Below are 54799 nucleotides of genomic sequence, written 5' to 3' on the forward strand. Positions count from 1 at the left end.
GCTGCGGGCCGCCGTGCCGAGCCGCCCCCTCGCCGGTGCCGTGCCCCGCGACCCGGACGACGCCCGGCCGACCGACGCACCCGTGGGCGTGGCCCGATGACGAGCGCAGTGACGGCCCGGCTGTCGATCCTCGACCTCGCACCGGTCCCGGCCGGTGGCGTCGCGGCCGACGCGCTGCGCAACTCCGTCGACCTCGCCCGGGTCGCGGAGCGGGCGGGCTACCGGCGGTACTGGGTGGCCGAGCACCACCTCGCGTCCGGGGTGGCCTCGTCGTCCACCCCGGTGCTGGTCGCCCTGATCGCCGCGGCGACGTCCCGGATCCGGGTCGGCTCCGGCGCGGTGCAGCTCCCGGTCACCTCACCGCTGCAGGCGGCCGAGCAGTTCGGCACGGTCGCGGCGCTGCACCCCGGCCGGGTGGACCTCGGCCTCGGCCGGTTCGACATCCACAAGATCCTGCGGCTGGCCGGCACGGCCCCGCAGCGCGACGCCGAACCGCCGCCCGCGCCCCCGTCCCGGGTGGTGGACGGGCTGCTGGTCCCGCCGGCCGCCCGCTTCCGCGGCGACCTCTCGACCTACGTCCACCTCGCGCGGCTGCTCGGGATCCGCCCGGAGGACCCGACCCCGGACTACGCGACGCAGGTCGGCGCGATCCTCGACTACCTAGCGCCGCCCGCCGCCCGGACGGGGCCACCGTCACCGTGCCGGCCGCCGAGGGGGCCGACCTCGACGTGTGGATCCTCGGCTCGAGCCCCGGCGAGAGCGCGCGGGTGGCGGGGGAGCGGGGTCTGCCGTTCGCGGCGAGCTACCACACCTCCCCGAGCTCGGTGCTGGAGACCGTCGACGCCTACCGGCGCGCGTTCCGGCCGTCGGACCGCCGGCCGGCACCGTACGTCGTGGTCTCGGCCGACGTCGTGGTCGCGGACACCGACGAGCGCGCGCGGGAGCTGGCCGCCCCGTACGCGCAGTGGGTGCTCGACATCCGCACCGGCGTCGGCGCCCGGCCCTACGTCACCCCGGAGCAGGCCGCGGCGCGGGAGTGGGCGGCCGCCGAGCGGGCGATCGTCGCCGACCGGACCGCCACCCAGTTCTCCGGGGCACCGGCGACCGTGGTGGAGGGGCTGGCCACGCTCGCGCGCGTCACCGGCGCCGACGAGCTGCTGGTCACCACGATCACCACCGACCACGCCGACCGCGTGCGCAGCACCGAGCTGCTGGCGGCGGCGTGGGCGGAACACACGGGCGCGCGAGCTGGTTGCACCCAGGAAGCGAACCGGGCGGGGGCGAGCGTCGGGCGATGAGTGAGCTTGCGAACGAATCAATGTCACAGCGTCCGCGCGAAGCGTCGGCCGAGCGCAGCGAGGCCGAACGATGAGTGAGCTTGCGAGCGAATCGATGTCACAGCGTCCGCGCGAAGCGTCGGCCGAGCGCAGCGAGGCCCACCGATGAGTCCTTTTACCGAGGCACGGATGCATCTCGCGGTCGAGCTCACCGCGGGCGGCCGGCACCCGGCGGCGGCGCTGTGGGCGGGGCTCGACCCGGCCGTGCTGCTCTCCGCGGCCCACCACGCCGGGCTGGCGCGCACGGCCGCCGGCCGTGGGCTCGACCTGGTACTGCTCCCGCACACGTTCCACCCCGACGGCGGGCCGTTGCTGGACGCCGTCGCGGTCGCCGCGCGGATCGCGCCGGTCGTGCCCGGGATCGGCCTGGTGCCGACGGCCACCGTCACCCACTCCGAGCCGTTCCACGTCTCCAAGTCGATCGCGACGCTCGACATCGTGTCGGCCGGGCGCGCGGGCTGGGAGCCGGCCGTGTCGCGCACGCAGGCCGAGGCGGACCTGTTCGGCCGCAAGGCCGCCGCGCCCGCCGGTGAGCTGTGGCGAGAGGCCGCCGACGCCATCGAGGTGGTGGTGCGGCTGTGGGACTCCTGGGAGGACGGCGCGGTGATCCGCGACGCCGCCACCGGCCGCTACGTCGACCGCGACAAGCTGCACCCCATCGACTTCCAGGGCGAGTTCTTCTCCGTGAAGGGCCCGTCGATCACGCCGCGTCCGCCGCAGGGACACCCCCTCGTCGTGCTGCGGGCCGACGAGGAGGAGGCGCTCCCGGTCGCGGCCCGCTGGGCGGACGTCGTGCGCATCGCCGCCCCGGACCTGCCGGAGGCCGTGCTCGCCCGCGAGCGGATCCGGTCCGCCGCCGCCGACGCGGGCCGCGACCCCGACGCCGTCACCGTGCTGCTCGACGTGGAGGTGCACCTGGCCGCCGACCGGCACCGGGCCCGCCGCGAGCTCGCCGAGCTGGACGCGCTCACCGGTGCCGAGCTGCCGGCGTCCTCGGTGCGGGTGCTCGGCCCGCCCACGGACCTCGCCGACCTCGTCGGCAGCGCCGTGCGGCTCGGTGCCGCCGACGGCGTCACGCTGGTGCCTCTCGTGCTGCCGGCCGACCTCGACGCGGTCGCCGCCCAGGCGGTGCCGCTGCTGGCCGGCCGCGGTCTCCTGCGCACGGGCCGGGCCGGCGGCTCGCTGCGAGCCCGGTTCGGGTTGTCCCGGCCGGCCAACCACTTCGCGGGAGCGGGAGCGGGATCGTGAGCGTCCAGAAGAAGCAGATCCACCTCGGCGCGCACTTCCCCGGCGTCAACAACACCACCGTCTGGAGCGACCCGGCGGCCGGCAGCCAGACCGACTTCGCCTCGTTCGTGCACTTCGCGCAGAACGCCGAGCGCGGCCTCATGGACTTCGTGTTCCTCGCCGAGGGCCTGCGGCTGCGCGAGCACCGCGGCCGCATCCACGACCTGGACGTGGTGGGCCGGCCCGACACGTTCACCGTGCTGAACGCGCTCGCCGCCGTCACGTCCCGGATCGGGTTGGCGGGCACGATCAACACGACCTACAACGAGCCGTACGAGCTGGCCGTGCAGTTCGCCTCGCTCGACCACCTGTCCGCGGGCCGGGCGGCGTGGAACATGGTCACCACGTCCGACGCGTTCACCGGGGAGAACTTCCGCCGCGGCGGTTTCCTGCCGCGCGAGCAACGCTACGAGCGGGCGGCGGAGGTCGTCGCGGTCACCCGGGCCCTCTGGGACTCCCACGGCGCCGAGATCGAGTACCTCGGCCCGCAGTTCGACGTGCGCGCCCGGTTCCCACTGCCGCCGGGCCCGCAGGGCCACCCGGTGCTGATCCAGGCGGGCGACTCCGCGCAGGGCCGCGACTTCGCCGCCGCCGCCGCCGACGCGATCTTCACGCTGCACGGCACGCTGGAGGCCGGGCAGGCGTTCTACGCCGACGTCAAGTCCCGGCTCCCGCAGCACGGCCGCAGCGCAGGCGACCTCAAGGTGCTGCCGGGCGTCACGTTCGTGCTCGGCGACACCGACGCCGACGCGCGGGAGGAGGCCGTCCGGATCCGCCGCCAGCAGGTGCCCCCGAAGACGGCGATCGCGTTCCTCGAACAGGTGTGGGGCCGTGAGCTGTCGCAGTACGACCCGGACGGCCCGCTGCCCGACGTCGACCCCGACGTCGACAACGTCTCGATCACGCGCGGCCGGGTGCGACACGCGCGCGACCCGCGGGCCGTCGCGCAGGAGTGGCGCGACTTCGCCGCAGCGCACGGCGGCCTCTCGATCCGCGAGGTCGTGATCGAGAAGACCGGCCGCCAGTCGTTCATCGGCTCGGCCCGCACCGTCGCCGCCGGGATGGACGAGTTCGTGCAGCACGACGCCTGCGACGGCTTCATCCTGGTGCCGCACCTGACACCCGGCGGCCTCGACCGGTTCGTCGCCGAGGTCGTCCCCGAGCTGCAGGACCGCGGCAGCTACCGCACCGCCTACCCCGGCCCCACCCTCCGCGACCACCTCGGACTGCGCCACCCGCACGCACCGCAGAACGCCCGGAAGGAGAGCGCTTGATGACCACCTTCGCGTCCACGCTCCAGCAGGAGTGGACGGCCTGGCACGCCGAGCGGGAGGCGGAGCTCTCCACCCCGCACGGCTGGCTCAGCCTCACCGCCCTGATCTGGCTCGACGGCACGGTTCGCGCCTTCGACGGTCTTCCCGGCACCTGGCGTGCCACCGGCGACGGCGGCGTCGAGCTCACCGCCGCAGGTGAGGCCGCGCTCGACGGCGCGCCGGTGACCGGCACCGTCCGGCTGGAGCCGGTCGACGGGCAGCCCGGTGTGCTCGTCGAGATCGGGGAGCGGCGGGTCGAGGTCATCCGCCGCACCGACGACTACGCGCTGCGGGTCCGCGACCCGCAGGCGATCACCCGCACGGCGTTCACCGGCGCGCCCGCGTTCGACGTGGACGAGCGCTGGGTGGTCGCGGCCCGCTTCGCGGCCTACCCCGAGCCACGCCGGCTCACAGTCGGTGCCGTGGTGGACGGGTTGCAGCACTTCCCGACGGCGGTCGGCGTCGTCCGCTTCGCCCTCCACGGCGCGGAGCACGAGCTCGTCGCGTTCCCCGGGAAGACCGGCGGGCTGTCCCTGCACTTCCGCGACGCCACGTCGGGCGGGAGCACCTACGGCGGCGGGCGCTCGGTGCTGCTCCCCGACCCCGACGCGGACGGCCGCGTCACGATCGACTTCAACCGCACCGTCAACCTGCCGTGCGCGTTCACGGCCCACGCCACCTGTCCGTTGCCACCGGCCGAGAACCGGCTGTCGGTGGCGGTGGAGGCGGGGGAGAGCACCCCGCCGCGGCCCGACCTGCCGGCGTGACGGTCGTCGTCGAGCCCGCGACGATGCGGGAGGTACTGGGTCACTTCGCGTCCGGCATCGTCGTGGTCACGGCGGCCGGGTCCGGCGGGCCGCTGGGGTTCACGTGCCAGTCGTTCGCGTCGCTGTCGCTGGACCCGGCGCTGATCAGCTTCTCGCCGTCGCGCACGTCGTCGACGTGGCCGCGGATCCGCGCGGCGGGCGCGTTCTGCGTCAACGTGCTGGCCGGCGACCAGCAGCACCTGTCCGGCGGGTTCGCGCGCTCCGGCACGGACAAGTTCGCCGGCGTGACCTGGTGGCCGGGGCCCTTCGGCGCACCGGTGCTGGAGGGCGCGTGCGCGTGGATCGGCTGCACGCTCTGGCGGGAGTACGACGGGGGAGACCACACGATCGTCGCCGGCCGGGTGCACGACCTCGGCGCCGACGCCACCCGCTCGCCGCTGCTGTTCCACCGGGGCCGCTACGGTCTTGCCGCGCACATCGAGGAGGACCGATGACACACGTGCTCGGGGTGGTCGCCGGGCCGGAGCCGGGCGGCCGCACCGCCACGGCCGTGGCCGGGGTGCTCGCCGGCGCCGAGAAGGCGGGTGCCACCACGTCCCTGCTGGAGCTGTCCGAGGCGGGCGCGGACGCGGTGATCGCCGCGTTCACCGGCGCCGACGGTGTGGTGTTCGGCAGCCCGGTGTACCGGGCCACCTACAGCGCCCTGCTCAAGGACCTGCTCGAGCGCACCGAGCGGGGGAAGTGGGGCGAGGCCACGGCGCCCCTGCAGGGCACGGTCGCCGCCACGGTGCTCACCGGGGCGAGCGGGCACCACTATCTGGCCCTCGGCGACCTGCGCGACGTCCTCGCGGGCTTCTTCGCGGTGCAGGTGCTCTCCCCGGGCCTGTACCTCGACCACGCCGGCTACGAGGACCGCACCACCCTCACCGGCGGGAGCGCGGAGCTCGCCGCGGCGCACGGGGCGGCCCTGGCCGACCTGGCAGGGGCGGTTCGTGCGTCGGCGGCGCTCCAGGCGATCACGCCGCAGATCTGAGTGTCCGTTCTCGGGCTCTGGTGAGCTGGGCGACGATCAAGCCGGGCCGGTGGAGGATCTCCAGTTTCGTGTAGCGGTAGATCCGCCGGCCCTTGTCGACGAGCGCGGTGTACCGGCCGACATCGCGCAGGACCCGGCCGGGCTCGGTGTGATCCCGCCCCTCGTACTCGATGTCGATCAGCAGATCGGGCCACGCGAGGTCGAGCCAGACCGCGGTGCGGGTGTGCGCGTCCTGCACCACCCACTGGACCTGGGGTTTCGGCAGGCGCGCTTGCACGACGAGCATGCGGAGCCGGGTCTCCATCGGAGAGCCGGCCCGGGGGTCGGCGTGCGCGAGCACGTACGGCACCAGCTCGTTGCCGCGCGAGCGGTGGAAACGGGCACTGAAATGCAACAGCAGGTCCGGCGGCCGAGAACCCCGACAGCACCCCCTTCCCCTCGACGTACCGGTAGGCCGCGTGCGAGCGCAGCGACAGGTCGGGTGGCCCCTCGTCGGGTGCCGCGATGTACGTGTCGGGGAAGATCCGCTGGAAGCGTGGACCGCGCAGCACGTCGGGTGTGACGAGGCCGGCGGCAAGTGCCGCGGAGCCGCGGAATGCGACCGGCCAACCCCCGACGTCCTGCACCCGCGAAGCATCGCCCACACGGCTGCATTCCGGGCCCGATTCGGAAATCCCGCTCGATGTAGACATGAGCGGGGTTCGCGGCGCCCGAGATCCGGCTCATGTCTACCTCGTCCGTGCGAAACGCTGCGCACACCCGCCGTCCACGCGCGACACAAGATCTGATGGGATGACGTGCTCGGAGCACGGGGGGACGGATGGCGGGTCGGCGACGCGACACGCGCACGGCCTACCTGCTGCTCGCGCCCAGCCTGTTCGGGATCAGCGCGTTCCTGGTGCTGCCGATCCTGGTGGTCGCGGCGCTCGCGATGCAGCGGTGGGACCTGATCGGCCCGCGCACGTTCGTCGGGTTCGACAACTTCGTGGCGGTGGCGGTCGACGGCCGGTTCGCCCGCTCCTTGCTGATCACCGCCGTGTTCGTGGCGATCGTGATCCCGGCGCAGACGGTGCTCGGGCTGGGTGCGGCCCTGCTGCTGAACCGCGGGCTGCGGGGGTCGGCCGCGTTCCGGGTGCTGTACGTGCTGCCGTGGATCTGCGCGCCGCTCGTGCTCGGCGTGGTGTGGCGCTGGATCCTCGCCCCCACCGACGGCGCCCTCAACGCGCTGATCGGCCGGCGCGTCGAGTGGCTCGCCGACCCCGCGCTCGCGCTGCCGTCCGTGGCGGCCGTGACGGTCTGGACGCAGATCGGCTACGTCGCCCTCTTCTTCTCGGCCGGGCTGCGTGCGATCCCCGACACCGTGCACGAGGCCGCGATGCTCGACGGGGCGGGCCCGTGGCAACGCTTCTGGCGGATCACGCTGCCCCTGCTGCGGCCCACCACGTTCTTCGTGCTGGTCACCGGCGTGATCGCGAGCTTCCAGGTGTTCGACTCCGTCTACGCGCTCACGCCGAACGGGGGGCCGCAGGGCGTCACCGACGTCGTGGCGGGCCGGATCTACTACGAGGCGTTCGAGCAGCGCGCGGTCGGGCAGGCCGCGGTGATGGCGCTGGTGCTGTTCGTGCTCCTCGTGGCGGTGACCCTCGTCCAGCAGCGGTGGTTCGCCCGCCGCACGACCTACGACCTGTCGACATGAGGACCGCCGGGACGTACGCGCTGCTGGTGCTCGGCGCGGTCGCGACGCTCGCCCCGTTCCTGTTGAGCGTGGCGACGGCGCTGAAGTCGCCGCAGCAGTTCGCGTCCGAGCCCGCGCTGACCCTGCCCGCCCCGCCGACCCTCGTGAACTTCGCCGAGCTGTTCGGGGAGCGCTACGACTTCGTGGCGCCGGTCGTGGTCACCGCACAGGTCGTGGCCGTGATCCTGGTGGGCCAGCTGGTGTTCTCCGTGTTCGCCGCGTACGCCTTCGCCCGCCTGCGCTTCCCCGGCCGGGACGCCCTCTTCTGGCTGTACGTGGCCACGCTGATGGTGCCCCAGGTCGTCACGATCATCCCGCTCTACGCGGTGTTCGCCGACCTCGGCATCCGCAACACGTTCTGGGCGCTCGTGCTCCCGTACCTCTTCGGGCACCCGTACGGGATCTTCCTGCTCCGCGAGTACTTCAAGGGCATCCCCGGCGACCTGCTCGACGCCGCGAAGCTCGACGGCGCGGGCACCCTGCGCATCCTGTGGCACGTCGTCGTGCCGGTGAGCCGGCCGATCCTCGCGACGCTCGCGATCATCACCGTCGTCACGCACTGGAACAACTTCCTGTGGCCCCTGGTGATCACCACCGGGCGGCAGTGGCAGGTCCTGACGGTCGCGACCTCGGCCCTGCAGTCGCAGTACAACTCCAACTGGACGATCGTCATGGCGGCCACCACGATCGCCGTCCTGCCGCTCACGATCCTGTTCCTGGCGTTCCAGCGCCACGTCGTCCGCTCGATCACGATCACCGGGTTCCGGTAGGGAGTCCAGACATGAGATTGCGCCCCCTCGTCACGGCGTTGGCCGCGGCGCTCGCCCTGGCCGCCTGCTCGCCGGCCGCCCCGGACGCCGGCCCGTCCGACGAGGGCGGCACGACCGTCACCGTGCGGATCTGGGACGAGCAGGTCGCCACGGCGTACGAGGAGTCGTTCGACGAGTTCACCCGCCAGAACCCGGACGTGCGGGTGCAGCTGGACGTCGTGCCGTGGAGCGACTACTTCACCGGCCTCACCCTGGACGTCGCGAGCGGCACCGCGGAGGACGTCTACTGGCTCAACAGCTCCAACTTCGGGGCGCTCGCCGACGGCGGCAAGCTGATCGACGTCGGCGCCGAGATGGCGGGCGACGCCGCGGGCTGGGTGCCGGCGGCGGTGGAGCAGTACACGCGGAACGGCACGCTCTGGGGCGTCCCGGCGCTCACGGACGGGCGCATCGCCGTCTACTACAACAAGGCGATGGTCGATGCCGCGGGCGTCGACCCGGACGACCTGACCTGGAACCCGGCCGACCCGGCCGCCGACACGTTCCTGCCCGCTGCGCGCAAGCTCACCCTCGACAGCGCGGGCCGCACCGCCGACCAGCCCGGCTTCGACCCGGGCGCGATCACCCAGTACGGCTTCAACGCCGCCCGCGACCTGAACGCCATCTACTGGAACTTCGCCGGCTCCAACGGCGGCCGCATCCAGGCCCCGGACGAGACCCTCACCTTCACCGACCCCAGGACCACCGAGGCGTTCTCCTACCTGGTCAAGCTGATCAACACCGACCACGTGGCGCCGTCGGCGGCCGACACCAACGACAACCCCGACTTCAGCCGCGACCAGTTCCTGCAGGGCAAGATGGCGCTCTTCCAGTCCGGCACCTACAACCTCAAGAACGTCGGCGACGGCGCGACGTTCGAGTGGGGCATCGCGCCCCTGCCCGCCGGGCCCGCGGGCCGCGTCAGCGTCGCCAACGGGGTGATCGCCGCCGGCAACGCCGACAGCCCGCGCCGCGACGCCATCCTGAAGGTGCTGCGCTGGCTCGGCTCGCCGGAGGGCGCCTCCTACGTCGGCGCGGAGGGTGCGGGGCTGCCCGCCGTGACCGCCGCCCAGCAGCAGTACTACGACTACTGGGAGGGCCAGGGCGTCGACACCCGGTTCTTCGGCGACGCCGGCGGCACCGCGACGATCCCGGCGCCCTCCGGCCCGAAGTTCGAGGCCGCGTCGACGGCGTTCAACCCGATCCTGAACGAGGTGTTCGCCGGCCGCACCCCGGTGGCGGAGGGGATGCAACAGGCGCAGGACGCTGGCAACGCGGCGATGCGCTGACGCGCGGCGGGTTAAAGACTTCAATTAGTGCTTGCTGATATCTCAGCTGGCTCATACTCTGATCTCAGGCCCCCGAGCCAAGGAGATCCCTGTGCCGGCCAGTCGTGAAACCCGCTCCGCGCTGGTCATCGGCGACGTCCAGCGGGGCATCACGGGCGACTACCCGTTCGCCCGGCAGGTCGTGCCGCCGCTCACCGCGCTGCTTCCGCGCGCTCGCGCGGCCGGTGCCCTCGTCGTGTTCGTGCACTTCGGACTCCGCGGCAACGGGGCCGATCTGCCGCCGGGCAACGGGATGGTCCGGTCGTTCCACGAAGCCGGGGACGCCTTCCACGAGGGATCGGCCGGAACGGAGATCGATCTGCCGGTCGCCGAGGAGGACGTCGTCGTCCTGAAGCGCCGTGCGAGCGCGTTCGCCGGCACGGACCTCGACCTCGTGCTCCGGGCACAGGGCGTCGGCACGCTCGCGGTCGCCGGCGTCGCGACCAGTGCCATGGTCGCCGCGACGTGCTACGACGCCGCAGATCGTGGGTACGGGGTGACCGTTCTCCGTGACGGCTGCGCCGACGGCGACCCGGCGATGCACGACTTCTTCATGGACGCGGTGTTCCCCAGCCGCGGGTTCGAGGTCGTGACCTGCGCGCACTGGGACGGTGGACATGATGCTCCTCCGACGTGAGACGCGGGCGGCTCACCCCGGCATCTCGATGTTCGCCCTGCTCACCGACGTGCTCCTGGCCAGCACCAGTAGCACGTCGCGCCGCACGCGCTCGCACCGCTCGTGCATGGCCAGGTGGGCGCCGTCGACGTCCCGCGCACGAATCCGTTCGGCGATGGCCTGCAGCTCCCCGGGCGGGCTCGCGGCGCCGGGGGCGATCAACGAGGCCATCCGCAGCACCCGTTCCAGCTCGTCGACGACGTCGACGACCGCCTTGGCGAGGCGTGCGTTGCCGCTGGAGTTGGCGATGACGGCCTCGAACTCGATCCCGGCCCGCAGCGACTCCTCCTGCTCCACCTCGCCCGCGGCGAGCGCGACCGGCACCTGGGCCAGCTCGTCGAGCCGGTCGAGCGCCGGCGCCTCGACGCCCCGGCGCGCGGCAGCGGCCGCGGCGTCGCCGGACAGCAACGTCCGCATGCCACAGAGGTCGTCGGTGTCCTGGAGGGTGATCGGGCTGACGACGTAACCCGCTCGCGGGAGCGCGGTCACGAGCCCGTCGCTCCGCAGCTGCGCGAGCGCCTCGCGCACCGGGGTCTTGCTGATGTGCCACTGCTGCGCGAGCGACGTCTCGGTGAAGCTGCTGCCGGGTGGCAGCTTCAGGTCGATGATCTGGCGCCTGATCGCCCGGTAGGCCCGGTCGGCGCGGCCGAGGCCGGCGTCCTCACGGCCGACCAGCAACAGGGCCGGGATGTGAGGGGTGATGTCACCCACCTGCTGAGCGTACCAGGGACGTAGATAGAAATACTCGAGCACATGGTTGATATCTCAAGACGTGAGGAGTGCCCGATGACGGCGGTACCGCCGCAACGCACGTCCCTCGGCGACGCGGCCGAACTGCGGCCGCTGCAGCCCGAGCACGCCGAGGAGTTCCTGGCCCACATGGATCGAGGACGCGAGTTCGTGGGCCGGTTCATCCGGCTGCCGGACCTCGTGCCGGACCTGGCCTCCGCCCGCGAGTTCCTGAGTGGCTACGCGCAGCGCGCCGCCGCCGACACCGGCCGGCTCGACGGCATCTGGTGGGAGGGTCGGCTGGTCGGCGGCGTCATGCTGCGCTCGATGGACGTGGCCGAGGGGATCGCCGAGGTCGGCTGCTGGCTGGAGCCGTCCGCGGTCGGGCACGGCCTCGTCGTCCGCGCCGCCCGGGTGCTGATCGGGTGGGCGATCGAGGAGCGCGGCATCCACCGGGTCGAGTGGCGGGTCGCGCCCCAGAACGTCGCGAGCATCGCGGTGGCCCGCCGGCTCGGGATGCGTCGCGACGGGGTGCTGCGGGAGCGGTACCTGCACCGCGGCTCCCGCTACGACTCGGAGGTGTGGTCCCTGCTGGCCCCCGAGTGGCGTGCCGCGCAGGCGGGATGACCGGTGTTCACCGAGGAGACGCGTGATCGGCTGCGGGAGGCGCTGCTCGACCGGGCGCGCCGCGACGGCCGGATCGCCGCCGCTGCGCTGGTCGGCTCGGCCGCGTCCGGTCGCCTGGACCGGTGGTCGGACATCGACCTGGCCCTGCGGGTCGGCCCGGACGCCGACCGGGACGTGGTCGTCGCGGACTGGACCGATTCCCTGCGTCGCGAGCACGACGCGGTCGACCACCTCGACGTCGACCGCGGGGGCACGCTCTACCGCGTCTTCCTGCGCGCCGACACGTTGCAGGTCGACCTCTCCTTCTGGGCCTTCGACGAGTTCCGGCCGACCGGACCGCACTTCGCGCTGGTGTTCGGCGAGGCCATGGACGGCGGTGCGGCGACGTCCGCTCCGGAGACGCACCTCGTGGGCCGGGCCTGGCTCTACGCGCTGCACGCGCGGTCGGCGATCGCGCGCGGGCGGATCTGGCAGGCCGAGTACATGGTCGGTGGGATGCGGGAGCACGTGATCGCCCTGGCCTGCCGACGCCACGGCCTGCCGGCGGTCCAGGGCCGCGGCGTCGACGACCTTCCGCCCGCGGTGACCGCCCCGCTCGCCGCGACCCTGGTCCGGTCGCCCGGCGCCGCGGACGTCCACGAGGCCTTCGCGGCGGCGTGCGCGCTGCTCGCCGACGAGGTCGCCCTCCTCGACGGGGCGCTGGCCGCGCGGATCGGTCCCGTGCTGGGCGAGCTGGTGGGCAGCGCCGTTCCCGGCGGGCACCCCGAACCGGACTGAACGCCGGCGGGGAGTCAGGGTGCCCGGGCCGCCGGGACCTGGCGGGCCAGCGCGCGCCCGATCACGCGGGCTCCGTCGGGGAAGCGCGCGGGGTCGGGCCCGGAGAAGTTGAGCCGGACGTAGGGGGCCGACGGTTCGGCGGGGAACCATTCGGTGCCCGGCGCGATCAGCACGCCGTCGGTCTCGCAGTCGCTGGCGAGCCGGTCCAGATCGGTCCCGTCGGGCAGGCGGGCCCACAGGTGCAGCCCGCCGCGCGGCACGTGGTCGGGCCGTGCGTCCGGGACGTGCTCGGCGAGGCTGTCGATCAGCAGGTCGCGCCGGGTCCGCAGCTGGTGGCCGAGGTTGCGCAGGTGGGTGCGCCATCCGGGCTGCGTGACGACGTCGAGCGCGGCGGCCTGGAGGAGGTCGCTGACGTACATCGACTCGGCGCCGCGGTCGGCGAGGATGCGGTCGCGAACGGGGCCCCGGGCGATCACGCCGGCGACGCGCACGGCCGGCGACACGCTCTTGGTCAATGAACGCACGTACACGACGTGGCCGGCGTCGTCGTGCGCGGCGAGGGGTCGCACGGTGGTGTCGATGCCGAAGTCGTGGGCCCAGTCGTCCTCCACGAGGAACGCGCCGTGCGCACGGACGGCGTCGAGCACCCGCTCCGCGCGTTCCCGGGACCACTGCGCGCCCGTCGGGTTGGCGTAGTTGGGCTGGGCGTAGAGCAGGCGTGCCCCGGTCTCGTCGAACGCGCGCGCGAGCTCGTCCGGGTCGGGGCCGTCCGGCCCGCTGGGCACGGGGACGGCGCGCACCCCGGCCTGGGCCGCGGCGAGGATGGCACCCCAGTACGTCGGGGACTCGAGGAGCACCGGCCGGCCGGGGCCCACGATGGCCCGGAAGATCGAGCTCAGCCCGCTCTGGCTGCCGGGCACGATCAGCACGTCCCGCGCGGCGGGTGGGGTGCCGCCCACCGGTTTGGCCTCGGCGAGCTCGGTGGCGAACCAGGCCCGCAGGTCCGGCGACCCGGCCGCGTCCGACCGCACGAGCGCGGCGGTGCCCCGCGCGGCGCGGGTGAGCGCGGCGCGCACCAGGCGCCCCGGGAGGAGTGCGGGGTCGGGGTAGCCGGCGTGCAGGCCGATCGCGTCGGGGGAGGCGCTGCGCAGGGGCGTCGACAGGGTCGGGATGCGCGCCCGCGGCGCCCCGAGCGCGCCGGTCTGCCAGCCGTAGTCGAGCGCACGGGCGGTCCGGACGTCGCGGACGAACGTGCCGACGCCGGGGCGGCTCTCGACGAGCCCGAGCGCCCCGAGCGTCCGCATCGCCTTCTGGACGGTCACCGGGCTCGCCCCGTACTGCGCCACCAGCGCCCGGTTGGACGGCACGCGTGCACCCGGCGGCGCCTGACCGATCCACGTGCGCAGGCCGGTCACGATCCGCGCGCTGCTATCGTCGGGCATGTCAGTAGACAGTAGCGCTACTTCAGCTGGAACCCCTGCGTTATCGTCCGGACTCTGGTGGGGCCTGCTGGGCGTGGCGTCGTTCTCCCTCACCGTGCCCTTCACCCGCGTCGCCGTCGGCGGACTCGCGCCGCTCCTCATCGGCTCGGGGCGCGCGGTCGGCGCCGCGGTGCTCGCCGCCGCCGCGCTCCTCCTGACCGGGCAACGCCTGCCGACGCGCGTCCAGTGGATGCGGCTGGCCGTGGTGGCCACCGGCATCGTCGCCGGCTTCCCGCTCCTGACCTCGTACGCGTTGACGACGGTGCCGGCGATCCACGGCGCAGTGGTGATCGCGCTCCTGCCCGTCGCGACCGCGGTCGTCGCCGTTCTGCGGGAGCGCGAGCGCCTTCCCCGGTCGTTCTGGATCATGGCGGTGGTCGGCGCCCTCGCGGCGCTGCTGTTCGCGTCGCTACAGGGCGGCGGGTTCGGACGGCTCCACCTCGCGGACCTGCTGCTGTTCGGGGCCGTCGTCGCGGCCGCGATCGGGTACGCCGAGGGCGGGCTGCTCGCCCGCGAGCTCGGCTCCTGGCAGACCGTGTCCTGGGCGCTCGTGCTGTCCGCCCCGGTGATGATCGCCCTGGCCGCCGCGTCGGCGCTCCACCAGCCGCCGGCCGCGACGCCGGTCGAGTGGGCCGCGTTCGCCTACCTCGCGGTGGTGAGCATGTTCCTCGGCTTCTTCGCCTGGTACCGCGGCCTGGCCATCGGACCGATGGCGCAGGTCAGCCAGGTGCAGCTCGTGCAGCCGGTGCTGACGATCATCTGGGCGGCGGTGCTGCTGGGCGAGGAGCTGACCTGGCCGACCGTGCTCGGCGGCGTCGCCGTGGTCGTCTGCGCCGGCATCGCCGTGCGGATCCGCCTCGACCGCACCACGGCGTCCCGACGCGTGGCGACCGTGATCGTCGAGTGCGGTCACAGAGCCGCACCGGTGCGGCTGGAGAACCGCATGCGCTGATCAACCCCGGGCAGAGGGCCCCCAGTTCGGCAACACCCTCCATGCGAGCGCGGGGTCCCGATCCTGCCGATCATGGTCACCATTTCGCGTTGATCGGCGAGCCGGTGCGCGTGTCACCACCCCGGGAATCAACCGGCTAGGCCGCGGCTAGGCCACCCACGGCGCCGGCAGCTCCGAGAAGAGCGCGAGCCGTTCCGCGCACCGGCGCATCGTGTCGTCGGCGCCGGTCACCACCGGGCGGCCGGCGGTCTCCGGCACCGCGCCGGGCGGGAACGGCCGGGCCGGCCCGTCGCGCCGCACCGCGTCCAGCAGGTGCATGAACGGCGCGCACGCGGCGAGCGGGGCGACCAGCGGAACGGCCGGGTCGGCGAGGTGGGCCACGAGGTTGTCCAGCAGCACGGTGCGGCCCGGCGGCCCGGTGACCTCGGCACCGTCGGCGGTGCGGCCCGTCAGCGTGTCGGTGGTGTACTCGAGCTCCAACCGCCCCTCCTCGCCGTGCACGACGATCAGCGGGAGGCGGTGCTCGGCGGCGCACAGCGTGACGGCAACGACGATCGGCACGCCGTTCGCGGTGAGCCGGGCCGATGCGGTGTCGTCGCCCTCGGGGGAGGCGGCGCGGTAGCGCTCCAGCTCCACGGTGACATCGGCGTCGTCGGGCACGCCCGCCACCCGCAGCGCCGACGCCGTGGCGTGCGCGAACGCGTTGGTGAGCGCGCCGTCGGTGACCGGCACGCCGTCGACGGCCATCCGCCCGGCCCACGGCGCGCGCGTGAAGTAGGACCGCTCGCGCACCCACGCCCCGTGCACGCCGATCCCGCGCACCGCCCCCACGGCGCCGTCGGCGACGAGCCGGGCCGCGTGGGCGAGGGCGTGCGAGCCGAAGGACTGGAAGCCGACCTGGCACACCCGCCCGCCCACCTCGACCTCGGCCGCCAGCTCCCGGAACTGCGCCATCGACGCGGTCGGCGGCTTCTCCAGCAGCAGGTGCGACCCGGCCGCCAGCGCGAGCCGCGCCAGCGGCAGGTGCGTGTGGATCGGGGTGGAGACGATCGTGACGTCCGGCTGTACCCGTTCCAGCAGCGCGGCGGCGTCGGCGAGCACCGGCACGTCCGCGCCGCCGGGGAGTGCGCGCACCCGTTCGAGGGCCTCGGCCTCGGGTGGCCGCGGATCGGCGAGCCCGGCCACGCGCACCGCGCCCGTGGCGGCGAGGCGCAGCAGCCCGTCGAGGTGTACCCGCCCGTAGCCGTGCAGGCCGAGCAGCGCGACGCGCGGGGTCATGATCCTCCTAGGAAAGCGGTTGCCAGCTTACGTCGGAGGCTCGCAACCCTCAGCCGCCGTAGCGCCAGAAGGTGACCTCCCAGTCGTCCGCGTCGGGGTCGGCGCACGTGACGTACTTCTCGACCCACACGCACGTGTCCCGGTCGACTTCCCGCCCCAGCTCGGGCCCGAGGTCGGCGGGCGCCCGCCGGGCCGCGTCGTAGGCGACCGGCCCGTCGGGCGTGGTGAGCACGAGCAGCCCCGCGCCGGCATAGGTGTAGTCCGGGGCGGCGAAGGTCTCGAGCACCGCGCCGGATCCGCGGTCCAGCAGCATCGTCGAGTCGCGCGTGGTGACGGCGATCGGCCCGCCCACCGACCGGATGTCGTACGGAGCGGTCAGCGGGTGCTCGCCGGTCTCCCACCGGGTCGTGCCGGTCGCGGTGTCGATCGCGCGCAGCGTCCGCGTCGCGCCCTGGACGAGGGTCAGGCACAGCGTGGTCTCGTCGCAGGCGACGAGCGCGCTGCCGTCCTGCGCCGCCGGCAGCGACTGCGTCCACAGCGGTGTGTCCAGGTCCGTGACCGCGTAGGCCTTCAGGTCGCGCGGGGTCTGCCGGTAGACGTAGAGGACGTCGTCGAGCAGCACGTAGCTCATGACCTTCTCGCCGAGCACGCCCTCGCCGACGATCCGGCCGGACGCGGTGTCGATGATCTTCGTGGTGCCGGTGGCCTTCTGCCCGTGCCCGACCCGGCGCTGGGGGTGGTCCTGCGGGTCGCCGGGCGCGGCGAGCGACTCGGCGGTCTCCTGCGGGATCCAGGTGAACGAGGGCTCGTCGGTGCGTTCCGGGACCGACCAGACCTGCCGGCCGGTCCGCACGTCGAACGCGTTCTGCTGGTTCGCGTCGTGGTCGTAGGCGATCAGGCGGTCGCCGTAGTGGCAGCCGCTCTCGCAGCCGACGCGCTGCGGGAGCGTCCACATCGTCTCGCCGGTGTCCCGGTTCAGCCCCAGCGTGATGACGAACCCGTCGGGGTACTGGGTCTCGAGCACGAGCGCACCGTCGACGACCTCGAACCGGATCGACGCGATCGAGTTCTCCGGCACGCGCAGGGTGCGCTCCCAGACGACGGCCGCGGCGTCGAGGCCGTACGCGGTGAAGGAGATCGACCTGGCGGTGTGGAACGCGGTGTAGGCCACGCCGTCATGGATCCTCGTGAGCTCCGGGCCCGGGGCCGTCGGGTAGCCCTCGTCCTTCGGCGGCCGGGCCGGGGTGAGGTGGCCGACCCGCTCGAGCCCCTGCGTCGCGGGCGCCGCGGCCGGCGTCGGGCCGGGCGGCGCACCGCCTCGTCGAAGGGGTCGAGCACGACGAGCCCGACCGCCACGAGCGCGATCACGGCGGTGCCGGCGACGAGCCCGGCGACGAGCGGGCGCCGGCGGTCTCGTCGTGGCCCCTGCGGCGGCGGCCCGCCCGATCCCCGCGGCGGCGGACCGGTGCCCGGGTGGCCACCGGGCGGGCCGGGCCGGGGACCGCCGGGCGGCGGTCCGGGCGGCATCGGCGGTGGCCGGTTCGGATCGTCCGGAAGCGTCATCGGTTCCCCCCAGTCTCCGCGACCGCCGTGCATCGGGATCCGCCGGAGAGGAGGCGCCGGCGGCCGCGATGACCGTGGCCGCGGCGCGAAGCCGGTCACTGTACGCGACGATCACCGGTGCGTTCACGGCGTTGGTGTGCGACGGGCAAGCGGCGCCACAATCGTCGTGCGACCGTCGAGCTGCCACGTCCCGCACCGAGAGGACCCGCATGACCACGATGCCTCCGCCCGAACTGGTCGAGCTCGTCCCCGGGGTGTTCGCCTACGTCCAACCCGACGGCAGCTGGATGATCAACAACACCGGCGCGGTCGCCGGGGAGACCGGGCACCTGCTCGTGGACACCACGTCCACGGAGACCCGCAACCGGGCCCTGCTCGCGGCCGTTGCGACCGTCTGCCCCGGGTCACCGCGGGCGCTGGTCAACACCCACCACCACGGCGACCACACGTTCGGCAACTGGCTCATGCCGCCGGAGACACCGATCATCGGCCACGTCACCTGCCGGGAGGACGTGCTCGCTTCCGGGCTCGTCGCCGCGCACGTGCTCACCGGGCCCGAGTACGGCCACCTGGAGGTCCGCCCGCCGGACGTCACGTTCACCGCTGCCATGACCCTGCACCTCGGTGACCGGCCGGTGGAGCTGATCCACGTCGGGCCCGCCCACACGCGCAGCGACGTGCTGGTCTGGCTGCCGCAGGAGCGCGTGCTGTTCGCCGGCGACCTCGCTTTCGCCGGCGGCCAGCCGTTCCTCGTCGAGGGGAGCGTCGCCGGTTACCCGCCGGCGATCGCGCGGATCCGCGAGCTGGAGCCGGCCATCCTCGTGCCCGGGCACGGCCCGGTGTGCCGTGGCGACGAGATCCCGGCTCTGCTCGACGACCTCGCGGAGTACGGCGCGTTCGTCGACGCAGTGGCCCGCGAGCACCACGCGGCGGGTCGCCCGCCGATGGAGGCGGCCACCGCGGAGAAGGACAACCGGTTCGCCTCGTGGCAGGAGAGCGAGCGGTTCGTCGGGAACCTGCACCGCGCCTACAACGAGCTCGACGGGAACCCGCTCGGCACCCGGATCCCGCTCGAGTCGGTCTGGCCGGACATGATCGCCTTCCACGGCGGCCCGATCGGGTGCTTCGCCTGATGCGCTGGGTCACCTACCGCGCGCCGGACGGCACCGAACGTCCCGGGCTGGTGCAGGACGGACGCGTGCACGGGCTGGACGGAACGCTGCTCGCACTGATCGAGGAGGGCCTCGCGGCCGCGGCCGAGCGCGCCGCGGCGAACCCGGCCGAGGTGGTCGATCTCGCCGGCGTGCGGCTGTGCGCGCCGATCCCGCGGCCGCCGTCCGTGCGCGACTTCCTGTCGTTCGAGGAACACCTGCGCAACGCCGTCCGCGCGCTCGGCCGCAGCGAACCGCCGCCCGTGTGGTTCGAGCAGCCGGTCTTCTACTTCTCCAACCCGGCCGCGATCGTGGGGCCCGACGAGGAGATCCCGATCTCGCCCGGGTGCGCGGCGTTCGACTACGAGGTGGAGGTGGCCGCCGTCGTCGGCCGGGCCGGCAGCGACCTCACGCCGGCCGAGGCCGAGGGCCACATCGCCGGCTACACGATCTTCTGCGACTGGTCCGCGCGGGACGTGCAGAAGCGCGAGTCGACGGTCGGGCTCGGCCCGGCCAAGGGCAAGGACGGCGCCACCAGCGTCGGCCCCGCCCTCGTCACGCCGGACGAGCTGGAGCCGTACCGCAGCGGCCAGGGCTTCCGGCTCGCGATGCGGGGGTCGGTCAACGGCCGCGAGCTGGGCGGTGGCAGCTGGGCCGACATCCGTTGGTCGTTCGGGCAGATGCTCGCCTACGCGTCGCGCGGCACGCGGCTGTGCCCCGGCGACGTGATCGGTAGCGGCACGGTCGGCACCGGGTGCCTGTTGGAACTCTCGGACCTGCACGGGCCGGAGCGTTACCCCTGGCTGCAGCCCGGCGACGTCGTCACGGTCGAGGTGGAGCAGCTGGGCGGACTGTCGGGCCGGATCGTCCCCGGGCCCACCCCGGTGCCGTTGTCCTGACACCCGGCGTTGACGCAACCGGTCGGCTGCTATAGCTTGAATAGCAATCTATCGGTTGCTATGTGTCGAGGTGATCGTCACCATGAACGGCCCGACCCTGGTGCTGGTGCCGGCGTTCACGGCGGTCTTCGCGGTCACGGGCCTGTGCTCGCTGGTCCGGCTGCGCGGAGGCGGTGACCGGACTGCGCAGCTGTCGCACCTGCTGATGAGCGTCGCGATGCTCGGGATGGCATGGGGATGGCCGGCCGGGCCGGACACGGCGGGCGGCACCGCGCAGCTCGTCCTGTTCGGGGTGCTCGCCGTCGTGTTCGTCGTGCGCGTACTGGACCCGGCCGAGCCCCCGTCGGCCGGCAGCGCCCACCACCTGCTCGCGCTGGCGGCGATGGTCTGGATGGTCCTCTCGACGCCCGGCTCGCACGGGCACGACGGGCACTCCGCGGCCCCCGCGGTGACGCAGCTGATCACCATCTCCTTCGTGGTGCTGCTCTGCGCGATGCCGTTCGCCCGTGCGGTCGGGGCGTCGCGGAGCCTCGGCCACGTCCTGATGAGCGGCGGCATGGCCGCGATGCTCCTGGCGATGCTCTGAACCGGCTCAGGAGTCGGGGGCGTCCCGGCGCTCCGCGAAGCTGCGCTCGCCGTGCACGGCCAGCTCGGCCAGCACCGCCTGGGGGTTGCCCGCCTCGATGAGCTCCAGCAGGTAGCGGTGCCGGGCCACGTGCTCGACGAGGCTCTCGTAGTAGCGCTCGCGGGCGTCCAGGTTGCGGGACATGCAGAGCAGCATCTGCTGCTGCACGGAGCGGTAGATGTCCGAGAGCCTCCGGTGCCCGGCGAGCGCGACGATCGAGGCGTGGAAGGCGTAGCCGTTCTCGACGAGCGAGCCGCGGTCCTCGTCGCGGGCGTTGCGCTCCATCCGCTCGAGTGCCGCGTGGCAGGCGGTCAGCCGGGCCCGGTCCTGCACCGGGACGCCCAGCTCCACGGCCATCTTCTCCAGGCCGGTGCGCAGGGTGAGGATCTCGAAGACGTCCTGGTCGGTGAGGGTGGCGACGGTGGATCCGTAGCGTGGACGCGTGACGACCAGCCCGTCGTTCTGCAGGAGGCGCAACGCCTCCCGCAGGGGAGGGCGGCTGATCCCGAGGTGCTCGGTGAGCCGCTCCTCGATCAGTCGCTCTCCGGGTGCGAAGCCCCCGGAGAGGATCATCTTCCGGATCGACTCGGCGGCCAGCGCCACCAGGCTCGGCGGGTTGATCTGCTCGCCCGTGCCCGCATCGACGCTGGTCATCTCGCCCTCCCGTGCTCCTGTCATCCCAAGCATCCCGCACCCGATGCCGGTGACGGATGCCCGGCGCCTTGCGCGCGTCTTTTGACTGTTGTAGACAATAGCCGACTTCCTCGAAAGGTGCCCGATGACCGTCGCGCAGGACCGGAGAGTGGCGCCCGGATCGACATCCGTGGGGCTCGCGGGCCTCGGGAACCTCGGACTCCCGCTGGCCACCACCCTCGCGCGCGCGGGCTGGGACCTCGCCGTCCTCGACACCGTGCCCGAGCGTGCCGGACCCGTCGTCGCGCTCGGTGCGACGCCGGCGCCGGACGTGGGTGCGCTCGCGGAGCGGGACGTGCTGGTGCTCGCCGTCCCCGACGACGCGGCGGTCGAGCAGGTCCTCGGCGCCTACCTCGCCGTCGAGCGACCCGGGCGGGCGGTCGTCGTGCACAGCACGGTGCTCCCGCAGACGGCGACCCGCCTGGCCGAGGCCGCGGCGGGTCGCGGCGTTGACCTGCTCGACGCCCCGGTCAGCGGCGGTGCCGAGCGTGCCGCGAACGGCACGCTGACGGTGCTGGCAGGCGGCACGGACGCGGCGGTGGAGCGGCTGCGGCCCCTGCTCGACGCCGTCGGCGACCCGGTGCTGCACGTCGGCCCGGTGGGCGCGGGGGCGGCGGCGAAGCTCGCGAACCAGCTCACGATGTTCGCGAACCTCGCGGGCGTCTACGAGGCGATCGACTTCGCCACCGCCCACGGCGTCGCGACCGACGTGCTGCTCACCGCGCTGGAGACGAGCCTCGGCGACTCCTGGATCGCGCGGAACCTCGGCTTCTGGGACCGCACGGCCGCCGCCTACGACGAGAGCGGCACCCCGGTCGCCGACCGCCCGTGGAGCAAGGATCTGGCCGAGGTCGTGCAGGCCGCCCGGGCCGCGGGCGTGCCGGTGCCGCTGGCCGGCTGGCTCGCCCAGACCGTGGCCGGACGGGTCGAGGACCACGCCGCGGCGACGGTTCCGGGAACCGACGCTGCCCGCACGACGCGAGCCCGACCAGCGGATCGTGGCGCAGAATCCGATGAGCATCCGCTACCCGCCCAGCTTCGGGGGCGCGCGTGTCCATGACCGAGGTCGACGCCGCCCTCGCCAGCAGCTGAGGAAGGACCACGTATGGCGACCCACGAGGGCGCACTCGCCGGTATGACCGTGCTCGACCTGACCCAGGTGATGGCCGGGCCGTTCTGCACGATGATCCTGGCGGATCTCGGTGCCGACGTCGTGAAGGTGGAGAACCCCGAGTCGGGGGACCAGACCCGCTCGGCGTTCGCGCACCCGGGCGCGTTCCGCGCGCTCAACCGCAACAAGCGCAGCGTGACCCTCGACCTGAAGTCCGATGCGGGCCGCGCGACGTTCCACGAGCTGGTGCGCTCCGCCGACGTCGTGGTGGAGAACTGGCGCCCCGGCGTCGCGGCGAAGCTCGGGGTCGACTACGAGACCCTCCGGCCGCTCAACCCGGGCCTGATCTACGCGAGCGTGTCCGGCTTCGGGCAGACCGGCCCGTACGCCGACCGGCCCGGCTACGACCTGATCGCGCAGGCCATGGCCGGGGTCATGAGCGTGACCGGCGAACCGGGGGACCGGCCGGTGAAGTCGGGCATCCCGGTGGCCGACCTGGGGGCGGGACTGTTCACGGCCGTCGGCGTCCTCGCCGCGTGGGCGTCCCGGCAGCGCACCGGGCAGGGCCAGTACGTCGAGACGTCGCTGTTCGAGGCGGCGGTGGCGCTGTCGGTGTGGGAGTCCACGGAGTTCTGGGCCACCGGGAAGGCCCCGCAGGCCCTCGGCTCCGCGCACCGGATGTCCGCGCCGTACCAGGCGCTCGCCACGCGCGACGGGTTCGTCACGGTCGGGGCCAACAACGAGCGGCTCTGGGAGCGGCTGTGCCGGGCCCTCGACGCGCCGGACCTGGCCGACGACCCGCGGTTCGCCCACAACGACGACCGGATGGCCCACCGCGCGGAGCTGGTGGTCGAGCTGGAGCGCCGCCTCGCCACCGACGACACGGACGCCTGGGTGGAACGGCTGCTCGCCGCGGGCGTGCCCGCCGGGCCGATCCAGGACTACCAGCAGGTCCTCGAGGACGACCCGCACGTGCGGGCGCGCGGGATGGTGGCCACCGTGGAGCACCCGGTGGACGGCCCGGTCCCGGTGCTGTCCTCGCCGCTGCACCTGTCGGGCACCCCCGCCTCGGTCCGACTGCCGCCGCCACTACTGGGCGAGCACACGGAGGAAGTCCTCGCCGCCGCCGCGCCGCAGCAAGGTGGCCTTCCTCCGGCTCAACCGGAGCAAAGCCACCTTGCTGCGGGAGGGAGTGGGGGGACCGCCGCCGCGCCCCGGCCGAGCGTGCGCAGCAGGCGCGACGGGGCCGTGTTGCACGTCGAGCTCTCCAACCCCGCCCGACGCAACGCCCTGACCTGGGAGATGTACGACGAGCTCCAGACGCTCTGCGTCGCGGCGCGCACCGATGCCGACCTGCGTGTCGTGGTGCTGCGCGGGGCCGGCGAGGCGTTCGCCGCCGGTACGGACATCGCCCAGTTCACCGAGTTCGCCCGTGCCGCCGACGGCCTCGACTACGAGCGCCGGATCGGTGCCGTGATCGAGGACCTGCTCGCCGTGCCGGTGCCCGTGCTGGGCGTCGTGGACGGGCCCGCCGTCGGCGGTGGGCTGGCGCTCGCCGCGTGCTGCGACGTGCTGGTGGCCACCGACCGGGCCGTGTTCGGCGCGCCCATCGCGCGGACGCTGGGCAACATCCTCGCGCCGGCCGGCGTGGCCCGGCTGCAACGCCGCCTCGGCGTCTCCCGGACGATGGGCATGTTGATGACGTCCCGCACGATCGACGCGCACGAGGCCGCCGCAGCCGGGTTCGTGCACGCCGTGGTGCCGCCCGCGGAACTGGACGCGACGGCTGCGAAGCTCACCGAGCGGATCGCCGCCGGGGCGCCGCGCACCCTGGCCGGGTTGAAGGAGATCGACCGGCGGCTCGCCGCCGCGGACGGCTCGGGCGACGTGGACGCCGACGACGTCATGGCCGACTGCTACGGCAGCGCGGACTTCCGGGAAGGCGTGGCCGCGTTCGTCGGCCGCCGGGCACCGCGCTGGAGCGGCTCGTGAACGTCATCGACACGCACCACCACTTCTGGCGGACCGCCCTGCAGGAGCAGCCGTGGCGCCACCCCGCGCACACCGAGCTGGCCGCCGACTTCGAACCCGCCGACCTCGCCCCGCTGATGGCCGCGGCCGGCGTGGACGCCACCGTGCTCGTCGAGTCCGTCGACACCCCCGACGAGAACGACCGGCTCGCCGCGTACGCCGCGGCCTTCCCGCAGGTGGCGGGCGTGGTCGGGTGGCTGCCGCTCACCGATCCGGCGATGGCCCGCGCCGAGCTCGGCCGCGTCGACCGGTCCCGCTGGTGCGGCGTGCGCTGCCTCGTCGCGCGGGAGCCCCTCGACTGGCTGGATCCCGGGCTGATGGCGACCCTGGCCGCCGCCGACCTCGCGTGGGACGTCGTGCCGGTGACCGACGCGCAGGTCGAGGCGATCGTCGCGCTCGCGCGCCGGGTGCCCGACCTGCGCATCGTCGCCGACCACCTGGCGCGCCCACCCCTGGAGACGGGCGACCTCGACGGCTGGGTCGCCCGGCTCGCCGCCCTCGCCGCCTGCCCGAACGTGGCGCTGAAGGTGTCGATCGGGGTGGACCTGCTGACGACCTGGACGCGCTGGGACCCGGCGGCGATCGCCCCCGCCGTCGCCCACGCGGTGGCGGCCTTCGGCCCCGACCGGCTGATGCTGGCCAGCAACTGGCCGGTCGTCACCGTGCGCGCCGACTACGGCACGGCCGTGCGCGACCTCGACGCCGCCGTGGCCGCCGCGGGCGTCGACGAGGCCGGGCTGGCCGAGGTGCGCGGCGGCACGGCGACCCGCTGGTACCGCCTGCCCCGCTCCTGACGTCCGGCACCACCGGTCGATCTCAGACGACAACGACGTCGACGGTGCCCTCGAGGTGGCTGAAGTCGTTCGCGTTGCGCGTGTACAGGGGCAAGCCACGCGACGACGCGATGGCCGCGATCATCAGGTCGAGACGGCGTGGCCGAGGATCGCGGTTCGCACCGACCGTCATCGCCACCAGGGTCCCGTAACGGGATGCCGCTTCCCGGTCGAACGGCAGCGGATCGAATTCGACGATCGCCATTCCGAGTAGCTCTGTGCGGACGGCCCTTGCCGCGATGTCCTTGGCCATCGCAACCCCCTGGTGGAGCTCGGCCATCGTGATGGCGGTGAGTTCGGGGACAGCCGGTAGCGCGCTCGGATCGAGTAGGTCGAGATCGATGTAGACGCAGGTGTCGAGCACACCTGACTGTGGCCGGTCAGCCACGCCGGCGGTCGGAAAGGTCATCGACGTCGAGCCGGTCCTCGCCGAAGTACTCGTCGGCGTCGCGGCGCAGTGCGACGCTGTCGACGTGCGGGCGTCGGCGGTGCCGGGCGACCAGCTCGTCGGCGCTGAGATGTCGCTGACGCGGCACCGGGCGCACCTCCGCGACCGGGACGCCGTTGCGGGTCACGTGGTAGGTCTCACCTGCCTCGACGGAGTCCATGACAGCGGCGGAGTTGTTGCGGAACTCCCGCTGCGTGATGACCTTCATGCAGGCATTGTAGCCCGTTGTAGCCCGCAGTAGCGCTCCCGCGAGGGGTGCGTCATCGCGCGTGCTGCGTGGCCGGAGTGCGGCGCAGGAGGAGCCAGGCGCCGGTGAGGGCGGCGACCGCGGCGGCGGCGATCGTCGTCGCGGTCACGCCGACGAGCACGGCCGCTGTGCCGGCCACGAGCGGGGCGACGGCGAGCCCGGCGGTGTAGGCCAGGTTGTAGAGCGCGTACGCGGCACCGTAGGCGGGCGGCTGGATGTGCTCCGCGAGCGCGCCGATCAGCACGAGGGTGGGCGCGAGCACGAGTTGCGCGCCGATCCCGACCACGAGCACGCCGGCGATCGACGGCCCGGCCGCCGGCACGCCGCACAGGACGAAACCGGCCGCCGCCACCAACGTGCCGAGCGCGGCCACGCGGGCCGCGCCGAGCCGGTCGGTCACGATCCCGGCGAGCGGCGCCGTCAGCCCGCCCAGCAGGGCGGCCGCGCCGAAGGCCAGGCCGATGCCGGTGGCGCCGAGCCCGAGCGCGGACAGGTGCAGCGGTAGGACCGGCTCGGCGAACGCGATCGCGGCCGCGCCGAGGGCGGTGAGCCCGATCAGCAGGCCGGCGCGCGGTCCGCGCGCGACCACCCGCAACGGGGCCGACGCCGGCGCGGTTGCGGTGGGACCCACCCAGACGATCCGGGCCACGGCGTCCGCCGCTGCCAGCCCGGCGACCAGCAGGAACGGGGCGCGCGGACCGAAAGCGTCGGCGAGGAGCCCCGAGACGGCCGGCCCGAGCAGCACCCCGAACCCGACCGCGGAGAGCGCCAGCCCCATCACGGTGCCGCGTCGCTCGGGCGGGTGCGTGCTCGCGATCAGCGCCAGCCCGGCCGCCCAGCTCGCGGCCGCGGCGACGCCCTGCGCCGCCCGCGCGAGCGAGAGCACGGCGAGCCCGAGGCCACCCGGGACGTCGACCACGGCAGCGAACAGCGCCGTCGCGGCGGCGAGGGCGATCAGACCGGCGAGCAGTGGCGCCCGCGGGCCGCTCCGGTCGACCCAGCGGCCCACCACCGGCGTCGCGACCAGCATCGCCACCGCGTACGCGGCGAAGAGCAGCCCGGCGGCGCCCGACGAGCCGGCGACCGCGGGGAGCACAGGGAGCAGCGGGACGAGGCTGCCGTACAGGAACATGTCGACGGCGAGCGCCAGCGTGACGACCGCGACTGCGGCGCGGGGGCGGGTGGGTCCGCGGGACATCAGGGGAGGATCCCTTCGAGTACGGGCCGCACGCTCGTGGCGTCGGCCGGGGGAACGAGAGCCGGGTCGTGGCCGGCGAGCAGCGCGGTGCCGCTCAGCCAGGCCAGCAGGTGTGCGGCGCCCGGGCTCGGACCGGCCTGCTCGTCCAAGGCGGCCCGCAACCGGTCGCGCCATGCGTGGAAGCCTTCGGCCTTCTCCTCGGTGGGTGCGCCGGCCGCCCGCATGCTCACCGTCATCAGGGCGGCGAACCGGCGGTCGGAGTGCAGGGCCCGGAGCCAGGCGAGCGCGAACGCCTCGAGGCGGTCGGCGAGCGGGACCCCCGGGGTGTCGAGCGCGGTCCAGACCGGCGCGGCGACCACGTCCCACGTCTCGCCGAGCACGGCGCCGAGCAGCGCGTCCTTGTCGGCGAAGTGGTGGTAGACCGCGCCGCGCGTGACGCCTGCGGCCTCGGCGATCCCGGCGAGCGTCGCGCGGTCGATCCCGTCGCGGGCGAAGGCGTGAAGCGCCGCGTCGACGAGGGTGGCGCGCGTCGCCGCGGTGTCCTCGGCGGTCCGGCGCACCCGACTTTCATACATGCATGCATGTATGAAAGGCAAGCATTACGGTAGCCCTGTGACGGAGCAGGTCGTACTCCTGGACGACGACGGGCGCGCCATCGGCGTCGCCGACAAGGCCAGCGTCCACGGACCGGTCACACCGCTGCACCTGGCCTTCTCCTGCTACGGCTTCGACCGGGCCGGCCGGCTGCTCGTCACCCGGCGGGCCCGGCAGAAGGTGACCTTCCCGGGCGTGCGCACCAACACCTGCTGCGGCCACCCGGCGCCCGGCGAGTCCGTGGAGGACGCCGTCCGGCGGCGGCTGGCCGACGAGCTCGGTGTCGGCGCCGTCGACCTGAAGCTCGTGCTGCCCGACTTCGCCTACCGCGCCGCGGCGGGGGGCATCGAGGAGAACGAGCTCTGCCCCGTGTACGTGTGCCGGCTCGTCGGCGAGCCGCGGGCCCGGCCCGACGAGGTCGAGTCGGCGGAGTGGTGGACCTGGGAGGAGTTCCTCGCAGCGGCCGGTGCGGGGGAGCTCTCCCCGTGGGCGCAGCTGCAGGCCCCGCTGCTCGACGCCCACCGAGACGATTGGAATGTGCGGTGAAGGAGATCACGATCTTCAGCGGCTCGGCCCACCGGGAGCTCGCCGCCGCGATCTGCCACCACCTGGAGGTGCCGCTCGCGCCCAGCCGGCTCACCCGGTTCTCGAACGACTGCCTCGAGGTCCAGCTCCTGGCCAACTGCCGCGAGCGCGATGTGTTCATCGTGCAGCCGCTGGCGCCGCCCGTGCAGGAGAACCTCGTCGAGCTGCTCCTCATGCTCGACGCGGCCCGCGGGGCGTCGGCCGCCCGGATCACGGTCGTGATGCCGCACTTCGCCTACGCGCGCTCGGACAAGAAGGGCGCCCCGCGGATCTCCATCGGGGCCCGCCTGATGGCCGACCTCATGCAGACCGCCGGCGCCGACCGCGTGCTGACCATGACGCTGCACTCCCCGCAGGTCCACGGCTTCTTCGGTGTGCCGGTCGACCACCTGCACGCGCTGCACGAACTGGCCGGGCACTTCCGCGGCGGCGACCTGTCCAACACCGTGGTGGTGTCCCCGGACCTGGGCAACGCCAAGGAGGCCTCGCGCTTCGCGCAGCTGCTCGGTACTCCGGTCGCGGCCGGGGCGAAAGAGCGGATCTCCGACGACAAGGTCGTGATCACCTCGATCATCGGCGACGTCCGCGGCAAGGACGTCGTGGTGCTCGACGACGAGATCGCCCGCGGCAGCACGATCGTCGAGCTGCTCGACCGCCTCGTCGAGCAGGGCGTCGCCTCCGTGCGGGTCGCCTGCACCCACGGCCTCTTCAGCGACGGCGCGCTCGTGCGGATCGGGAAGCGCGACGACGTCGCGGAGATCGTGTGCACCAACACCGTGCCGGTGCCGGACGCCGAGCACGCCCCGAAGCTCACCGTGATCTCGGTCGCCCCCGCGCTCGCCGAGGCGATGCGCCGGATCCACAACGGCGAGTCGGTGAGCGTGTTGTTCGACGAGCACTGATGCCGGCCGGTCCGGCCCGGGCGGCAGCGCGGGACTGGGTGGAGCGGCACGCCGCACCCGAGCCCTGGTTCCGCGGGGCCTACCTCGCCGGCTCCGCGGTGGACCGGCCCGCGGAGGCGGAGCAGCCACCGTGGTCGGACGTGGACGTCACGGTCGTCGCCGGCCCGGCGGCTCCACCGAAGCCGGGCAAGATCCGCCACGCCGGCGCGCTCCTCGACGTCTCGTACCTGCCGGAGGAGCTCCTCGCCGACCCGGACCGTGTTGCGGCCACCCACTACCTGGCCCCGTCGTTCGCCGGCCCGGACGGCATCCTGCTCGACCCCACCGGGCTGCTCGCGCGGTTACGGGCCGCGATCGCGCCCGCCTACGGCTCGCCGGCCGCCGTGCGCAGGCGGGTCGGCGACGTGGTCACCGCGATCCGCATGCGGCTCTCGGCCCTCGACGACACCGCGTCGTGGGCCCAACAGGTGCAGGCCTGGCTGTTCCCCAGCACCCTCGTCACGGTCGCGGTGCTCGTCGCGGCCGCGCAGCGACCCACCGTCCGGCTGCGTTTCCTGCGCGCCCGCGACGTGCTGCACGACCGCCCGGCCGGCTACGCGCGGATGCTCGACCTGCTCGGCTGCGCCGGCGTCGACGCCGCGGTGGTGGTGCGCCACCTCGACCGGCTCGGCGAGGTCTTCGACGAGGCCGCCGCGGTGGGCCGCACCCCGTTCTTCTTCTCGTCGGACATCAGCGCGGAGGCCCGGCCGATCGCGATCGACGGCAGCCGCGCGCTCGTCGACGCCGGGGATCATCGCGAGGCCGTCTTCTGGGTCGTCGCCACGTTCGCCCGCTGCCAGCAGATCCTCGACGCCGACGCGCCGCCGGAGCGCGCCCGGGCCGGGGAGGGCGCCTTCCGGGCGGCGCTGGCGGAGCTCACGGGCGTGCGCGGCCCGGACGACCTGCGTGCCCGCTCCGCCGCCACCATCGCACTGCTGCCGGAGCTGGAGGACGTGGCGGCGACGATCGCCTGCTCCCGTCAGACGAAGTAGCTGTCGTGGTGCGTGAAGAACTCGGCGCGTTGCTCGTCGTTCATGCCGGCCAGCTCGGTGATCCCTTCGAAGTAGGCCTCGCGGGGCGCCCCGGGCGTGAAGAGCATCAGCATGGACACGGGCTCGCCGGACTCGTTGCGGAACGCGTGCAGGCCGCCCGGCGGGACGTACAGGAAGTCGCCCGCGGTGCCGTCGATCCACCGCTCGCCGTCGAACAGCCGCAACGTCCCGGACAGGACGAAGAACGACTCCGACATCGCCCGGTGGAAGTGCGTCGACGGTCCACCGGGCTCCGGGCCCATGTCGACGCGGTAGAGCCCGAAGTCGCCGTCGCTGGATGCCGTGGTGGCCAGGTAGTGGTAGGAGGTGCCGGAGCCGAACGTCGGGCCGGAGGTGGCCACCGGCGTGGACACGAAGTCGGGTGCCGTACTCGCGGAACGGAACGTCGCGTTGATCTCCCCGGCCGCGCCGTGGTAGCGGGGATGCGGATAGGACACGAGACCTCCTGCGAGTGAGCGGCGGGCCGCCGGCCCGGTGCGGTGGAGCACGTCGCCAGTGTTCGACGTGAACCCGGGTTGAGGTCAACTCCTGGGGCGTACCCCATCCGGCTACCGGCGAGGGCCGGTCACGGGGTGTAGGGCGGCGCCTCTCCCCATCCCCAGCGCGGGGTCGGGTAGTCCGTGGGCGGGTCGGCGCCCGGCACGGCGTTGGCCTTCGCGATGCGGGTGCCCCACTCGATGTAGGCGACGAACGCGGAGCGGAACTCGGGATCGTCGGGCAGGCCCGCCTCGTCGGCGCTCTCGGCGATCAACTGCGCCCACCGCGCCCGCTGCTCCTCGGTGATCCCGAGGCCGATGTGGTGCGAGAGCATGGCCGGGTAGCCGCCCAGCTCGTCGGTGTACTCGGTCGGCCCGCGGAACACCTCGCCCAGCCAGCGGGCCACGTGGTCCTGGTGGTCGGGGCTCATGTGGCGGAAGATCGGCTCGAGCAGCGGGTCCTCGAGCACGTGCTTGTAGAAGACGTCGGTGAGGCGGTGCAGGGCGGCGGAGCCGCCGCACCACTCGTACAGGGTGGGAACGGTGTCGGTCACGGAACCCCCTCCAAGAATTACGTGATTACACCCTATGCCTACACCGCCGCGCGCGGGGTCTCGAGGTGGTCGGGCCCATTGCAGCAAGGCCACTTTCACGCAATGACGTATGACGTTGCAGGAAAGGCTTTGCTGCAATCCGTGCCGGCGCGCCTACTGCTCCCCCGGGCGACGGGCGGCTGTGGGCGACGCGGCCAGGCCTCCCCCGAACCGGCTCGGGCGGAACGCCTCCAACAGGGGCGACTCCGTGCCGTGCAGTTCGCCGGACACCAGGTCGCCCAGGAGCGGGCCGAGGGTGATGCCGCTGTGCGTCGCCACCGCGTAGAAGCGGCGGTCGGGGTCGGCGAACCCGGCGATCGTCAGGCCGTCCGCGGGCAGCGGCCGCTGCCCGACGCGGATCTTCTCCAGCCGGGTGCCCGCGGTGAGGGCGAGCACCTCGGGCAGCCGTCCCGTGATCTCGGCGGCGAGCGGGCCGTCGGCGGGCGGCGGGGCGGCCGGGTCGGCGGCGCCGTCGAGGTCGAGGGCCTGCAGCAGCAGCCGCCCGCCGCCGTCGGGCCGCACGTTGAGCCGGGAGTGGGTGAGGAGCCGCGACAGCCGGGCGGGCACCGGTTCGGTGGCTGCCAGGAAGCCGACGGTGGCAGAACCGGCCAGGTCGGGGTCGAGCAGCGGCACGTCGAGGCCGGCGAGCGCCGCGACCGGTGTGCTCCACCGGCCTGCGCAGCTCACGATGACGTCGGCCGCGTGCTTGTCGCCGTTCGCGGTCGTGACGGCGGGCGCCCCGAGGTCGATGCCGGTCACCTCGGTGTGCGGCAGGACCGTGGCCCCGCGGTCGCGGGACTCGCCGAGCAGCCGGGCGTGCAGCAGCCCGGGCAGGGTGTGCGCCTCCTCGGGGTAGAACACGAACTCCGCGCCGGCGGGTGCCACGAGGTCGGGCTCCAGGGAGAGGGCCTCGGCGCGCGTGAGCCGCCGCACCGGGTAGCCGCGGCCCTCCAGCTTCGCCACCCGCGCGGCGAGCAGCGCGGCGTGCTCGTCGGTCGTGGCCCACTCCAGGTGCCCGGTGGGGAAGAACCAGGAGGTGGGCCCGCCGGCCAGCGCGTGGTGGGCGGCGACGCCCGCGCTGTTGAGCTCGAAGTAGGGCTGCGGGTCCTTGTTGTTCGCGTTGACCCACGCGAACGACGTCGCGGTCGTGCCGGCGCCCGGGCGGCCGGCGTCGAGCACGGTGACCTCGGTGCCGCGCCGGGTCAGGGCCGCCGCGACGGCCGCGCCCACCACCCCGGCTCCGATGACGATGACGTGCACGGGAACTGCTCCGTTCTTTCAGCGACTGGTGCCGAACAGGCGGGCGACGCCGACCACGCGTTCGATGACGAGTGCGGCCACCACGGCCAGCAGCACCATCAGCGTGCCGACGGCGGTGACCGTGGGGTCGTAGTTGTACTGGAGGTAGTTGAAGATCCGGACGGGGAGCGTCTGCATGTCGGTGGTCACGACGAACAGGGCGACCGTGAGGTCGTCGAACGAGGTGATCAGCGCGAAGAACGCCCCCGCGATCAGGGAGCCCCGCACCGCGGGCAGCGTGACGTGCCAGAACACCTGCAGCGCGCTCGCGCCGAGCCCGGCGGCCGCGCGCTCGGCCGACCGGTCCAGTCCGTGCAGGCCGGCCAGCACGAGCCGCACCGTGTAGGGCACGGTCAGCACCAGGTGCGCGAGCAGCAGGGTGAACGGGCTGGAGGCCATGCCCAGCTGCGCGTACCACTGCAGGAGCCCGATGCCGAGGACGATGGTCGGTACCGCGAACGCGCTGGAGAACATCGTGTCGAGCGCCGCGCGGCCGGGGAACGGGTACCGGTGGATCGCGAGGCCCGCGGCGAGCCCGAGCACGGTGGACACGAGGGCCGCGCCGATCGCGACGCCGAAGCTGAGCGCGAACGACGTCAGGAACTCCGGCCTGCCGGCCAGCTCGATGTACCAGTGCAGCGTGATGCCCTGCGGTGGGAACGCGACGTAGCTGGTGGTCGTGAGCGAGGACGCGATCGTCACCAGCACGGGCGCGAGCAGGAAGAGCGCGACGAGCGTGGCGAACACCGCGCCGGCGACCCGGCCGATCACGACAGCCCTCCCGCGCGCTTGCGCAGCAGGGCCGCGTAACCGGCCATGAGCGCCGTGGTGACCACGACGAGGATGAACCCGATCGCGGCGGCGTAGGGCCAGTCGAGGTTCACGGTGGCCTCGGTGTAGACGAAGTAGGGCATCAGCTTGACCGTCGGCCCGCCGAGGATGGCGGGAGTGACGAAGCTGGACACCGTCAGGCTGAACACGATCAGCGACCCGGCCACCATCCCGGCCACCGACATCGGCGCGGTGATCCGCCAGAAGCAGCTCCAGCCCGACGCGCCGAGCCCGCGGGCGGCCGGCACGAGCGTCGGGTCGATCCGGTCGAGCGCGGCCACGAGCGGCAGCACCATGTAGGCGAGCATCACGTGCACCATCCCGATGACCACGGCGGTGTCGTTGTAGAGCAGCGTGGGCGGCTCGAGCCCGACCGCGCGGAACGCCGCGGCCACCGGCCCGTTCGGCCCCAGCACGACGAGCCACCCGTACGCCCGGATCACCATGCTGATCAGCAGCGGGGAGAGCAGGATCAGCGAGAGGTAGTTGCGCACCCGCGGGGAGCGCCCGCGCAGGTAGAGCGCGAACGGGTAGCCGATGAGCAGGCAGCCGAGCGTGGTGACGGCGCCGATCAGCAGGGTGTGCACGAGGACGTCCCGGTAGAACGGGTCGCCGAGGAACCGCACGTAGTTGGCGAGGGTGAAGCCGCCCTGCGCGGTGCGGAAGCTGTTCAGCACCAGCGTGAAGAGCGGCGCGACGAAGAGCAGGGCGAACACCGCCATCGCGGGCAGCGCGAGCAGCAGCCCGGTCCGGCGGGTCGAGCTCACCCGGAGCGGGCGACCAGCGAGGCGTGCTGCGACGGCCACGTGCACCTCACCTCCTCCCCGGTGGCGGGTACGGCGCCGGCGAACGGCACGGTGACCTCCAGCTGCCCGGCGGCGGTTTCGACGTGACAGCGGACCCGGGTACCGAGGAACCGGGTGGACGTGACGCGGCCGGCGAGGCCGTCGATCCCGAACTGCACCGCTTCGGGGCGGACGTAGACCCGTACCGGCGCGCCCTCGGCCGGCGGCGACCCGACCGCTGTGGCGGCGATCGCCTGACCGTCCGGCAGCCGGCACCCGTCGGCTTCGGCGACCCCGTCGAGGACGTTGACCTCGCCGACGAAGGTGGCGACGAAGTCGGTGGCCGGGCGCAGGTACACGGTCTGCGGGTCGGCGACCTGGTGGATCGTGCCCTCGTTCATCACGGCGATGCGGTCGGAGACGGCGAGGGCCTCCTCCTGGTCGTGGGTGACGAGGATCGCGGTGGTCCCGATCCGGCGCTGGAGCGCGACGACCTCCTCCCGCAGCCGCACGCGCAGCTGGGCGTCGAGGTTGGAGAACGGCTCGTCGAGCAGCAGCAGGTCCGGCTCCACGACGAGCGCCCTGGCCAGCGCGGCGCGCTGCTGCTGGCCGCCGGAGAGCTGGCGGGGATGGCGCTCGGCCATGCCGTCGAGCCCGACCATCTCCAGGGCCTCGGCGACCTTCCGCCTGCGCTCCGCGGCCGGGGTGCGGCGCATCCGCAGCCCGAACCCGACGTTGTCGGCCACGGTCATGTGCGGGAAGAGGGCGTAGGACTGGAACACCATGCCCATCGCGCGCCGGTTCGCCGGCACGGTCGTGAGCTCCCGGCCGTCGACCTGCACGCTGCCGGCGTCCGGCAGGAGGTGGCCGGCCACGATGTTGAGGGTGGTGGTCTTGCCGCAGCCCGACGGGCCGAGCAGCGTGAGGAACTCGCCGGGCTCGGTCTGCAGGTCGATGCCGCGCACGACCTCCCGGCCGCCGAGCGACTTGCGGATCCCCTCGAGGATCAACCGGCCGCGGGCCGGCGCCGCGACGGGCGCCCCGGTGATGGACCCGGCCGCGGCCGTCACCGGACCTCCACCTCGCGGTTCCAGCGCTCCGTCCATGCGGCGCGGTCGCGGTTGATCGTGGGCCAGTCCAGCTTGCGCAGCTGCCCGACCTCGTCGAGCCCGACGACCTTCGACTCCAGGTCCGGTTCGAGGGTCACGCCCTGCACGACGGAGCCGTCATAGGTCGCCTCGGCCAGCTCGGCCTGCACGGCCGGGTCGAGCAGGTGCGCGACGAACTTCTGGGCGAGGTCGGCGTGCGGCGCCCCGGCGACCACGTTCGCGGTGGTCACGAGCGCCATCGCGCCGCCCTCCGGGTAGACGAACTGCACGGGGAAGTCCTTCTCCGCGAGCGATGACACCCGCGAGACGCCCCACACCGACGCGGCTGCCTGGCCCTGGAGGAAGTAGTTGGAGACGTCGGCGGTGGTGTCGAACGTGACGGCGTTGCGCGCGATCTGCTGGACGGCGCCGAACCCGGGCTCGATGTTCTGCTCGGAGCCGCCGTTCTGGGACGCCGCGCCGACGAGCAGGCCGAGGCCGTAGGTGTTGGTGATCGACGGGAGCACGAGTGCGCCCTGCAACCGCGGGTCGGCCAGGTCGCTCCACTTGGTGGGGGCGGGGACACCGTGCTCGGCGAACCAGGTCGGGTTGTAGGCGATGCCGGTGGCGGTCAGCCCGAACCCGACGCCGACGTCGTCGGGGAGCCGCCCGATCTCGACGACCTTGTCCACGGGGACGACGGCGGTGTCCAGCGGCCCGACCAGCCCGGCGTCGCGCGCCTGCGCCTGCGGGCCGTCGTCGAGCAGGGCCACGTCGATCTGCGGGCTCGCCTGCTGCGCCTTCAGCTTCGCGATGCTGTCGGTGGAGGCGCCCGGGATGTAGGTCACCGTGCAGCCGCAGGTCTGCTCGAAGCCGGGGATGATCGACTCCCGGAACGCGGTCTCGAACGAGCCGCCGTACCCGGCCACGACGAGTGCGTTCGCGTTGCCGGTCGGGGTCGGAGGCGCGCAGCCGGTGACGGCGAGCGCGAGGGCTCCCGCCAACGTGCCCAGTGCGAGTCGGAGAGTGCGTCTCATGGATACCTCCTAGAGGGGCCGGGCGGGGGAGAGGTGGGAGACCGGCCGCGGGGTGGAGCCGGTGAGCACGAGGTCGGCGACGGCGTCGCCGAACACGGGCGCGAGCTTGAACCCGTGGCCGGAGAAGCCGGTGGCGACGTGCACCCGCCCGCCGTGGCCGGGTAGCGGCCCGAGCAGGCCGTGCTCGTCCGGGGTGAAGCCGTCGCAGTAGGTCGCGATCCGGATCGGGTCGGGCACGAGCCCCGGGAGGACGGCGGTGACCGTCGCCCGCAGCCGGGCGACCAGGTCGACGGCCGCGCTGCGTGGCAGGTCCTCCGGGGACTCGACCGGTGGGAACCCGCCGTGCAGGTTGACCTTCACGCCGGTGCCGTCGAGGGCGGGGAAGCACGAGAAGGCGTGTGGGCCGACCCGGACCGCGATCGGGCACCGCTGCGGGTCGAAGAGCTCCGGCGCGCGGCGGGCGAACCAGGTGGACGTGACCATCCGCGGGCGGACCGGGAGGTCGGCGAGCAGCGTGCGGGCCCACGGCCCGGGGGCCAGGACGACGGCGTCGAACCGGTCGGTCGTCCCGGCGGTGCGGATCGTGACCCCGTCGCCGTCCGGCACGACGTCGAGCACCCGCTCGTAGCGGCGGATCGTCGCGCCGGCCCGCTCCGCCGCGGCTGCGGCGGCCTGCACCGCGGGCTCGGGCGTGAGGAACCCGGCGTTCGGGTCGAGGACGAGGACCTCGCCGTCGCCGAGGGGGTGCTCGGGTACCCGCCGCCGGGCCTCCTCCCCGGTGAGGACCTCGACCGGCAGCCCGTACTGCGTCGCGCAGTCGAGCACGGCGCGCACCGTGGGGTGGTCGGCCGGGCCGACGGTGGCGCCCCCGACGAGGTGCAGCAGGCGGCGCCCGGCCGCCGCCTCGAGCTCGGTCCACAGCTCACGAGCCGCGTGCAGCAGCGGGACGTACTCGGCGCCCTCCTTGTAGGCGGTGCGGAAGATGCGGGACTCCCCGCCCGCGGCGCCGCGGTCGTGACCGGGCGCGTAGGTGTCGAAGCCGGTGGCCGGCACACCGCGGGCGGCCAGCCGCCAGAGCGTCATCGCGCCCACGGTTCCCGTGCCGACGACCGCGATCCGAGGATGGTTCACCGGGTGCTCCCGAGCGAGGTCTCGACGTAGAACCGGGAGTCGGCGGCCGGGAGGATCGCCTGCATGTGCTCGACGACCTCGTCGCGCACCGTCCAGGTGACCCGCAGCCAGCGGAACACCGCCGTGCCCTCCGGCAGGCCGAAGAGCCCGGCATGCGTGGCGTCGAGGGTGTGCGGCTCCACGTAGAGCCGGGACCGTTCGAGCACGACGCCGCTCCGGCGCAGGTACGGGTGCGTCGTCGCGTGGACCAGATCCTGGTCGAGCAGGTCGGGCGCGTACCGGAACGGCAGCACGGCCAGCTCGGTGGCCGCCACCCGGTTCCCGTCGGCGGTGAGCTTGTGCCGCTCGACCTGCACGACGGCCTCGTCGGCGGCCACGCCGGGCAGCTGCAGCGCGGCCTTCGCGCCGGGGAGCACCCGGGCGTCGACGACGCGGTGGTCGCCCGGCAGCTCCGGGCCCTCCAGGAGCAGGCCGGCCGAACGGAGCAGGTTGTGCTCACCGGCCGTCTGCGCGACGAACGTGCCGCGGCGCCGGTAGCGCACCACGAGGCCGGCGTCGGCCATGTCCCGCAGCGCCCGCTGCACGGTGATGCGGGAGACGCCGAACTGCTCGCCGAGCTCGGCCTCCGTCGGCACGCGCGTGCCGGGCGGCCAGGTGCCCGCCCGGATGCGCGACTCCAGCTCCTTGCGGATCTGCGCGTGGAGCGGGTCGCTGGTCATACCCGGGGATCCTGGGGCGCCTGATTTGATATGTCAATACAAAAATAGAGATGTCATATGGCCGTGACGGGCTCGAGTTGCAGCAAGGCCACCTTGCTGCCGTCTCGTGGCGGAAAGGTGGCCTTGCTGCAATCCCTCAGCTCGCCGGCTGCACGTCCGGGATGCCGTCGGCCGGGGGAGCGGCCGGCTCGCCGGTGGCCTCCGTGATCGGGGCGTCGCCGTTGTCGGTGACGAGCACCGGGGTGAGGTTCTCCGTCCCGCCCCCGCTGATCCGGGTGACCTGGACGCCGGAGATGCCGGCGTGCCGGTCGGCGGAGAACCGGAACGGGGCCGCCCACGGCCCTTCGAACGTGGCGCCGGAGCGCTCGACCGCGTCGACGATTCCCTGGCGCGTCGGGTTCGGGCCCGCGGCCTGCAGGGCCTGCACGAACGTGTAGGCCTCGGCCATCCCGTAGACGCGGTAGTTCGTGAGCTCGCCGTCACCGCCGTTCGCGTCCCAGACCCGCTGGAAGAGCTGCACCCACGGGTTGTCCGGGGTGTCCACGCCGGGCAGGTACTCGGTGGTCAGCACGCCCTCGAGGAGCCCGGCGTCGGTGACGGCGCCCTCGGAGAAGCGGGCGAGCAGCGAGCCGACGAGCGTCGGGTCGGAGCCGACGTTCGAGTAGATCCACTGCGGCTGGTAGTTCAGGCGCAGTGACTGGAGCTGCGACAGCGCCGTGTAGGACGGGACGTTGAAGCCGATCACCAGGTCGGCGCCCGCCGCCTGCAGGGCCGCGATCTGCGGGGCGACGTCGGTGTTGCCCGGCGTGTAGCGCTCGGCGGCCACGATCTGGTTCTCCAGGTAGTGGCGGGCGCCCTTCTCGCCGTCGCGGCCGAAGTCGTCGTCCTGGACGAACAGGCCGACCTTGGCGTCCGGGAAGTTCTGCGCCACGTACTGGGCGATGATCTTCCCCTCGATCTCGTAGTCGGGCTGCCAGCCGAACGTCATGGGGTTGTCGGCGGGGTTGTCCCACAGCAGCGAGCCCGAGGAGACGAACAGGTCGGGCACGCCCTCGCTGTTGAGGTAGTCGACCACCGCCGAGTGGGTGGGTGTGCCGAGCCCGCCCATGATCGCGAAGACCTGGTCCTGGAGCACCAGTTCGTTGACGACCTGGCTGGTCTGCGTCGGGTTGTAGGCGTCGTCGCGGAAGACGTACTCGATCTGGCGGCCGTTCACCCCACCCGCGGCGTTGACGAAGTCGAAGTAGGCCTTCGTCCCGGTGGGGATCTCGCTGTAGCCGGGTGCGGCCACGCCGGTGAGCGGGAAGTGGGCGCCCACCTTCACCGCGGTCGGGGTGATGCCGACCTCGGCCTCCGCTCCCCCTCCACCGCCGCCCTCCGGGCGGCCGCCGGCACCGCACCCGCTGAGCAGCAGCACCGCCGCCGCCAGCGCGGCGCACAGACCCCTTGCCTTCATCGTGTCCTCCTCCGGCGACCCCATACGTTCTTCAGCACGCCCACCGCGCCCGTGGGGGCGAGCAGCATCACGAGGATCAGCACCGCGCCGTAGACGAACGGTGCGAGCTGCGCGGCCTGCGTGCCGTCCAGCCCGGCGGCGGTGCCGAGATTGGTGACGGCGGGCGGCAGGAACACCAGCAACGCGCTGCCGAGCAGCGCGCCGACCAGGCTGCCGAGCCCGCCGACGACCACGGCCGTGAGCAGCCCGAGCGAGAGCACGATCGTGAACCCGCTGGGCGCGGCCAGCCGGACGACGACGCCCAGCACCGCGCCGGCGAGCCCCGCGCACGCGGCGCTGACCACGAACGCCAGCACCCGGACCTGCCCCAGCCGGATCCCGGCCAGTTCGGCGGCGACCTCGTCGTCCCGCACGGCGCGCCACACCCGCCCGACCCGCCCGGCCATGAGGTTGGCGAGGAGCAGCAGGACCAGCAGCAGCGTGCCCCAGCCGAGGTAGGCGAGGTACTTCGCGCTGGGCGTCTCGTGCGCGAACAGGAAGTAGACGCCTGCGTCGAACCAGCCGGGCACGTCGGGCGACGCGATGCGCAGGCCCTGCTCGCCGCCGAGCGTGTGGTCGAAGTAGATCGCGAGACCCGGCACGGCGACGGCCAGCGCGAGCGTGGCGCCGGCGAGGTAGGGCCCGTGCAGCCGGGCGGCCGCGGCCCCGACCACCGCCCCGACGAGCGCCGTCACGGCCGCGGCGACGAGCATGATCAGCGGGAGCGGCAGTGCCCCGTCGCCCTCGGGCCCGAGGAGCAGGCCGGTCGTGTACGCGCCGACGGCCATCAGCGCGCCGTGACCGAGTGAGATCTGGCCGTTCAGCCCGGTGAGCACGGTCAGCCCGGCCGCCGCGATCGCGTAGTAGGACATCGTGGCGAGCTGCGAGTTGCGGAACGGGCTGGTGAACTCGAGTACGAGCACGACGGCGACCAGCGCGACCAGCACCGTGAGCCCGTGCCGCCCGAACGTCGAACGCGGGCGCCACCGGAATCGATGTTTCGGCACCGGAGCGGGGCGGGTGGTGGGCCGGTCGGTCTGCTGCACCATCAGACCCTCCGTGCCGCGGTGCGGGCGAAGAGCCCCTGTGGCCGTACGAGCAGCACCGCAACGAGGATCACCAGCGCCGCCAGCGCGACGAGCTCGCTACCCAGGTAGCCGCTCACGTAGGACAGCAGCAGCCCGATCGCGAGGCCGCCGACCACGGCACCACCGGGGGAGTCGAGCCCGCCCAGCACCGCGGCCACGAACCCGTAGACGATCACGGCGTCCATGTAGGCGGGGAACACCAGGCTGCCGCCGGCGATGAGGAGCCCCGAGAGCGACCCGACGACGGCCGCGAGGGCCCAGCCCAGCGTCAGCATCCGGCCCACGCGCACGCCGAGCAGCCGCGAGACCTCCTGGGAGAACGCGGCGGCGCGCATCTTGAGGCCGAGGTCGGTGAAGCGGAAGAGCGCGACCAGCGCGAGCATCACGACCACCACCGCGACGATCACGTAGATGCTGTTCGCGGTGAACGCGATGTTGACCCCGCCGACGGTGAACCCGCGCAGGTCGAACGGCGCGGGGAAGGACCGGAACGTCGAGCCGAACAGGATCGCGGCGAGCGCTTGCAGCGCCACGAACAGCCCGAGCGTGACGATCACCGCGTTCAGCTCCGGCCCGCCCTCGACCGGCCGGATGACCAGCCGCTCGACCAGCGCGCCGAGCACGAGCCCGGAGCCCAGCGCGACGACGAGCCCGACCCAGTAGGACTGCCCGCCCTCGATCAGCGTGAGCGCGAGGTAGGTGGTGAACATGCCCATCGCGCCCTGGGCGAAGTTCACGACCCGGGTGGAGCGCCAGATCAGCACCAGGGCCAGCGCGAACGCGGCGTAGACGGCGCCCTGGCCGAGCCCGGTCAGCGTGACGTTGAGGAACTGCTGCATCCGGCTCCCTAGAACCCGAGGTAGGCGTGGCGGAGGGCGTCGTCGGCCGCGAGATCGGCGGCGGCCTCGCGGGCCACCACGCGGCCGAGGTTCAGCACGATCCCGGTGTCGGCGATGGACAGGGCGCTGCGCGCGTTCTGCTCGACGAGCAGCACGGTCGTGCCGTCCTCGTCGACGAGCCCGCGCAGCAGCTCGAAGATCTGCGCGACGATCCGCGGCGCCAGCCCGAGCGACGGCTCGTCCAGCAGCAGCACCGACGGCCCGGTGAGCAGCGCGCGCCCGATCACCAGCATCTGCCGCTCACCGCCGGAGAGCACGTGCGCGTCCCGGCGACGGCGCTCGGCCAGCGGCGGGAACATCTCGTACACCTGCGCGAGCCCGCGGGCGGTCCTCCGGCGGGACGCCCCGAGCATCGCCCCGAGCCGCAGGTTCTCCTCCACCGTCAGCTCGGTGATCACGCCCCGGCCCTCGGGCACGTGCGCGATGCCGGCGCGGGCGATCGCCTCGGCAGGGGCGCGGGTGAGGTCGGCGCCGTCGAGCAGCACCTGCCCCGCCTGCGGCCGCACCAGCCCGGAGATCGTGCGCAGCAGCGTGGTCTTGCCCGCCCCGTTCGCCCCGAGCACCGCGGTGATCTGCCCCGGCTCCGCGACGAGATCCACCTCGTCGACGGCGACGACGGCCCCGTAGGAGGTGGTGAGCCCCCGCACCTCGAGGCTGCCGGTGCTCATGCGCGGTCCCCGGGGAAGTTCAGGAAAGCCACATTCATGAACCTGCAGTACATGAATGTGGCTTTCCTGAACTTCGGAGGTAGCACGTCGATCACTTCCGCGCCTCCTCGCCCAGGTAGGCGTCGATGACCGCCTGGTCGTCCCGCACCTCGTCCGGCGTGCCGTCGGCCACCACCCGGCCGAAGTCCAGCACCGTGATGCGGTCGCAGACGTCCATCACCAGGTCCATGTGGTGCTCCACCAGCACCACCGACATCCGGGTCGTGAGGCCGCGGATCAGCTCCCCGAGCTCGGCCATCTCGCCGGCGCCGAGGCCGCTCGCGGGCTCGTCGAGCAGCAGCAGGTCCGGCTCGGTGGCGAGCGCCCGGGCCAGCGCCACGCGCTTCTGCACGGCGTAGGGGAGGCTCCCGGGCAGGCGGTCGGCGTAGTCGTCGGCGCCCAGCTCGGTGAGGGCGGCCATGGCGCGCTCGCGGAGCGCCCGTTCGTCGCGGTCGGAGCGGGAGAGCGCGAAGAGGGTGGACGCGAACCCGGCGCGGCGGTGCCGGTCGGCGCCGACCATCACGTTCTCGGCCACCGTGAGCCCGCGGAACAGCCCGACGCCCTGCAACGTGCGGGCGACGCCCATCGCGGCGAGCCGGTGCGGGCGCAGGTCGTGCACCGGCCGGCCGTGGCGCAGCACCTCGCCCGCGTCGGGGCGCACGAAGCCGCAGCAGACGTTGAACAGCGTGGTCTTGCCCGCGCCGTTCGGCCCGATCACGCCGTGGACGGCGGCCGGGGCGACGTCGAGCGAGACGTCGTCCAGCGCGACGAGGCCGCCGAACCGGACACCGACCCCGGCCACCGCGAACACCGGGCTCGCTTCGGGCGGGTTCACGGTGTGCGTCCTCCCGGTGGGTAGGTGGCGGCGGTGCCCCGGGTCACACTTTGGGCGCAGCGCCCAAGCAGCGCCATGGGCGCGGCGCCCAGCATCGGGGCTGTGAATGTGGGCGGTGCGCCCGTAGGTCTGGACTCCGATGTGCGCGCTGCTGCACAGTGCCGGGATGCTGCCCACCGGGCGCCCCGGTCGCCGGTTGCCGCCGGCCGCCGACGAGGCGCTGCGGGTACTCGGTTCGGCGCTGCTGGACGACGTCGACGGTCTCGCCGATCGCCTCACCGTGCTCGTGCTGCAGCGGGAGCCGGTCTACGCCGAGCTGGACATGATCGACGAGCTGCGGGTGGCCTGCCGGGCCAACCTCGAGCGCGGGGTCCAGGTGATCGCCGACCAGGTGCCGGACGGCGTCGACCCCGAGGACACGTCCTACGACACCGGCCGGCGCCGGGCCCGCGAGGGGGTGCCCCTGGAGGTCGTGCTGCGCGCCTACCGGTTGGGCGGGCGCGTGCTGTGGGACGCGCTGCTGGAGGTGTCGCGGCGCCGGTTCGCCGGCGGTTACGACGAGGCCCTGCTGGACGCGGCGAGCTACGTCTGGCGGGTCAACGACAGCAGCTCGTCGGCTCTGGTCCACGCCTATCGGCAGGAGGAGCTGCGCCTGCACAGCCACGACCTGGGGCGCCGGCACGCGGTCCTCGACGGGCTGATCGAGGGGCGTGGCAGCGATCCCGCCTTCCTGCGCGACGCCGCCACCGTGCTCGGCCTTCCCGAGCGCGGGCCGGTGCTGTGCGTCGTCGCCCCGGTCGACCCGTCGGGGGAGGAGGTGCTGCGCGGCGCGCAGGAGGCGCTCGCGGCCGTCGGCGTCGCGTCGGCGTGGTTCCTGCGCCCACGGGACGAGGTCGGCGTCGCGGCGCTCGGGCACCGCCCGCCGCAGATCGCCCTGGACGCCCTGCGCCCGTGCGCGGCCGGCCGGGTGGGCGTCTCGCCGGTGGTCGACGGGCTGGGGGCGCTCGACACCGGCTACCGGCTGGCCCGGACCGCCGCCCGCACGCTCGACGCCCCCGGTCTCGCCGTCCTGGAGGAGCGGCTGCCCGAGGCGCTGCTCGCCGACAGCCCCGAGCTCGCCCCGCGCGTGGTCCGCGCCGGCCTCGGCGGCCTCCTCGACCTCCCGCCCGGCGACCGGGACACGCTCCTGCAGACGCTGGAGGAGCTGCTCGCCGCGGGCGGGTCTCCCACGCACGCGGCCACCGCGCTCTTCTGCCACCGCAACACCGTGATCTACCGCATGCGCCGCATCGAGGCCGCCACCGGCCGCTCGGTCGGCGATCCCCGGGACCGCCTGCTCCTCACGCTCGGCCTGCTGGCTGCCCGGACCCCCGGTGTGCTCAGCGCTGGTACGCGAACCGGGGCGGCAGCTCGAACAGCCACCTCGCGCCCAGACCCACCAGCACGCGATGGGTGAGGAGGGAGAGCACGGTGAGCAGCGCGACCATGACCAGCGGGAGCGCGTATCCGGCGCCGGGCGGCAGGTCGAGGTGCCGCACCCCGATCATGATCGCGGCCAGCCACAGCATGTGGACGAGGTAGATCGGCAGCGTCTGCCGCCCGAGCACGACCAGCGGCCTGCCGATGCGGTACCGCGCGATCCACGCTGCGAACAGGATCCCGAAGCCGACCGCGAGGCACTGCAGGGCGAACGCGACGCCCAGGACCGCCCGGAGCCCGAACACCACCGCCACGCCCGCGGCCGCGACGCAGAGCACGGCCGCGGCCCCGGCCCGCAGGAGGCTGGTGAGCCCGGCCAGCCGCTCGACGAGCGGGCGGGCGTAGCAGCCGAGGAGGAAGAAGAACAGGAACCGCGACATGTACGTCCAGCGCGTGTCGCCGAACTCGACCATGCCGGCCCCGATGAGCGCCGAGAGCAGGCCGGCGGCCCCGAGCTGCAGCCACACCGGCAGCGGCCGCATCAGCTTCGCGGCCACGGCGAACACGGCGAGCGCGTAGAGGAACCACATGCTGGGCCCGGGCAGGAGCAGCGACAACGCGAACTCGACCGGGTTCGCCGAGTCGTCGGGATCCACCTCCGGCGGCACGACCGTGGCGAAGAACGTGAACCGGATGACCGTCCAGATCGCGAACAGGTAGAGGAAGAACGCGACCCGCTTGTGCAGGACCATCCGCCACGACGCGGCCAGCGGTGCCGCGGCGAACAGCCCGGACGCGACGAAGAACAGCGGCATCCGGAGCGAGGCGAGCGCCTCGTTGGCCGCGACGACCGCTGCCGGGGCCTGGCCGGATCGCTGCATGTACCAGACGGTGTGGTGGAGGACGACGAGGAGGATCGACATCCCCTTGGCGGCGTCGACCCACCCGAGGCGATGCCTCGCGGTCGATCGCTCGGTCGTCTCCGGGGCTGCCGCCGCCATCCCACCCACTCCGCTGGTCGCCTGCCTTTCGCGCGATCGGCGAACAGGGTGGCAGTCGATCACTGTGACGAAGCTGAGACCCGGTAGAGGGCGTCGACGGCGTCCAGGACCTGGCGGCGGGCCACGTCGGCGGGGTGGGTGCCGATCAGGACGTGGTAGGCGAGGCCCTCCGCGAGCGCGACGAGCCGGACCGCGGCGTGCTCCGGCCGCTCGCTGCTCGTGATCGCCCCCGCGGCGACCTCGCCGGCGACGATCCCGCCGATCCGGGCCCGCAGCTCCTCGTAGGCGTGGCGCAGGCGGGCGGCCACCCGCTCGTCGGCGAGGGCCTGGGCGGTGAAGGACTGCCGGATCCGCATGTGCGTGCGGGTGCCGGCGTCGTGGGGAACCAGCTCGGTCAGCACGGCAGTGAGTACCGCGCGCGGCCGCGCGTCGCGGGCCGTGAGCGCGGCGATCCGGTCGACGGCCAGCTCGTTCGCCCGGTCGAACGCCGCTTCCAGCATCTCGTCCCGCGACGGGAAGTAGTGCTGCACCCGGCCCGCGGACACTCCCGCCGTCGCGGCCACCGCGGTCAGCGACACGGCCGCGATGCCGGCGTCACCCACCACGGCCAGCACCGCGTCGCAGATCTCCCGGCGCCGCACGTCCCGCTGGGCGCCCGGGCCCCGGGTCCGCGCCACCCGCACCTTTTCCATGCGGTCACATCGTAGTACTCTCCGAGTAAATCAATGTGATCGCATTGGAAAGGTGAACGGCGGTGCCGGCACGCCCCCCGGTCGGATTCCTGTCCTGCGCGGCCCAGTTCATGGTCGTGCTCGACGTGTCGGTCGTGAACGTCGCGCTGCCCTCGATCCGCGCCGCCCTCGGGTTCGACGCGGCGGGTGCGCAGTGGGTCGTCAACGGGTACGGGCTCGCCTTCGCCTGCTTCCTCCTGCTCGGCGGCCGCCTCGCGGACCTCTACGGGCTGCGGAGGGTGGTGGTGGGCGGTCTCGCGGTGTTCGGGGCCGCGAGCCTGGTCGGCGGGCTCGCCGCCACCCCGGCCGTGCTCGTCGGAGCGCGGGTCGTCCAGGGGCTCGGTGCCGCGGCGCTGGCCCCCGCCACCCTGACGCTGCTCACCACGACGTTCCCGGAGGGGCCGCGGCGGGTCCGGGCCATCGCCTGGTGGACCGCCGTCGGCCTGGCGGGCGGAACCGGCGGGAACCTGCTCGGCGGCGCGATCACCGAGTTCGCGTCCTGGCGGTGGACCCTCCTGATCAACGTGCCCCTCTGCGCAGCGGCCGGCGCCGTCGCACTGGCGCGCCTGCGCGACGAGCCGGCTCGACCGGCCGGGCCGGGCCTCGCCGCCCCGCTGTTCCCGCTGCGGCTGCTGGTGCTCCGGGCGGTGTCGACCGGCAACGCCCTCGCCGTCCTGGTCGCGGCCTGTCTCGTGCCGATGTGGTTCTTCCTGGCCTTCCTGATGCAGGACGGGCTGGGCTACGCGCCGTTGCAGACCGGGCTGGGCTTCCTCCCGCACACCCTGATCACCATGGTCGCCGGCACGTGGGTCGCCCCGAGGCTGATGCGGCGCTGGGACGCCCGCGTCGTCATCGCCGCCGGGGCGGCCGTGGCGGCACTCGGGTTCGGGTGGCAGGCGCTGAACGCGGTTCACCTCGACGGCGGGTACGTCGAGGAGATCCTGGGGCCGGCGGTCCTCATCTCCGCGGGCGGCGGGCTGCTCAACACCCCGATCACGTCCACCGTGACCTCCGGCGTTCCCCGCGCGGACGCCGGCGCCGCGTCCGGGCTGATGAACACCGCCAAGCAGTTCGGCGGCGCGGTCGGACTCGCGGTCCTGGTCGCCTTGGCGTCCGGCGGGGCCACGCTCGCCTACGCCCTGGCCTTCACGATGATGGCGCTCATCCTGGTGGCGGTCGGTCTCGGTGCCTGGCTGCTGCCGCGGCGGGACGGCTGGCACCATGCGGGGCGGGGGTTGGAACCGGCCGCCCGCCGCACTCGTTGACCCGATGCCCGCCGACGCGACTGCCGGGCCACCAACCGAGAGAGGAACCGGCATCGATGGCCCTGGTACCGCTGGTCACCGCGCTGGTGCGCCCGTTCGTCCCGCGGAGCGTGCGGCCCCACGTCGCGGCGAAGGTGTACACGGCCCACGCGCTCGCGCGGGGCGGCCTGCCCACGTTCGCCGCGGTCGTGCAGGCATGGCGTCCGCACATGGCGGCGTCCGCGGTGGCCGGTGCCGCGTTGCTGGCCACCCGCCGCCGCACCGCCCCGCTCGCCGCGGGCGTCGCGGCCGCCGGGCTGGCCGCGGGCGCGCCGGTGCTGCGGCGAGCCGCCCGGAAGCCGGCGGCTGCGCCGGGGCCGGCCGACGTCACCGTCCTCACCGCCAACGTGTGGCACGGGCGGGCCGACACCGGCGAGCTCGCCGCGCTGGTCGCCGCCGAACGCCCGCACTTCGTGGTGCTGCCCGAGGCGGGCGCCGACTTCCGCGACAAGCTCATGCCGCTCCTCGCCGGGCTCGGCTACCGCGCCTGGGTGGCGTCGGGCGGCGGTCACCGCGACGGCTACGACGTGCTCCTGCTGGTCGATGAGCGCGCGGGCGACGTGCGGGTGCGCGCCGCCCGCCGGATGCGGGTGCCGCACCTCGAGGCCACCGGCGGCGTCCTCGGTGCCCGCACCCTCTACGCCGTGCACCCCACGGCGCCGATGTCCCGGCGCAGCACCGCCCGCTGGCACGACGAGCTGGCCCTCATCGGGAGCTGGTGCGCCGGCCCGGTGGCACCGCTGGTGGCCGGTGACTTCAACGCCACATTCGACCACCCCGCCCTGCGCGCCGCCCTCGGCGGCTGCCGCAGCGCCGCCGAGGGCACGGGGAGCGCCCTGACCGGCACGTTCCCGGCCGGTGCGCCGCGATGGCTCGGCATCCAGATCGACCACGTTCTCGTGCCCGCGGACGCCGCGACCACCCGGTTCGAGGTGCTCGACCTCGCCGGCGCCGATCACCGCGCGGTGCTCGCCGGGGTCCGGTTGGAGGAGCCGTCTCGAGACGCCGGCTTCTGATTGGACGAACGGCACTCTCGTCCCGCCCTATCGGACGAGCGTGCCGTTCGTCCGGCAGGTGGCCTCCGCCCCTACCGGGCTGACGACGCCATTCGCCGCGCGGGCTTCGGTGTGAACCGGTACTTGGCCGCCAGCTTGCGCGCGGCGAGGGCCGAGGGCACGAGGCGTAGCAGCACGTCCCGCAGCCGGCCCCGCCACCCGGTGAGCCCGAGCAGCCGCTGCATCCGCCGGCTCTCCCGCTGCACCGCGTCGGTGCGGGGTCGCCGGCGGGCGTCGTAGTCCCGGAACGCGGCCGGCACGTCCGCCGCGGTGGCGCCGTCGAGGACGGCGCCCAGCGTGGCCGCGTCCTCGAACGCCTGGCAGGCGCCCTGGCCGAGGTCCGGCGTCATCGCGTGGCCCGCGTCGCCGATCAGGACGACGCGGCCGATCGCGAGGGTGGGCAGCGGCATGACCAGCTGCTGGGTCTCCGCGACGTGCACCGACTCCGCGGGCGTGACGTCGATCAGCGCGGTGACCGACGGGTGCCAGCCGTCCCGGCGGTCGCGCAGCCAGCCGTGGCGCTCGCCCGGATCGGCGGGCGACGAGCCGTGCCACGTGGCGTACCAGTAGACGCCGCCGTCGGCGAGCGGCAGGCAGCCGAAGCGGTCGCCGGTGTGGTGGTCGACGAACTCGCCGACCACCATCTCGACGCCGGCCGGTGCGGCCGGTGCGATCGCGCGCGCCGCGTACTCGCCGGAACCCGCGAGGCCCGGGTGGTCGGGCAGCAGCGCGGCCCGCAACGTGCTGTGGGCACCGTCGGCGACGATCACGGCGTCGGCGTGCACCGGGCCGCCACCCGTGCGCAGCTCGATGTGGTCGCCGGCGTTGTACAGCGTGATGACGGGTGTGTCGGTGAGGACGGTGCCGGGTGCGAGCGCGTCGACGAGCAGGCCGTACAGCCAGGAGCGGCGGACGACGACGAGCGGTGCCCCGGCCTGCTTGCGGACAGCGGCGAGGTCCGCGGTGAGCAGCGGCTTGCCGTGCCGGTCCAGCATGCAGCCCCCGGTGTGCAGCGGCCCGGTCTGCGCGCGCACGGGTTCCCCCAACCCGAGCGCGTCGAGCGCCAGCACCCCGTTGGGCATGATCCCGATGCCGGCGCCCGCATCGCGCAGCTCCGGTGTCCGTTCCAGCACGGTGACGGTGTGTCCGGCGCGATCCGCGGCCACCGCCGCTGCCAGACCACCGAGCCCCGCCCCGATGACCACGACGTGCATGATTCCCCCTCTACAACTGTAGAGTGGAGAGTAGACCACCTGTTCACGGATGTAGAGGGGATATGGGCGACCGCAGAACCGAGATCCTCGACGGCGCGCTGCGCGTGCTGGCCGAGCAGGGCATGCGGGGGCTCACCCACCGCGCGGTGGACGCGATCGCCGGCATCCCCCAGGGCAGCACCTCGTACTACTTCCGCAGCCGGTCCGCGCTCGTCATGGGCTGTGTCGAGCGGATAGTGGAGCTCGATCTGGCCATCGAGGCGCCGGCCGTCCGGGCCGTCCGGGACGATCACTCCGCGCTGGTGGACGTCCTCGTCGACACCGTTGTCTCGTTGGTCACAACACAGCGGTACCGCACGCTCGCGCGCTACGAGCTGAGCCTCGCCGCCATGCGGGATCCGGAGCTGCGCGACGCCATGGTGCGCGCCGGGAACACCGTCCGGGCCTTCGGCGCCCAGATGCTGCGGAAGCTCGGCGCCGCCGACGCCACCCGCTCGTCGGAGGAGCTCCTCGCGATGCTGGACGGCCTGCTGTTCACCATGCTCGTCCGCGGGCCGCACGAGCCTGCCGCGATCGCCGCCGCCCTCGGCCCGTCGGTGGAACGGGCGGTGCGGGCCCAGCTGAGTGTCTCGGGCACCAGGACCGTGGCGCAGGACACAAAGGAGTCGTAGGGTCCGCGAGATCGTCCCATCGTCGCGGAGGGCCGGGCGTGAAGAAGCTGATCAACGATCCTGCAGACGTTGTCACGGAGGCATTGAGCGGCATCGCCGCGGCCCACCCCGATCTGCGGGTCGACCTGGATCACAAGATCGTGTACCGGGCGGACGCGCCCGTACAGGGGAAGGTCGGGCTGCTGTCCGGCGGCGGCTCGGGGCACGAGCCGCTGCACGGCGGGTTCGTCGGGCCCGGCATGCTCGACGCCGCCTGCGCGGGCGAGGTGTTCACCTCACCGGTGCCCGACCAGATGCTCGAGGCCACGCGCGGCATCGACGGCGGCGCCGGCGTGCTGCACATCGTGAAGAACTACACCGGTGACGTCATGAACTTCGAGATGGCGGCCGAGCTCGCCGCCGCCGACACCGGCGTCGAGGTCGTCTCGGTCGTCACGAACGACGACGTCGCGGTGCAGGACAGCCTCTACACGGCCGGCCGGCGGGGGGTGGGCGTCACCGTGCTGGTCGAGAAGCTGGCCGGCGCCGCGGCCGACGAGGGACGCGACCTGGCCGGTGTGGCCGCGGTCGCCCGGCGGGTCAACGATGCCGGCCGCAGCATGGGCATGGCGCTCACGTCGTGCACGGTGCCGGCGGCCGGCCGGCCGACGTTCGACCTGCCCGAGGACGAGATGGAGATCGGCATCGGCATCCACGGCGAGCCGGGGAGGCGGCGGGTGCCGCTCGCACCGGCGCGTGAGGTCGCGGAGATGCTGGTGGAGCCGATCCTCGCCGACCGGGACTTCACCGGCGACGGCGGCGCGCTCCTGTTCGTCAACGGGATGGGCGGCACGCCGCTCCTGGAGCTGTACGTGATGTACCGCGAGGTCTCGCGGATCCTCGCGAAGGCCGGTGTGGAGGTCGCGCGGTCACTGGTCGGGCCGTACATCACGAGCCTGGAGATGGCCGGCTGCTCGGTCACCCTGCTGCAGATGGACGGCGAGCTGCTCCGGCTGTGGGACGCGCCGGTCCGCACCCCTGGCCTGCGCTGGGGCGCCTGATGGCCGACGGCTTCGCCGCGATCGACGCCGCCGCGCTCGGCCGCTGGGTCCGCGCGTTCGCGGCCGCCGTCGCCGAGAACGAGCACGAGCTCACCCGGCTCGACTCGGCGATCGGCGACGCCGACCACGGCGCGAACATGAACCGCGGCCTCAAGGCAGTGGTGGCGAAGCTCGACGAGGCCGCACCGACCGGCCCGGGCGCGCTGCTGAAGCAGACCGGCATGACGCTGGTCAGCACGGTCGGCGGTGCGAGCGGACCGCTCTACGGCACGTTCTTCCTGCGGATGGCCACCGCGATCGGCGACGCCGACCCGGTCGACCAGAAGCTGTTCGCCGGGGCCCTGCGGGCGGGCGTCGACGGTGTGGTCGCCCGCGGCAAGGCCGAGGCGGGCGACAAGACGATGTACGACGCGCTCGCCCCCGCCGTCGACGCCCTCGACGCCGCGCTGGGTGGCGAGGACACCTCGGGCGCGCTGCAGGCCGCGGCCGCCGCGGCGGCGCAGGGCCGGGACGCCACCACACCGATGCTGGCCCGCAAGGGCCGTGCCAGCTACCTGGGCGAGCGCAGCGTGGGCCACCAGGACCCCGGGGCGACCTCGGCGACGCTGCTCCTGCAGGCAGCGGTGGACACGCTGGGATGAAGCGGTCCCCCCACCCCTTCCGCCACCGCAGCAAGGTGGCTTTGCTCCGGTTCAACCGGAGCAAAGCCACCTTGCTGCAGGACGGGGCGGGCGGGTGAGTCCCCTCGTCGGGCTCGTCGTCGTCTCGCACAGTCGCGTGCTCGGCGAGGCCGCGGTGGCGCTCGCTCGGGAGATGGCGCCGGGGGAGCTTGCGATCGAGGTGGCCGCCGGGCTCGACGGGACCACGTTCGGCACCGACGCCGTCGCCATCGCCGCGGCGCTCGGGGCCGCCGACTCCGGGGCCGGCGTCGTCGTGCTGATGGACCTCGGCAGCGCCGTGCTGTCGGCGGAGCTGGCGCTCGACCTGCTCGACGACCCGGATGCGCGGGACCGCGTCGTGCTGTGCCCGGCGCCGCTGGTGGAGGGGCTCGTCGTCGCGGCCGTCACGGCGGCGGGCGGGGCGGACCGGGAGGAGGTGGCCGCCGAGGCCGCTGCCGCGCTCGGGGGGAAGCGGACGCAGCTGGGCGCGCCGGCGGAGGCGGGCCCGGCCCCGGTGGCGGACGCCGAGGTCACCGCCGGGTTCACCGTCGCCAACGCCCACGGGCTGCACGCGCGCCCCGCCGCGCGGCTGGCCACCCTCGTCCGGGGCCTGGACGGGGCCGAGGTGCGCGTGCGCAACGCCACCACGGGCTCGGGCTGGATCCCGGCAGCGAGCCTGGCCGGCCTGACCGCGCTGGGGGCGCTGGCCGGGCACCGCGTCGAGGTCGGTGCGGCGGGGCCGGGCGCCGCCGCGGCCGTGGAGGCGGTCCTGGCGCTCGCGGACCGGCAGTTCGACGAGGCGCCCGGGGCGGCGCCGGCTCCGTCCCCACCTCCGTCCGCCGCGGGCCCGCTCGCGGCGTCGCCCGGGATCGGGATCGGACCCAAGCGCACGGCCGAGCCGCCGGCACCGGTGGTGCCGGACGAGCCCGCGGGCGAGCCGGCCGCCGAGCGCACGCGGCTGGACGCGGCGCTGGCGGTGGCCGCGGCGGAGATCCGCACCGGCCGCGACACCGCCGCGCGGGAGCTGGGTGAGGCGGAGGCGGCGATCTTCGACGCCCACCTCCTGCTCCTCGACGACCCCGCCCTGCTCGCCGACGCCCGCTCCGGCATCGACGGCGGGGCGTCCGCGCCGCGGGCCTGGTCGGACGCGGCGGAGCGCGTCGCGGCCGCGTGGGCGGCCGTGCCCGACCCGTATCTCGCGGCGCGGGCGGCCGACGTGCGCGCCGTCTCCGCGCAGGTGCTGCAGGCGCTCGTCGGCGGCCCCGCCCTCGTCCCGGCGGACGGGGCCGGCCCGGCGGCCGTGCTCGTTGCGAGGGACCTCACGCCGGCGCAGGCCGCTGCGCTCGACCCCGAGCGGGTGGCCGGCGTCGTGCTCGCCGCGGGGAGCCCCACCGCGCACAGCGCGATCCTGCTCCGGGCCCGCGGGGTGCCCTCGGTCGTCGCGGCCGGCCCGGCCGTGCTCGGCGTACCGGACGGCACCCCGGTCGCCCTCGACGGCGGCGCGGGCGAGCTGGCCGTCGACCCGGCGCCGGACGTGCTCGCCGCTTTCCGGGAGCGGGCCGCCGCGCGAGCGGAGCGGGAGGCCCGGGCGCGCCGGCGGGCGGCGGCCCCGGCCGTGACGCGTGACGGCGTCGGCGTGCTCGTCGGCGCGAACGTCGGCTCGCCCGCGGACGCCACCGCGGCCGCGGCGTCCGGGGCGGACCTGGTGGGGCTCCTGCGCACCGAGTTCCTGTTCCTCGGCCGCACCGCGGCGCCGGACGTCGACGAGCAGGAGGTGGCCTACCGCGAGGTCGCGGCCGCGCTCGGCGGCCACCGGGTCACGATCCGCACGCTCGACGTCGGCGGCGACAAGCCGCTGCCCTACCTGCCGCTCCCGGCCGAGGCCAACCCGTTCCTCGGCCTGCGCGGCATCCGGCTCGCCGCCGACCACCCCGGCCTGCTCGCCGACCAGCTCCTCGCCGCCGTGCGGGTGGCGCACGAGACGCCGGTGAGCCTGATGTTCCCGATGGTCGCCACGCTCGACGAGCTGGTGGTGGCACGCCGTGCCCTGGACGCCGCGATCGCCGCGGACGGCCGGGGCACGCCGCCCGGCCTGCAGGTCGGGATCATGGTGGAGGTGCCCGCCACGGCGCTCAAGGCGGCCGCGTTCGTGCCCCACGTCGATTTCTTCAGCATCGGCACCAACGACCTCACCCAGTACGCGCTGGCCGCCGAGCGGGGCAACCCGGGCGTCGCGGCGCTGGCCGACCCCCTCGACCCCGGCGTGCTCCGCCTCGTCGACGCCGTGTGCCGGGCGGCGGGGGAGCGGGCGCTCGTCGCGGTGTGCGGCGAGGCCGCGGCCGACCCGCTCGCCGCGCAGCTGCTCGTGGGGCTCGGGGTGCGCGAGCTCAGCACCGCGCCTCCCGCCGTGCCGGGCACGAAGCAGGTGGTGCGGGAGCTCGACGCGGCCCTTGCCGCCCAGCGCGCCGCCGCTGCCCTGACGGCCGACGGCCCCGCCGCAGTCCGCGAGGTCCATGAGCCGTGATCAGCGGCGGACCTGGACCTCGTCACCGGGCTGCAGGGCCTCGTAGAACTCCGCTGCCGCGCCCGCCGAGAGGCGGACGCAGCCGTGCGAGCGCGAGT

General features: G+C 74.1%; 59 protein-coding genes and 1 pseudogene (2 of these 60 cut by a window edge). 31 read left to right on the top strand and 29 right to left on the bottom strand.

Translation table 11 applies throughout. The annotated features are described in order from the left end of the window. Window positions 1-100 carry the end of an LLM class flavin-dependent oxidoreductase gene (locus ACU436_RS17880; protein WP_459026625.1) on the top strand. The gene continues 1004 nt to the left of window position 1, outside the view, so 100 of the gene's 1104 nt are visible here — the last part of the coding sequence; its start codon lies off the left edge, out of view; the stop codon is at window positions 98-100. Next, window positions 97-411, top strand: a pseudogene (locus ACU436_RS17885) (LLM class flavin-dependent oxidoreductase); the annotation flags it as partial. The gene ACU436_RS17880 and the pseudogene ACU436_RS17885, both read left to right, overlap by 4 nt. Here ACU436_RS17885 and ACU436_RS17890 read toward each other — a convergent pair. Next, on the bottom strand, window positions 358-582 hold the full coding sequence (locus tag ACU436_RS17890) for a hypothetical protein (RefSeq protein ID WP_459026627.1): 225 nt from the start codon (window positions 580-582) through the stop codon (window positions 358-360). The pseudogene ACU436_RS17885 and the gene ACU436_RS17890 sit on opposite strands and share 54 nt — an antisense overlap. A 116-nt stretch (window positions 583-698) precedes the next feature. On the opposite strand from ACU436_RS17890, the gene ACU436_RS17895 reads away from it, so the two are divergent. From ACU436_RS17895 to ACU436_RS17920, 6 genes are all read left to right on the top strand, one after another. Further along, entirely contained in the window at window positions 699-1298 is a 600-nt protein-coding gene (locus tag ACU436_RS17895; protein WP_459026629.1) for an LLM class flavin-dependent oxidoreductase, read from the top strand. 168 nt (window positions 1299-1466) lie between these two features. Continuing rightward, window positions 1467-2585, top strand: coding sequence for an LLM class flavin-dependent oxidoreductase (locus ACU436_RS17900; protein WP_459026631.1), 1119 nt, complete (start codon window positions 1467-1469; stop codon window positions 2583-2585). Beyond that, window positions 2582-3898: an NtaA/DmoA family FMN-dependent monooxygenase gene (locus ACU436_RS17905; RefSeq protein ID WP_459026633.1), complete on the top strand. Its 1317-nt coding sequence runs from the start codon at window positions 2582-2584 to the stop codon at window positions 3896-3898. Before ACU436_RS17900 ends, ACU436_RS17905 begins: the two co-directional genes overlap by 4 nt. Then, a complete protein-coding gene (locus tag ACU436_RS17910; protein ID WP_459026634.1) occupies window positions 3898-4704 on the top strand; it encodes a DUF1684 domain-containing protein in 807 nt (268 codons plus the stop codon). The genes ACU436_RS17905 and ACU436_RS17910 overlap by 1 nt, the downstream gene beginning before the upstream one ends. Continuing rightward, complete coding sequence (locus tag ACU436_RS17915) at window positions 4701-5198, top strand: flavin reductase family protein (RefSeq protein ID WP_459026636.1); 498 nt, start codon at window positions 4701-4703, stop codon at window positions 5196-5198. The genes ACU436_RS17910 and ACU436_RS17915 overlap by 4 nt, the downstream gene beginning before the upstream one ends. Continuing rightward, window positions 5195-5737: an NAD(P)H-dependent oxidoreductase gene (locus ACU436_RS17920; protein ID WP_459026638.1), complete on the top strand. Its 543-nt coding sequence runs from the start codon at window positions 5195-5197 to the stop codon at window positions 5735-5737. Before ACU436_RS17915 ends, ACU436_RS17920 begins: the two co-directional genes overlap by 4 nt. Here ACU436_RS17920 and ACU436_RS17925 read toward each other — a convergent pair. After that, window positions 5721-6131 carry a hypothetical protein gene (locus ACU436_RS17925; RefSeq protein ID WP_459026640.1) on the bottom strand — a complete coding sequence of 137 codons (411 nt, stop codon included), beginning with the start codon at window positions 6129-6131 and terminating at the stop codon, window positions 5721-5723. The two genes, ACU436_RS17920 and ACU436_RS17925, sit on opposite strands and share 17 nt — an antisense overlap. A gap of 426 nt (window positions 6132-6557) precedes the next feature. On the opposite strand from ACU436_RS17925, the gene ACU436_RS17930 reads away from it, so the two are divergent. The 4 genes from ACU436_RS17930 to ACU436_RS17945 all read left to right on the top strand — a co-directional run bounded on the left by ACU436_RS17930 (window position 6558) and on the right by ACU436_RS17945 (window position 10246). Next, window positions 6558-7433, top strand: a complete 876-nt coding sequence (locus tag ACU436_RS17930; RefSeq protein WP_459026642.1) for a carbohydrate ABC transporter permease — start codon at window positions 6558-6560, stop codon at window positions 7431-7433. Beyond that, entirely contained in the window at window positions 7430-8242 is an 813-nt protein-coding gene (locus ACU436_RS17935; RefSeq protein WP_459026644.1) for a carbohydrate ABC transporter permease, read from the top strand. Before ACU436_RS17930 ends, ACU436_RS17935 begins: the two co-directional genes overlap by 4 nt. An 11-nt stretch (window positions 8243-8253) precedes the next feature. Next, complete coding sequence (locus ACU436_RS17940) at window positions 8254-9570, top strand: ABC transporter substrate-binding protein (protein WP_459026646.1); 1317 nt, start codon at window positions 8254-8256, stop codon at window positions 9568-9570. Window positions 9571-9661: 91 nt separating this feature from the next. Then, window positions 9662-10246 carry a cysteine hydrolase family protein gene (locus ACU436_RS17945; protein ID WP_459026647.1) on the top strand — a complete coding sequence of 195 codons (585 nt, stop codon included), beginning with the start codon at window positions 9662-9664 and terminating at the stop codon, window positions 10244-10246. Between the two features lie 12 nt (window positions 10247-10258). Here the strand turns inward: ACU436_RS17945 and ACU436_RS17950 are convergent, their stop codons facing one another. Continuing rightward, window positions 10259-10996, bottom strand: coding sequence for a GntR family transcriptional regulator (locus ACU436_RS17950; protein WP_459026649.1), 738 nt, complete (start codon window positions 10994-10996; stop codon window positions 10259-10261). 75 nt (window positions 10997-11071) lie between these two features. On the opposite strand from ACU436_RS17950, the gene ACU436_RS17955 reads away from it, so the two are divergent. Next, entirely contained in the window at window positions 11072-11641 is a 570-nt protein-coding gene (locus ACU436_RS17955) for a GNAT family N-acetyltransferase (protein ID WP_459026651.1), read from the top strand. 3 nt (window positions 11642-11644) lie between these two features. Then, a complete protein-coding gene (locus ACU436_RS17960; RefSeq protein ID WP_459026653.1) occupies window positions 11645-12418 on the top strand; it encodes a nucleotidyltransferase domain-containing protein in 774 nt (257 codons plus the stop codon). Window positions 12419-12432: 14 nt separating this feature from the next. Here the strand turns inward: ACU436_RS17960 and ACU436_RS17965 are convergent, their stop codons facing one another. Next, window positions 12433-13860: an aminotransferase-like domain-containing protein gene (locus ACU436_RS17965; protein WP_459026655.1), complete on the bottom strand. Its 1428-nt coding sequence runs from the start codon at window positions 13858-13860 to the stop codon at window positions 12433-12435. Here ACU436_RS17965 and ACU436_RS17970 point away from each other — a divergent pair. Further along, a complete protein-coding gene (locus ACU436_RS17970; protein ID WP_459026657.1) occupies window positions 13859-14851 on the top strand; it encodes a DMT family transporter in 993 nt (330 codons plus the stop codon). The two genes, ACU436_RS17965 and ACU436_RS17970, sit on opposite strands and share 2 nt — an antisense overlap. A gap of 147 nt (window positions 14852-14998) precedes the next feature. Here the strand turns inward: ACU436_RS17970 and ACU436_RS17975 are convergent, their stop codons facing one another. Further along, a complete protein-coding gene (locus tag ACU436_RS17975) occupies window positions 14999-16129 on the bottom strand; it encodes a Gfo/Idh/MocA family protein (protein WP_459026659.1) in 1131 nt (376 codons plus the stop codon). A gap of 49 nt (window positions 16130-16178) precedes the next feature. Then, window positions 16179-17300, bottom strand: a complete 1122-nt coding sequence (locus tag ACU436_RS17980) for an outer membrane protein assembly factor BamB family protein (protein WP_459026661.1) — start codon at window positions 17298-17300, stop codon at window positions 16179-16181. Window positions 17301-17901: 601 nt separating this feature from the next. Between ACU436_RS17980 and ACU436_RS17985 the strand changes: the two genes are divergently transcribed. The 3 genes from ACU436_RS17985 to ACU436_RS17995 all read left to right on the top strand — a co-directional run bounded on the left by ACU436_RS17985 (window position 17902) and on the right by ACU436_RS17995 (window position 20328). After that, on the top strand, window positions 17902-18825 hold the full coding sequence (locus ACU436_RS17985; RefSeq protein WP_459026663.1) for an MBL fold metallo-hydrolase: 924 nt from the start codon (window positions 17902-17904) through the stop codon (window positions 18823-18825). Beyond that, window positions 18825-19742: a fumarylacetoacetate hydrolase family protein gene (locus ACU436_RS17990; protein ID WP_459026664.1), complete on the top strand. Its 918-nt coding sequence runs from the start codon at window positions 18825-18827 to the stop codon at window positions 19740-19742. The genes ACU436_RS17985 and ACU436_RS17990 overlap by 1 nt, the downstream gene beginning before the upstream one ends. Window positions 19743-19824: 82 nt before the next feature. Continuing rightward, window positions 19825-20328, top strand: a complete 504-nt coding sequence (locus ACU436_RS17995) for a DUF5134 domain-containing protein (protein ID WP_459026666.1) — start codon at window positions 19825-19827, stop codon at window positions 20326-20328. Between the two features lie 6 nt (window positions 20329-20334). Here ACU436_RS17995 and ACU436_RS18000 read toward each other — a convergent pair whose 3' ends face one another. Then, the gene (locus ACU436_RS18000; protein ID WP_459026668.1) at window positions 20335-21021 is read right to left on the bottom strand and encodes a GntR family transcriptional regulator; all 687 of its coding nucleotides are present in this window, start codon (window positions 21019-21021) and stop codon (window positions 20335-20337) included. 124 nt (window positions 21022-21145) lie between these two features. Between ACU436_RS18000 and ACU436_RS18005 the strand changes: the two genes are divergently transcribed. The 3 genes from ACU436_RS18005 to ACU436_RS18015 are packed head-to-tail and all read left to right on the top strand — an operon-like array spanning window position 21146 to window position 24996. Continuing rightward, window positions 21146-22120 (top strand): NAD(P)-dependent oxidoreductase, encoded by a 975-nt coding sequence (locus ACU436_RS18005; RefSeq protein WP_459026670.1) that lies wholly within the window; start codon window positions 21146-21148, stop codon window positions 22118-22120. A gap of 45 nt (window positions 22121-22165) precedes the next feature. Next, window positions 22166-24163 carry an enoyl-CoA hydratase gene (locus ACU436_RS18010; RefSeq protein WP_459026672.1) on the top strand — a complete coding sequence of 666 codons (1998 nt, stop codon included), beginning with the start codon at window positions 22166-22168 and terminating at the stop codon, window positions 24161-24163. Further along, window positions 24160-24996: an amidohydrolase family protein gene (locus ACU436_RS18015; protein WP_459026674.1), complete on the top strand. Its 837-nt coding sequence runs from the start codon at window positions 24160-24162 to the stop codon at window positions 24994-24996. Before ACU436_RS18010 ends, ACU436_RS18015 begins: the two co-directional genes overlap by 4 nt. Before the next feature lie 22 nt (window positions 24997-25018). On the opposite strand, the gene ACU436_RS18020 is transcribed toward ACU436_RS18015, so the two are convergent. The 4 genes from ACU436_RS18020 to ACU436_RS18035 are packed head-to-tail and all read right to left on the bottom strand — an operon-like array spanning window position 25019 to window position 27488. Then, window positions 25019-25444 (bottom strand): type II toxin-antitoxin system VapC family toxin, encoded by a 426-nt coding sequence (locus tag ACU436_RS18020; protein WP_459026676.1) that lies wholly within the window; start codon window positions 25442-25444, stop codon window positions 25019-25021. Further along, window positions 25416-25691 (bottom strand): type II toxin-antitoxin system Phd/YefM family antitoxin, encoded by a 276-nt coding sequence (locus ACU436_RS18025; RefSeq protein WP_459026678.1) that lies wholly within the window; start codon window positions 25689-25691, stop codon window positions 25416-25418. The genes ACU436_RS18020 and ACU436_RS18025 overlap by 29 nt, the downstream gene beginning before the upstream one ends. Window positions 25692-25743: 52 nt before the next feature. After that, window positions 25744-26928 carry an MFS transporter gene (locus tag ACU436_RS18030; RefSeq protein WP_459026680.1) on the bottom strand — a complete coding sequence of 395 codons (1185 nt, stop codon included), beginning with the start codon at window positions 26926-26928 and terminating at the stop codon, window positions 25744-25746. Next, window positions 26928-27488, bottom strand: a complete 561-nt coding sequence (locus tag ACU436_RS18035) for a TetR/AcrR family transcriptional regulator (protein ID WP_459026682.1) — start codon at window positions 27486-27488, stop codon at window positions 26928-26930. The genes ACU436_RS18030 and ACU436_RS18035 overlap by 1 nt, the downstream gene beginning before the upstream one ends. 52 nt (window positions 27489-27540) lie before the next feature. On the opposite strand from ACU436_RS18035, the gene idi reads away from it, so the two are divergent. From idi to ACU436_RS18050, 3 genes are read left to right on the top strand one after another with little or no spacing between them, the layout of a single operon-like run. Further along, entirely contained in the window at window positions 27541-28068 is a 528-nt protein-coding gene (idi, locus tag ACU436_RS18040) for an isopentenyl-diphosphate Delta-isomerase (RefSeq protein ID WP_459026684.1), read from the top strand. After that, entirely contained in the window at window positions 28065-29009 is a 945-nt protein-coding gene (locus ACU436_RS18045; protein WP_459026686.1) for a ribose-phosphate diphosphokinase, read from the top strand. Before idi ends, ACU436_RS18045 begins: the two co-directional genes overlap by 4 nt. Further along, window positions 29009-30040: a hypothetical protein gene (locus tag ACU436_RS18050; RefSeq protein WP_459026688.1), complete on the top strand. Its 1032-nt coding sequence runs from the start codon at window positions 29009-29011 to the stop codon at window positions 30038-30040. The genes ACU436_RS18045 and ACU436_RS18050 overlap by 1 nt, the downstream gene beginning before the upstream one ends. Here the strand turns inward: ACU436_RS18050 and ACU436_RS18055 are convergent. The 14 genes from ACU436_RS18055 to ACU436_RS18120 form a co-directional block, all read right to left on the bottom strand. Further along, the gene (locus ACU436_RS18055; RefSeq protein WP_459026690.1) at window positions 30028-30537 is read right to left on the bottom strand and encodes a cupin domain-containing protein; all 510 of its coding nucleotides are present in this window, start codon (window positions 30535-30537) and stop codon (window positions 30028-30030) included. The two genes, ACU436_RS18050 and ACU436_RS18055, sit on opposite strands and share 13 nt — an antisense overlap. Before the next feature lie 128 nt (window positions 30538-30665). Beyond that, entirely contained in the window at window positions 30666-31130 is a 465-nt protein-coding gene (locus tag ACU436_RS18060; RefSeq protein WP_459026692.1) for a group II truncated hemoglobin, read from the bottom strand. Window positions 31131-31283: 153 nt separating this feature from the next. After that, complete coding sequence (locus ACU436_RS18065; protein WP_459026694.1) at window positions 31284-32429, bottom strand: NAD(P)/FAD-dependent oxidoreductase; 1146 nt, start codon at window positions 32427-32429, stop codon at window positions 31284-31286. Between the two features lie 18 nt (window positions 32430-32447). Further along, window positions 32448-33239 carry an ABC transporter permease gene (locus ACU436_RS18070; protein WP_459026696.1) on the bottom strand — a complete coding sequence of 264 codons (792 nt, stop codon included), beginning with the start codon at window positions 33237-33239 and terminating at the stop codon, window positions 32448-32450. Continuing rightward, window positions 33236-34105, bottom strand: coding sequence for an ABC transporter permease (locus ACU436_RS18075; RefSeq protein WP_459026697.1), 870 nt, complete (start codon window positions 34103-34105; stop codon window positions 33236-33238). Before ACU436_RS18075 ends, ACU436_RS18070 begins: the two co-directional genes overlap by 4 nt. After that, a complete protein-coding gene (locus tag ACU436_RS18080; protein ID WP_459026699.1) occupies window positions 34063-35154 on the bottom strand; it encodes an ABC transporter ATP-binding protein in 1092 nt (363 codons plus the stop codon). Before ACU436_RS18080 ends, ACU436_RS18075 begins: the two co-directional genes overlap by 43 nt. Next, entirely contained in the window at window positions 35151-36209 is a 1059-nt protein-coding gene (locus ACU436_RS18085; RefSeq protein WP_459026700.1) for an ABC transporter substrate-binding protein, read from the bottom strand. Before ACU436_RS18085 ends, ACU436_RS18080 begins: the two co-directional genes overlap by 4 nt. A gap of 9 nt (window positions 36210-36218) precedes the next feature. Further along, window positions 36219-37340, bottom strand: coding sequence for an N-methyl-L-tryptophan oxidase (gene solA / locus ACU436_RS18090; protein ID WP_459026702.1), 1122 nt, complete (start codon window positions 37338-37340; stop codon window positions 36219-36221). Further along, a complete protein-coding gene (locus tag ACU436_RS18095; protein WP_459026703.1) occupies window positions 37337-38059 on the bottom strand; it encodes a GntR family transcriptional regulator in 723 nt (240 codons plus the stop codon). The genes solA and ACU436_RS18095 overlap by 4 nt, the downstream gene beginning before the upstream one ends. A gap of 136 nt (window positions 38060-38195) precedes the next feature. Then, window positions 38196-39515 carry an ABC transporter substrate-binding protein gene (locus ACU436_RS18100; protein ID WP_459026706.1) on the bottom strand — a complete coding sequence of 440 codons (1320 nt, stop codon included), beginning with the start codon at window positions 39513-39515 and terminating at the stop codon, window positions 38196-38198. Continuing rightward, window positions 39512-40603: a branched-chain amino acid ABC transporter permease gene (locus ACU436_RS18105; protein WP_459026707.1), complete on the bottom strand. Its 1092-nt coding sequence runs from the start codon at window positions 40601-40603 to the stop codon at window positions 39512-39514. The genes ACU436_RS18100 and ACU436_RS18105 overlap by 4 nt, the downstream gene beginning before the upstream one ends. Next, window positions 40603-41481, bottom strand: a complete 879-nt coding sequence (locus ACU436_RS18110) for a branched-chain amino acid ABC transporter permease (RefSeq protein WP_459026709.1) — start codon at window positions 41479-41481, stop codon at window positions 40603-40605. Before ACU436_RS18110 ends, ACU436_RS18105 begins: the two co-directional genes overlap by 1 nt. Before the next feature lie 8 nt (window positions 41482-41489). After that, window positions 41490-42209 (bottom strand): ABC transporter ATP-binding protein, encoded by a 720-nt coding sequence (locus tag ACU436_RS18115; protein WP_459026710.1) that lies wholly within the window; start codon window positions 42207-42209, stop codon window positions 41490-41492. 91 nt (window positions 42210-42300) lie between these two features. Further along, entirely contained in the window at window positions 42301-43083 is a 783-nt protein-coding gene (locus ACU436_RS18120; protein ID WP_459026712.1) for an ABC transporter ATP-binding protein, read from the bottom strand. 166 nt (window positions 43084-43249) lie between these two features. Here ACU436_RS18120 and ACU436_RS18125 point away from each other — a divergent pair, with 166 nt between their 5' ends. Beyond that, complete coding sequence (locus ACU436_RS18125) at window positions 43250-44539, top strand: PucR family transcriptional regulator (protein WP_459026714.1); 1290 nt, start codon at window positions 43250-43252, stop codon at window positions 44537-44539. Here ACU436_RS18125 and ACU436_RS18130 read toward each other — a convergent pair. Both ACU436_RS18130 and ACU436_RS18135 read right to left on the bottom strand, forming a co-directional pair. Further along, window positions 44463-45503, bottom strand: coding sequence for an acyltransferase family protein (locus tag ACU436_RS18130; RefSeq protein ID WP_459026716.1), 1041 nt, complete (start codon window positions 45501-45503; stop codon window positions 44463-44465). The two genes, ACU436_RS18125 and ACU436_RS18130, sit on opposite strands and share 77 nt — an antisense overlap. 59 nt (window positions 45504-45562) lie before the next feature. After that, window positions 45563-46195, bottom strand: coding sequence for a TetR/AcrR family transcriptional regulator (locus ACU436_RS18135; protein ID WP_459026717.1), 633 nt, complete (start codon window positions 46193-46195; stop codon window positions 45563-45565). Between the two features lie 62 nt (window positions 46196-46257). Here ACU436_RS18135 and ACU436_RS18140 point away from each other — a divergent pair, with 62 nt between their 5' ends. Together ACU436_RS18140 and ACU436_RS18145 are read left to right on the top strand one after the other, a co-directional pair. Next, on the top strand, window positions 46258-47499 hold the full coding sequence (locus ACU436_RS18140; protein ID WP_459026718.1) for an MFS transporter: 1242 nt from the start codon (window positions 46258-46260) through the stop codon (window positions 47497-47499). Window positions 47500-47555: 56 nt separating this feature from the next. Continuing rightward, a complete protein-coding gene (locus ACU436_RS18145) occupies window positions 47556-48554 on the top strand; it encodes an endonuclease/exonuclease/phosphatase family protein (protein ID WP_459026720.1) in 999 nt (332 codons plus the stop codon). Window positions 48555-48625: 71 nt separating this feature from the next. On the opposite strand, the gene ACU436_RS18150 is transcribed toward ACU436_RS18145, so the two are convergent. Then, window positions 48626-49807: an FAD-dependent monooxygenase gene (locus tag ACU436_RS18150; RefSeq protein WP_459026721.1), complete on the bottom strand. Its 1182-nt coding sequence runs from the start codon at window positions 49805-49807 to the stop codon at window positions 48626-48628. Between the two features lie 62 nt (window positions 49808-49869). Here ACU436_RS18150 and ACU436_RS18155 point away from each other — a divergent pair, with 62 nt between their 5' ends. From ACU436_RS18155 to ptsP, 4 genes are all read left to right on the top strand, one after another. Next, window positions 49870-50478 carry a TetR/AcrR family transcriptional regulator gene (locus ACU436_RS18155; RefSeq protein WP_459026723.1) on the top strand — a complete coding sequence of 203 codons (609 nt, stop codon included), beginning with the start codon at window positions 49870-49872 and terminating at the stop codon, window positions 50476-50478. Between the two features lie 38 nt (window positions 50479-50516). Next, entirely contained in the window at window positions 50517-51518 is a 1002-nt protein-coding gene (gene dhaK / locus ACU436_RS18160; RefSeq protein WP_459026725.1) for a dihydroxyacetone kinase subunit DhaK, read from the top strand. Then, the gene (dhaL, locus tag ACU436_RS18165; protein WP_459026727.1) at window positions 51518-52159 is read left to right on the top strand and encodes a dihydroxyacetone kinase subunit DhaL; all 642 of its coding nucleotides are present in this window, start codon (window positions 51518-51520) and stop codon (window positions 52157-52159) included. The genes dhaK and dhaL overlap by 1 nt, the downstream gene beginning before the upstream one ends. Before the next feature lie 94 nt (window positions 52160-52253). After that, the gene (gene ptsP, locus ACU436_RS18170; RefSeq protein WP_459026729.1) at window positions 52254-54701 is read left to right on the top strand and encodes a phosphoenolpyruvate--protein phosphotransferase; all 2448 of its coding nucleotides are present in this window, start codon (window positions 52254-52256) and stop codon (window positions 54699-54701) included. Here ptsP and ACU436_RS18175 read toward each other — a convergent pair whose 3' ends face one another. After that, a protein-coding gene (locus tag ACU436_RS18175) for a L,D-transpeptidase (RefSeq protein WP_459026731.1) crosses the window boundary here: on the bottom strand, window positions 54702-54799 show its 3' portion. Its footprint extends 346 nt past the window's final position; the window shows 98 of its 444 coding nt (coding positions 347-444); its start codon lies off the right edge, out of view — the gene reads right to left on this strand; its stop codon occupies window positions 54702-54704.

The sequence above is a fragment of the Pseudonocardia wallangbongensis genome (assembly GCF_054486945.1).

Excerpts from the sequence above, each read along its gene's own strand:
- ACU436_RS17900 (WP_459026631.1), top strand. The coding sequence starts at position 1,467 with ATGCATCTCGCGGTCGAGCTCACCGCGGGCGGCCGGCACCCGGCGGCG.
- ACU436_RS17910 (WP_459026634.1), top strand. The coding sequence starts at position 3,898 with ATGACCACCTTCGCGTCCACGCTCCAGCAGGAGTGGACGGCCTGGCAC.
- ACU436_RS17920 (WP_459026638.1), top strand. The coding sequence starts at position 5,195 with ATGACACACGTGCTCGGGGTGGTCGCCGGGCCGGAGCCGGGCGGCCGC.
- ACU436_RS17930 (WP_459026642.1), top strand. The coding sequence starts at position 6,558 with ATGGCGGGTCGGCGACGCGACACGCGCACGGCCTACCTGCTGCTCGCG.
- ACU436_RS17935 (WP_459026644.1), top strand. The coding sequence starts at position 7,430 with ATGAGGACCGCCGGGACGTACGCGCTGCTGGTGCTCGGCGCGGTCGCG.
- ACU436_RS17940 (WP_459026646.1), top strand. The coding sequence starts at position 8,254 with ATGAGATTGCGCCCCCTCGTCACGGCGTTGGCCGCGGCGCTCGCCCTG.
- ACU436_RS17955 (WP_459026651.1), top strand. The coding sequence starts at position 11,072 with ATGACGGCGGTACCGCCGCAACGCACGTCCCTCGGCGACGCGGCCGAA.
- ACU436_RS17970 (WP_459026657.1), top strand. The coding sequence starts at position 13,859 with ATGTCAGTAGACAGTAGCGCTACTTCAGCTGGAACCCCTGCGTTATCG.
- ACU436_RS17965 (WP_459026655.1), bottom strand. The coding sequence starts at position 13,860 with ATGCCCGACGATAGCAGCGCGCGGATCGTGACCGGCCTGCGCACGTGG.
- ACU436_RS17975 (WP_459026659.1), bottom strand. The coding sequence starts at position 16,129 with ATGACCCCGCGCGTCGCGCTGCTCGGCCTGCACGGCTACGGGCGGGTA.
- ACU436_RS17985 (WP_459026663.1), top strand. The coding sequence starts at position 17,902 with ATGACCACGATGCCTCCGCCCGAACTGGTCGAGCTCGTCCCCGGGGTG.
- ACU436_RS17990 (WP_459026664.1), top strand. The coding sequence starts at position 18,825 with ATGCGCTGGGTCACCTACCGCGCGCCGGACGGCACCGAACGTCCCGGG.
- ACU436_RS17995 (WP_459026666.1), top strand. The coding sequence starts at position 19,825 with ATGAACGGCCCGACCCTGGTGCTGGTGCCGGCGTTCACGGCGGTCTTC.
- ACU436_RS18000 (WP_459026668.1), bottom strand. The coding sequence starts at position 21,021 with ATGACCAGCGTCGATGCGGGCACGGGCGAGCAGATCAACCCGCCGAGC.
- ACU436_RS18005 (WP_459026670.1), top strand. The coding sequence starts at position 21,146 with ATGACCGTCGCGCAGGACCGGAGAGTGGCGCCCGGATCGACATCCGTG.
- ACU436_RS18010 (WP_459026672.1), top strand. The coding sequence starts at position 22,166 with ATGGCGACCCACGAGGGCGCACTCGCCGGTATGACCGTGCTCGACCTG.
- ACU436_RS18020 (WP_459026676.1), bottom strand. The coding sequence starts at position 25,444 with ATGACCTTTCCGACCGCCGGCGTGGCTGACCGGCCACAGTCAGGTGTG.
- ACU436_RS18025 (WP_459026678.1), bottom strand. The coding sequence starts at position 25,691 with ATGAAGGTCATCACGCAGCGGGAGTTCCGCAACAACTCCGCCGCTGTC.
- ACU436_RS18030 (WP_459026680.1), bottom strand. The coding sequence starts at position 26,928 with ATGTCCCGCGGACCCACCCGCCCCCGCGCCGCAGTCGCGGTCGTCACG.
- ACU436_RS18050 (WP_459026688.1), top strand. The coding sequence starts at position 29,009 with ATGCCGGCCGGTCCGGCCCGGGCGGCAGCGCGGGACTGGGTGGAGCGG.
- ACU436_RS18085 (WP_459026700.1), bottom strand. The coding sequence starts at position 36,209 with ATGAGACGCACTCTCCGACTCGCACTGGGCACGTTGGCGGGAGCCCTC.
- ACU436_RS18095 (WP_459026703.1), bottom strand. The coding sequence starts at position 38,059 with ATGACCAGCGACCCGCTCCACGCGCAGATCCGCAAGGAGCTGGAGTCG.
- ACU436_RS18100 (WP_459026706.1), bottom strand. The coding sequence starts at position 39,515 with ATGAAGGCAAGGGGTCTGTGCGCCGCGCTGGCGGCGGCGGTGCTGCTG.
- ACU436_RS18105 (WP_459026707.1), bottom strand. The coding sequence starts at position 40,603 with ATGGTGCAGCAGACCGACCGGCCCACCACCCGCCCCGCTCCGGTGCCG.
- ACU436_RS18110 (WP_459026709.1), bottom strand. The coding sequence starts at position 41,481 with ATGCAGCAGTTCCTCAACGTCACGCTGACCGGGCTCGGCCAGGGCGCC.
- ACU436_RS18115 (WP_459026710.1), bottom strand. The coding sequence starts at position 42,209 with ATGAGCACCGGCAGCCTCGAGGTGCGGGGGCTCACCACCTCCTACGGG.
- ACU436_RS18125 (WP_459026714.1), top strand. The coding sequence starts at position 43,250 with ATGCTGCCCACCGGGCGCCCCGGTCGCCGGTTGCCGCCGGCCGCCGAC.
- ACU436_RS18130 (WP_459026716.1), bottom strand. The coding sequence starts at position 45,503 with ATGGCGGCGGCAGCCCCGGAGACGACCGAGCGATCGACCGCGAGGCAT.
- ACU436_RS18135 (WP_459026717.1), bottom strand. The coding sequence starts at position 46,195 with ATGGAAAAGGTGCGGGTGGCGCGGACCCGGGGCCCGGGCGCCCAGCGG.
- ACU436_RS18145 (WP_459026720.1), top strand. The coding sequence starts at position 47,556 with ATGGCCCTGGTACCGCTGGTCACCGCGCTGGTGCGCCCGTTCGTCCCG.
- ACU436_RS18150 (WP_459026721.1), bottom strand. The coding sequence starts at position 49,807 with ATGCACGTCGTGGTCATCGGGGCGGGGCTCGGTGGTCTGGCAGCGGCG.
- ACU436_RS18155 (WP_459026723.1), top strand. The coding sequence starts at position 49,870 with ATGGGCGACCGCAGAACCGAGATCCTCGACGGCGCGCTGCGCGTGCTG.
- dhaL (WP_459026727.1), top strand. The coding sequence starts at position 51,518 with ATGGCCGACGGCTTCGCCGCGATCGACGCCGCCGCGCTCGGCCGCTGG.